Below are 55,686 nucleotides of genomic sequence, written 5' to 3'. Positions count from 1 at the left end.
CGAGCTCGCCGCGGCCGACCCCGACCACCTCGCCGTGGCCCTGTGCACCCCCGACGGCACCCTCTACAGCGCGGGGGACGCCGAGCGCCGCTTCACCATCCAGTCGATCTCCAAGCCCTTCGCCTACGCGCTCGCGCTGCGCGACCACGGCATCGACGCGGTGCTCGAGAAGGTCGGGGTCGAGCTGTCGGGCGACGCCTTCAACGAGATCAGCCTCGAGGAGCGGACCGGGCGCCCCGAGAACCCGATGATCAACATCGGCGCCATCACCACCCACACCCTCGTCGGCCCCGCGGACCTCGACGAGGACGCCCGCACCTCCCGCGTCATCGAGGGCCTGGGCGCCTTCGCAGGGCGTGAGCTCACGGTCGACGAGGACGTCTTCGCCTCCGAGATGTCCGAGGTCTGGCGGAACCTGGCGCTCGCCTCCCTGGTGCGCGCCAACGGCATCATCTCCGGCTCCCCCGAGGAGGCCGTGCGCGGGTACACGCGCCAGTGCGCTGCGCTCGTGGACGTGCGCGACCTCGCCGTGATGGGCATGACCCTCGCCCGCGGCGGCACGAATCCGCTGACCGGCGAGCAGGTCGTCCCCGAGGAGGTCGCCCGCCAGGTGCTCTCGGTGATGACGAGCTGCGGCATGTACGACGCGGCGGGGGACTGGCTCTCCGCCGTCGGCATCCCCGCGAAGTCGGGCGTCGCCGGGGGCATCCTCGGCGCGCTGCCCGGGCAGGTGGGCGCGGGCACCTTCTCCCCGCGCCTGGACCGCTTCGGCAACTCTGTACGCGGGGTGCGGGTCTTCGAGCGCCTGAGCCGAGACATGAACCTGCACCTGATGCGGATCCCCGAGCCGTCCCTCGAGGTCATCGGCCGCCGCGAGAGGACCCTGCGCGGCCGGCGCCTGGTCGTGCTGCAGGGCGCGATGGACTTCGCCTCGGCGGAGATGGCCCTGCGGCACTTCGAGCGCATCGACCCGAGCGAGGGCGACGTCGTGGTGGACATCGGCATGGTCTCCTCCCTCAACGACGTGGGACGGCGCATGCTGCACGAGGGCCTCGCGCGCCTCGCGGCCGACGGGCACCGCGTGGTCGTCGTCGACCCCCACGGCCGCCTCGGGGACCTCGGCCGCGGGCGCGTCCCCTACATCGCCCGCGTGGTCTCGGACCGTCGGGACGAGTAGGGCCGTCGCGACCGGCTCCTGTGCCACGATGAGCCCATGCCCGCTTTCGACTGGCCGCACGACGCGGCGCCCCTGCCCATCGAGCCCCTGCGCGGGCCGATCGACCGCCTGACCGCGCTCGCCGCCCGCCACGAGGACGTGCTCGAGCTGATCGCACCGCTCGAGGCCGAGGACGAGCAGAGCGACGGCGCCCCGGGCACCGCGGGGCTCGCGGGCGGCGTCGCCGGCGACCCCCGCGCCTACCTGCCGCCCGCTCTCGCGAGGATCGCCGACGAGTTCGGCGGTATCCGGGTGGTCGGCGGCGACGCGGCGCTCACGATCGTCGTCGACGAGCGCAGCGACCTGGGCCCCTTCACGATCCTCACCGACCCGGTCTCCTTCACACCGCTGTACGAGGGCGATGACGTCGCGGTCGTCCTCGCGATCGACGCGCAGGGCGCGCCCGGTCCGGTCTTCGCGATCGGTGAGGACCTCGCCCTGACCCTCGTCGCCCCGGACCTCGTCGACTACGTGCAGCGGTTCACGGAGGCGCTGGATCTCGCGGTGACCACGACGGCCGACGAGACGGTGGACGCCGAGCTGGTCGCCGACCGTATGGAGGAGTCCTTCTTCGCGCCCCTGTTCGCCGAGGACCCCGAGCGCGCCGTCGCCCTGGCCGCCGAGGCACCCTCGGGCGTCGACGCGCCCGCGGACGCCCTCGCCGTCGCCGACCTGCGCGGCGCCGTCCCCGGTGCGCGCGTCGAGGTCATGGATGCCGACCTGCCGGGCGACCCGCTCGAGATCGGCATCGCCTGGCGCGCCGACGGCCTCGTGGTGGTGCTGACGGGCGAGTGAACCGGCGCGCGGCCGTGTGCGCCGCGCGCGCGTAGGATCGGGGGTTCCCCGCCCGATCCAAGGAGCCGTCGTGTCCTCTCGTCCTGCCGTCCTGGTGATGATCCCCGGAGTCGCCGCCGATCCCGCGCTCAAGGCCCGTCCGGCCTTCCGCCTGGTCGACGAGGGCGCGCCGCAGCTGCGCGTCACCGATCTCGCCGCCACCCGGGGCGATGGCGTGTTCGAGACCGTGGGCGTGTTCGACTCCCGCCCGGCGAACCTCACTCCGCACCTCGAGCGCCTGCAGCGCAGCGCCCGCATGCTCGACCTGCCCGCGCTCGATCTGGACGTGCTCGCCCAGGCGGTCGACGCCGCGGTCACCGCGCACCTGCCGGTCCCCGAGCTGCTCGTGAAGATCGTCGTCTCCCGCGGCGTCGAGGGGCAGGCGCGGCCCAGCGCCTGGGTCTTCGCCGACGCCGCCCCGAGCTACGCCGCAGCTCGCGCGGGCCTGCGCGTCGCGGCCCTGGACCGCGGCATCCCCACCACCGCGCCGCAGACCAGCCCCTGGCTGCTCGCGGGCGCCAAGAGCCTCTCCTACGCGATCAACATGGCCGGCCTGCGCGAGGCCTCGCGGCGCGGGGCCGACGAGGTCCTGTTCATCTCCTCCGACGGGTACGCGCTCGAGGGCCCGACGTCGACCCTGCTGGTCAAGCGCGGGAACCGCTTCCTCACCACGCCGGTGGACGCGGGCGTGCTGCCCGGCACGAGCCTGGGCTCGGTGTTCGAGCTCGTGCGCGGCGAGGGCGCCGAGGCGGCGGAGGAGCTGATGACGCTCGCGCAGGTGGCGGAGTCCGACGGCGCCTGGCTGCTGTCCTCGGTGCGTCTGGCCTGCCCGATCACGCATCTCGATGACGTGGAGCTGCCTGTGGACCGGTCGCTCACCGATCGCCTGAGCGCGGCGATCGCAGGGCGGAAGTAGGCGGGTAACAGGGGCTCCGGGGGCTCCGGGCGGGACTTTCAGGCGGCGCGGCGGAGGAGCGCCGGCGGCGCCCACGGCGTCATCCGCTGCGCGCGACGGCGCCAGGTGCCGTGCAGACCCGCACGCGCCGATTCGTCCCGACCCGAGTAGGGAAGGTCGATCCATGCGTGCGCCGCGGCGACGGCCGGGCGCACGTGCTCGCGCAGGAGCGCGGCGACGCCGCCGACGTGCTCGGTCGGCACGACGAGCACATCGACCATCGGCCGGGTCCAGTGGGTGTCCGCTCCGTGGTCGTCGAAGACCATGACGGTCTGCTCGTCGCTCGAGCAGACGCGCGCGAGGGTGCGCACGAAGTCGCGGTCGCGCACGTCGGACCAGATGTGCGGGCGGCCGTCGAGGCGGACGGTCGCGGTGGTGAGCAGCTGCGAGCGCACGCGCAGGTCGGTCACCTCGATCTCGGGCAGAGGGGCCCCGGTGTCCGAGCACAGGCGCTGGGCGACCTTGTGGATGCTGCGCTCGAGCTGCTCGGCGCTCGGCGTGGACTCCCCGAAGAGGTCCGCGCGGGGCGGCAGCACGCGGTGACGCCCGCCGATCGCGTAGCGCCCGTCGATCCGCTCGTGCAGCAGCCACCAGAAGGCGCAGCGCTGCAGGCCGGGGACCGGGGGAGTGGTCTCGGGCTGCTCATCCGCATCGGGCACGAGCTCGAGGTCGCGGCGCGAGGCGGCCTGCACGGCGCGGGCGACGGCGGCGGGCGTGACGTGCTCGCGCAGCGAGAGGCCGAGCGCGGCGAGCATGTCGACCTGCTGGTCGATGCTCGGAGCCGACGCCCCGGCGCGCAGGACGTCGTCGACGGGCGCTGCGTGCGCAGCGGGCGTCCCCTCCCCGTGGAGCAGGGTGCGCATCCGATCCGTGATGCTCATGGCGACCTCCTTCTTCTCGTCGAGCTGCGGCTGCAGGACCACCGTATGCAGGGCCCTCCCGTCGGCAGGTGACGAGCAGGCGAACTCTTCGCGTCGAGTGCGCGACGGAGCGCTCAGGGCAGAATCAGGGCATGACCTACGAGATCGAGGACTCCCTGATCGTCCCAGGCGCTCCCGAGGACGTGTACGCCCTGCTCAGCGACGTGACGCGCACCGGTGAATGGAGCCAGCAGTGCTATCGCTGCGCATGGGACGACGAGACCCGCGGCGTCGGCGCGCGCTTCACCGGCTGGAACCGCACGCCCGAGCGCGAGTGGCACACCACGTCCGAGGTCGTCGCCGACGTCCCGGGCGAGCGCTTCGCGTGGTCCGTCGGCCCCGGCCGCGCGGAGTGGGGGTACCGGATGGAGCGCGCGGAGGCGGTCGACGGGGGCGGCGGCGCGGCGAGCGGGCCCCGCACCCTGCTCACCGAGTACACCCGCACCACGCCCCTGTTCGAGACCACCTTCGCCGAGCGCTACGGCGACCGCGCGGAGGAGGAGATGGCGACGCGCCGGAAGGCGGCGGAGTCGGGCATCCCGGCGACGCTCGAGGCGATCCGGAGGGTGCTCGCGGGGGAGTGAGCGGGCGGGGTGATCGCGGCCGCCTCCCTTCGCTTCGTGGTATCCGCCCTGTTCACCCCGCAGGTCCGCCCCGGTTCCCGGTGCGTCCGTTCCTCCCCAGCACGGTCTTTTCCACATCCTCGTCGCCCCTCTTCCGAGTGTCCGATTCGCCCGATACGATGGGCGGAGAATCGAACAAGTGTTCGATTCCTCGACGTGGAGGAGAGGGGACAGGATGACCGCGCTCGACCCGGGCCCGCGCCAGGAGATCCTCGGCGACCACGCCCTGTTCCCCGGCATGGCGCTCCCGCGTGAGAGGGTGGAGCTGCTGCGCGCCCAGCAGGCGGAGCGCGCCGCACAGGACCCCGTCCAGCGCATCCGCCCGCGCTCCCCGCGCCCTCTCACGCGCGAGTCCGTCGCCGCGCGGGTCGACGTCTCACCGACCCTCGAGGTCACCGAGCGCGTCCAGAGCATCTGGGACCAGGGCGTGCGCGAGTCTCGCGAGCTCGCCGCGTCCCTCGCCGCCCTCGCGCCGTCCTGGCGCGGCCGCGATACCGGCGGCTGCACGCCGGAGGATGCCCAGTGCGAGGACCTGCTGGTCGCGGCCGCGCTGCGCTGCTCCGACACCGTCGCCTACCGCCGCATCCGCGACGGTCACCGCGCCGTCGACCTCTGCCCGCGCATCTTCGCCCGCCTGCGGGCCGGGGAGTTCCCCGCCGCGTGGTTCCGCGAGCTGCTGCGCCGCACCCTCGGCCTCACCGACGAGGAGATGGGGCTGGTCGATGCGACCGTGAGCGCCTGGGACCCGGGCATCACCTCCGAGCACTTCAGCCGCTGCCTCGGCACCGTCGTCGCGACGCTCCTCGAGCGCCGCGAGCTGCCGCCCCGTCTCGATGTCGAGGCGCGGCGGCGCGTCGAGTTCGAGCACGGCGGGGACGACGGCACGGCGTGTCTGCGGATCGTCGGCCCCGTCCCCGAGCTGCTGCAGCTCGCCCACCGGCTCGATGATGCCGCGCGGACTCTCCAGGCTGCCCAGCGCCACGCTCTCGAGGCCGGAGTCGAGGTCCCCCTGGACCCGCAGGGTCGCGCGGCCGAACGGGAACGGCCCCTGTCGCTGTCCGAGCTGCGCTACCACCTGCTCACCACGGCAGACCTGGACACCGACGGCGTGGACCTGAGCGCCGCGTCCTTCCGCATGAACGTGACGGTCCCCCTGCTGTCGCTCATGGGCCACAGCGACGCCCCCGGCATGCTGGATGGTCGGATCCCGATCCCGGCCGAGATGGCCCGCGAGCTCGCCGCCGGTGAGGACGCCTGGTACCGGCTGCTCACCGACCCAGTGACCGGGGAGTTCCTGCCCGCGCCCGCCGAGCGCTACGCGGCGCCGCAGGCCATGCGGGAGCATCTGCGCGTGCGGATGACGACCTGCGCCGTGCCCGGCTGCCGGCGCCCCGCGTCCTGCGCGACCGAGGCCGACCACATCGAGGAGTACGACCACGAGGACCCGCTGCGCGGCGGCCGGACCTCCGTGGACAACCTCCACCTGCTGTGCTGGAAGCACCACGCTCTGAAGACCGCCCGCCGCATCGACCCGGTGCGCGTGGATGCCTCCCATTCGCCGACCGGCCGCACCGGAACCCTCTGGAGCGTCGACGAGGAGATGCGGATCTTCCAGGAGGACGACACGGACCTCGCGACCCCCGCGATCGTGAAGGACCTCGAGGACTCCTGGGCGCGGATCCGGGCCCTACGGGACGAGTCCCCGCCCGAGAGGCCACCGCAGAATGCGCCGCCGGGCGCTCCGCCACCGCCGTTCTGACCCCCACGCGGGTCAGCGCGCGGCGCTGCCCTCCGCCTCGCACAGCGCATCGACCGCGCGCACCAGAGCCAGATGGCTGAAGGCCTGCGGGAAGTTGCCGGCCATGCGCTGGTGCGCGTCGTCGTACTCCTCGGAGAACAGCAGCAGATCGTTCCCGCATGCCAGGACTCGATCGAGCATCTGCCGCGCGTCCTCGATGCGCCCTGCCCGCGCGTAGTACTCGGCGAGCCAGAAGCAGCAGGCCAGGAAGGGATTCTCGTTCCCGCTGAGTCCGTCCTGGCCCGTCGTGCGGTACCGCAGCACCAGACCGCCGTCGGTCATCAGCTCGTCCTCGATCCGACGCACCGTGGCGACCATCCGCGGATCCTCCGGATCCACGAAGCCGATCCGGGCGAGCTGCAGCAGCGAGGCATCCACCTCGGTGCTGCCGTAGGTCTGGGTGAACGCACCGTCGGGCCCCACGCCCTCGCGCAGGATCTCGTCCCGCAGGCGGTCGCGTGCCGCCCGCCATCTCCCGAGCTCCCCGTCCTTCGCCCGCAGCCCGAGCTCCTCGACGCCGCGGACGCCCCGGTCGAAGCCGGCCCACATCATCACCCGCGAATGCGTGAAGAACGCGGGCTCCCCGCGCATCTCCCACAGGCCCTGGTCCTGCGTCTCCAGATGCGAGCACGCGAACTCCAGCAGTGAGCGCTGCAGCGACCACGACCACGTGGTCTCCTCGAGCCCCGCCTCGCGCATGGCAGCGAACCCCACCAGCACCTCGCCCACCACGTCGCCCTGGTACTGGACTGCCGCGCCGTTGCCGACCCGCACCGGTCGCGAGTCCGCGAAGCCCGAGAGGTGGCCCAGCTCCCGCTCCGGCAGCGAGCGCTCCCCGGAGATGGAGTACATGATCTGCATGTGCTGGGGGTCCCCGGCGATCGCGCGCAGCAGCCAGTCCCTCCATCCCACGGCCGCCTCCACGTGCCCGTGGCCCAGCAGGGCCTCGAGCGAGAGCGCCGCATCGCGCAGCCAGCAGTAGCGGTAGTCCCAGTTGCGCTCCCCGCCGAAGTCCTCCGGCAGGCTCGCCGTGGGCGCCGCGACGATGCCGCCCGCGATCACGTCGGAGAGGCCGTGCAGCACGAGCAGCGAGCGCGTCACCTCCGGCCGGTAGCGGTCGTCGACCTCGACGCGCCCCAGCCACTCGCGCCACGCCGTCGCCGTGCGCTCGATGGCCCGCTGCGGGTCCACGGCCCGCGGCAGCTCCGTCCACGAGGGATGCCAGGTCATCGTCCACGCCTGCTCCTCGCCGGCGCGCAGCACGTAGCGCCCCGTGTGCACGTGGTCGCTCGCCGTGAGGCCCGGGCCGCGCAGGGCCAGTGCGCTCGCGCCGGCCACCGCGGAGATCACCGAGGCGCCCTCGGCGTCCTCGCGCCGCCGCACCCACGGCACCACATCGCCGTACTCGAAGCGGATCCGCAGCTGCTGCTCGACCTCGACGCTGCCCTCGGTGCAGCGCACGAGGCGCACGAGGTCGGCGCGCTCATCGGCCGACGGGTCCTCGGCTGCGTCCTCGGGCGTGATGTCCGAGGGCATCATGTCGATGACCTGCGCGGTGCCGTCGGGCCCCGTCCACGTGGTCTCGAGGATCATCGTGCCCTCGTGGTAGCGGCGAGAGGTGGCCTCGCCGCCGCGGATGCCCAGCGTCCAGTGCCCGTTGCGGTCATCGCCCAGCAGCGCGCAGAGCGCGGCGGGGGAGTCGAAGCGCGGCATGCACAGCCAGTCGATGCGGCCCTCGCGGGTGACGAGGGCCGATCCCCGTCGGTCGGACAGCAGGGCGTGGTCCTCGATGCGGTGCTCGCGATGCTCCATGCCACCCGATTCTGCACCCGCGGTCGCGGACGGCGGTCAGGAACCGCGTGAGGTCAGGAGCCGCTCCTCCTGCGCGCGGGGCCGATGCCCGCGGTGACCGCGGCGGCGACGAGGGTGAGGGCCGCGCCGACCAGGGTGAGCGGGGTGAGGTGCTCGGTGCCCGTGGGGGCGAGGACGTCCAGCAGCACCGAGCCCACGATCTGCCCGGCGATCGTCGTCATCGCGAGGGTGAGCACTCCCAGCGGACCCGCGAGCTGCGCCGCGATGGCGATGAACACGACGCCGATGGCTCCGCCCAGGTAGAGCAGGGGATTCGCGGGGAGCGGGGCGGGGCCGTGCCCGACGACGAGGGTGTGGACCACCGCGACCAGCACGAGCATCGCGGTGCCCACGACGAAGTTCCCGAGGGTGGCGATCATGAAGTGCCCGGTGTGCTGGGAGACCCGGCCGTTCACCGCCTGCTGCAGCCCCATCGCCGCCCCCGCGACCACGGGCAGCACGAGCAGCGGCCAGGGGACGTCGACGCCCACGCCCGAGGACATCGCGAGCCCCACCGCGAGCACCATCAGTGCGGCCCCGATCAGTCGGGGCGCGGTGAGCGGTCGGACGCCGCCGGGTCCCAGGCCGACGCGGTCGACGACGAGTCCGGTGACCGTCTGGCCGGCGACGACGCAGACGATGAACAGGGCCACCCCGATCAGGGCGACGGTGAAGGTCTGGCCGAGCACGAAGGTCGCCCCGCCGATCCCGCCCAGCGCGAGCGGCCAGGGGAGCGCGCCGATGCGCAGATCGCGCCCGAAGGTCGCGGCGCGCGCCCGCAGGGACCTCCGGGAGAGCACGATGACCAGCACGATCACGAGGCCCGTGCCGAAGGAGATGGCCGAGGCGGTGAAGCCGTCGGCGAGCTCGGTGGACAGGCGCGAGTTGATGCGCGACTGCACGGCGGAGAGCAGTCCGCCCGCCAGCGCGACCGGCAGCGCCCAGCGCGGGGCGCGGCCCAGTGAGAAGGAGAGAGGGGAGGGTGCCACGGGGGTCCACTCTAGGTCCGTAGACTCGGGGAGTTCCCGACACGGAGGAGTCGATCATGACCGAGCAGTACGACGAGGACCTCACGAACCTCAACGACCCGACGCCGTCGGACCTCTCCGAGGAGAGCAGCCTCGAGGCGGCCATCGACGACGAGGACGAGGACGAGGACCCCAGCGTGGAGCCGGGCGCCGAAGGACCCGAGGGCACCGGCGTCGAGGGCGCCGACGACGTCCTCGAGGAGGAGCGCGACCGCGACGCCGAGGACGATTCGTTCTACGACCCTGACTACCCGAGCAGCCTCGGCGAGGACGACTCGGCCGCCGCAGAGCAGGGCAACCGCGACGGCGACGAGATGGTCTCCGAGGGAGATGACGCGGAGGAGGTCTCCGAGCTCGACGGCGACACCGAGGACGTGGACGCCCTGGGCGGCGTCGACGAGGACATCGCGGCCGACGGCGTCGACCTCGACGGCACCGACGGCGGGGAGGACCCGCTCTCGGGCGAGGCCCTCGGGTGAGCCAGGAGGACCGCGTAGAACCCCACCCCGCGCACGCCCTCGGGCCCCGCGTCGGCGTCAAGGCGCTGATCCTGCGCGACGGGGCGATCCTCATGAACCGCTCCGACGTCGACGGGCACGAGGTCTTCGACCTGCCCGGCGGCGGGCAGGAGTACGGCGAGACGCAGGCCGAGGCGCTCGTGCGCGAGTGCGCCGAGGAGATCGGCGCCAGCGTGCGCGTGCACGGCGTGGCGTGCGTGTGGGAGTTCCTCACCGAGATCGGTGGCTTCCGCCGCGAGCAGATCCCGCTGTCCCACCAGCTCAACGTGGGTTTCTGGTGCGGGCTCGAGCCCGGTGAGGAGCCCCGCGCGGAGGCGACCACGGAGATGGACGCCTGGCAGGTCGGCACCTCCTGGTTGCCCGTGGAGCAGCTGGACCGTTTCGACGTGCGTCCGCGGGCGATCGCCGACTGGCTGCAGGCCGATCCGTCGATCCGACCCGTCGGCCTCGGACCCGTCGAGCTCTAGGAAGGAGGCACCATGGATCCCCTGGTGGGACTCGTGCAGCCGACGAGCCTCGTGGAGGCCGAGCTGCTGGTCGCGACGTTCGTGCTGTGCTCGCTGATCGGCCTCGAGCGCCAGATGCGGCAGAAGAGCGCCGGCTACCGCACCCACGTGCTCGTGGGGCTCGGCTCGTGCGCCTTCACGCTGGTCTCGGCCTACGGCTTCGCGGCGGTGCTCGGCGACGAGGTCAACCTCGACCCCTCGCGCATCGCCGCCCAGATCGTGTCCGGCATCGGCTTCCTGGGCGCGGGCGTCATCTTCAAGGGCCGCTCCATGGTGCGCGGGCTGACCACGGCCGCGACGGTCTGGGTCTCGGCCGCCGTAGGCATGGCGTGCGGCAGCGGCATGCTCTCGCTCGGCATCATGCTCACCGCGCTGCACCTGATCACGCTGTTCGTGGTCGCCCCGCTCGTGCGCCGCGTCCCCGGTCCCGATCGCCACCGTCTGCTGCGCGTCACCTACGCCGACGGCCGGGGCGCGCTGCGCGACATCCTCGCGACCGCGACCGGTGCCGGCTTCACGAACTCGATCGAGAACTCGCGCAAGATCACCGGCAATGACGGCGAGCCGAAGATCGTCATGGACATCCGCTTCCTGGGCCGCCCGCCCGTGCGCGATCTGATCCCGCCGCTGCTCGAGGTCGCCGGGGTCGAGCGGGTCTCGCTCGCCAAGAACCAGGGCAGGTCGGGCAGCGAGGCCGACGACGACTGACGCCCCTGGCTAGGCTGGGGGACGACTGCACAGGCGCGGCCGCCCGTCGCGCACCACGACCCGAGGAGCACCATGAACAGCGCACCTTCCATCCGCTTCCGCGACGGTCGATCGATCCCGCAGCTCGGCTACGGGGTCTGGCAGGTCGAGCCCGACGTCGCGGCCGACGTGGTCGTGCAGGCCTTCGAGGCCGGCTACCGGCACGTCGACACCGCCCGCGGCTACAACAACGAGGACGGCGTGGGCCGGGCGCTCGCCGCCTCGGGCCTCGCGCGCGACGACTACTTCGTGACCTCGAAGGTCCCCAACCAGGACCAGGGGCGCGAGGCGACGCTGCGCTCGTTCGACGCCACCATGACCGATCTGGGCCTGGACGAGCTCGACCTCTACCTCATCCACTGGCCCGCGCCGGAGAACGGGCTCGCCCTGGAGACCTGGCGCACCCTCATCGAGCTGCAGGAGCAGGGGCGGATCCGCTCGATCGGGGTCTCGAACTTCCGCGCCGAGGACCTCGAGATGCTCGAGGCGGAGACCGGCGTGCTGCCCGTGCTCAACCAGATCGAGCTGCATCCCTTTTTCAACCAGCCCGAGCTGCGCGCGCTGCACGCCGAGAAGGGCATCGTCACCGAGGCCTGGTCCCCGCTGGGCCAGGGCGGCGGGGAGCTCGAGGACCCGGTGGTGCTCGAGATCGCCCGCGCGCACGACGCCGATCCCGCCCAGGTGCTCATCGCCTGGAACCTCGCCCTGGGCGACGTGGTGATCCCGAAGTCCGTCACCCCCGCGCGGATCGTCTCGAACCTCGAGTCCCTCGACCTCTCCCTGACCGGCGACGAGATCGCGCGGATCACCGCGCTCCACAAGGGCGAGAGCGGACGGCAGGGCAAGCACCCCGGGGAGTTCACGGGTCACCAGGGCGCCTGATGCCCTGAGCAGTCGGCCGCCCGCGGGCCGCGGAAGGTCTACGTGGGCCGCCTGCGCTCCTCGAGCACCGCGAGCGCGTCGAGGATCGTGGCGCGGCTGCGCTCGAGCTCCTCGCGTCGGCGCTCGATGACGTCGAGCTGCTCGGTGAGCAGGTCGCGGCGCTCCGTGTCGTCCATCTCCACCCAGTGCGCCATGCGCGTGCGCATGTCCTGCAGGGAGAAGCCCGCGTCGCGCCCCGCGAGGACCAGCCGCACGCGCTGCACGGCGTCCTCCCCGAAGTCGCGATAGCCGTTGGGGCCGCGGGTGATCTGACCGGGGTTGAACATGTCCCGCTCCTCGTAGAAGCGGACCGTCGAGGGCGTGAGCCCGGTCCTGCGGGCGAACTCGCCGATGCGCATCGGGATCCTCCTCCTTGACCCTCCAGCAACTGGAAGGTCTAGCGTCCCAGACGTCCGCCCCGCTCGTCCGTCCGTCCAGGAGATCCCCGTGGCCCAGGTGCTCGCGCTCGTCGCGTCCGTGCTGTTCATCCTCCGACTGCTCGCGCTGGTCTCCCTGCACGTGCGCCCCGGCGGCATCCACCCCGTGCGGCACGCGGTGAGCGACTATGCCGCGTCCTCCGCGCCCGGGACCCGGCGCCTCGCCGCGGTCGCCTCGTGGCTCGCGGCCCTCGCCTGGGCGGTCCTCGGCATCGTCGTGCTGACGTACCCGTCCGTCTCCGAGCACGCGGGCCTCGGCGTGTGGCTGCTCGTGCTCGCCCTCGTGCTCGCCCTCATGCCCCGCGTGCCCACCGACGCGCCCGGGGAGCCCGTCACCTCCCGCGGCCGGCTGCACCTGGTGCTCGCCGTCGCCTGGTTCGCGATCGCCTATTCGACGATCGGGCCGCTCACGCGGCTGCTTGCCGAGGCCACGGGGGCGCCCGCGCCCGGGATCCTGCCCGTGCTCCACGTGATCGCGGCGATCGCCCTGGTGTGCCTCGTCGTCTCCCTGCTGGTGCCGGCGCTGCGCGAGCGCACCTTCGGCGTCAGCGAGCGCGTGTTCATCCTCGCCGTCACCCTGGCGCCGCTGATCGTGGGCGTGGGCCTGGCCGCCGCGTGACCGCAGCCCCCGTAGGGTCGAGAGCATGACGCTGCCCACCGCTTCCGCCCCCTCCGACACCGCGATCGCCTGGTGCCTCCTGGACGTGCAGGGTCGCGAGCTCTCGAGCAGCGAGGCCGACCGACCCTTCTACGCGGCGAGCACCATCAAGCTGCACGTGCTCCTCGCCGCGCTGCGCGCCGCGGATCGCGGGGAGCTCGATCCGGACGCCGCGGTTCCCGCGACCCGCACCTTCACGGGGGAGGGCGGGACGCCCTTCACCCTGGCGGGGGACCACCTGGATCCGACGCATCCGGACGACGGGCAGCAGATCTCCGTGCGGGATCTGCTGGTGCGCATGATCGACCGCTCGAGCAACGAGGCGACGGACCACGTGCTCTCCCTCGTCGGCCTCGAGGCCGTGGCCTCCGTGATCGCGGACCTGGAGCTGCCCGCGACGCGCGTCGAGCGGATGATCGGCGACGACGCCGCGCTCGCCTCGGGGCGCACGAACGAGACCAGTGCGCGGGACCTCACGCGCACCCTGGACACGATCGTGCGGGGCGGTGGTGCCCTGGAACCAGGCTCTCGGGATCTCGCGCGCGAGGCGCTCGCCGCGCAGCGGATCCGGATCATCGGCCGCGCGGTGCGGCCCGGCGTGCCCGTCCTGTCGAAGTCCGGCTGGGTCGACGGGTTCCGCCACGACGTCGCCGCGGTGGGCGACGGCGGGGCCGACGATGACCGCCCCCTCGTCCTCGCCGTGATGACCTGCGGATGGGACGAGGCGGAGGCCGACGAGCGGATCCTCGCGCTCACCCGGGAGCTGCTGCCCGCGGATCTGCTGCGCTGAGCTCAGCCCTTCGCGAGCTCCACGCGCCGCGCCCCGGCGTACTCGCCGTCGGTGTCGTATTCGGTCAGCGAGACGACCTCGACGCTGCGGGCCGCGTTCGGCGCCTGCATGATCTTGTCGTCGCCCACGTAGAGGGCGACGTGGCGGATCGACTCGGCGCCCGGCTCGGTCGCGAAGAAGACGAGGTCGCCGCGTTGGAGGTCCTCGCGCTCGACGCTCTTCAGGCCCGACTCGTGCATCTGGTCGCCGGCGTCGCGCTCGAGGGTGATGCCGTGGTGGTGGAACAGGGTGTACGTGTACCCGGAGCAGTCGTAGCCGTACGCGCTCACGCCGGCCCAGAGGTAGCGCAGGCCCAGGAAGCGCTCGCCGGTCGCGATGATGTCCTCGACCGTCGGACGCGGCGGCTTCTCGCCGTGCGCGCGGACCGCGGCGTCCTCGATGCTCAGCTGCATGGTGCCCGCGTCGGGGACGGCGACCTCGATGCTGTCCTCGTTCTGGCCGGTGACCGGGAGGATCGTGTCGAAGGAGACCGGCAGGCGCGCGCCCTCGCCGCGGCTCGGCGAGGTGAGGGTGCTCGTGAGCGCCGTGACGGTCGCGGTCGAGGCGCAGCGCGCCAGGCGCGCGAAGCGCTCGTCGACGGTGAGATGGTCGACCGGGACCCAGCCCGGGTAGCCGCGGTCGTCGCGCGGGGTGCCCTGGGCGGTGACGACGATGTGCGCCCACTCGCCGTCGATCTCGTCGACGATGACCTCGCTGCCCAGCACGGCCTGCGACTCGAGCTTCCCGGTGAGCCACTTGCGGGTCTCCTCGTCGGGCATCTTCGCGTTCCAGGCGTCGAGGTCCACGGGCGTGGAGACGGCGCCGTCGTCGATGCCGTCGCGGTTCGTGCGCGGATCCACCCAGAGCGTGGTCGCGGTGACCTTCACGTGCGCGGTCTCGCCGGCCTTCGGCGCCCTGCCCCCGCTGCCGCTGCCGCTGCTGCCATGGCCGTGCCCGTGGCCGCCGTGGCCGCCGTGCCCGCCTCGATGCGCGGGAGCGGCGGAGGCGGAGGCGGCGCCGGCGAGGCCCGCGAGGCCGGCGGCCCCGGTGGCGGCGAGCCTCAGCCCGGCGCGCCGGGTGACCTGCGGGGACTGCGGTGCGTCCTGACCGTCGACGGGATCATGCGGTGAGGTGCTGCGATGGACGGACATGGTGTCCTCCTTCGAGGGGACGGGATCGGGCATGCCGGGGACCTGCGGGGCGCGCGACGCGGCGTGCGGTCGCTGCGCGGTCGACGTCACCTACCACCTCCTGCGTCATCAGCGTCCTGCATCGGGTCGAGCATCGCAAGGCCGAGCCCGGGTCCGCCGATCAGCTCGAGCTCTGCGCCGCGCTGGCGGTAGCCGCCCGACGGCGCCCCGGAGGTGAACCAGGCCGGAGGATCGAGGTCGATGAGGGCGATCGCCGGATGCGCGAAGGCCAGGTGGGCCGCGGCGGTGATCGAGATCCGCGGCTCCATCATCGAGCCCACCATGCAGGCGATGCCCGCCTCGAGGGCCACGTCGGCCACGGCGAGCGCCTCGCGCAGGCCTCCCGTCTTGGCGAGCTTGATGTTCAGCAGGTCGGCAGCGCCCGCCTCGACGATGCGGCGGGCGTCCTGTGCGTTCCACACGGCCTCGTCGGCCATCACCGGGGTCGCCACCTCGGCGCGCACCCGGGCGAGGCCATCGAGGTCCGCCGCCGGCACGGGCTGCTCGACCAGCTCGATCGGCAGACCGTCCCGCTCGAAGCCGTTGATGATGCTGATGGCCTCGCGGGCCTCCCAGCCCTGGTTCGCGTCCAGGCGCAGGCTCACCCCGGGGGCGGCCTCGAGCACCGCGGCGAGCCGCCGGCGGTCCTCGTCGATGTCCCGTCCCAGCTTGATCTTCAGGATCTGCTCGCCCGCCGCGACCGCCTCGCGCGCATGGCCGGCCATCACCTCGGGGTCCTCGAGGGAGATCGTCATGTCGTTGGTCAGCGTCCCGCAGCGGGTGCCTCCCAGCAGCTCGACCAGCGGCACCCGCGCGGCGCGCGCGGCGGCGTCGTGCAGGGCCACGTCCAGGGCGGCCTTCGCGCTCGTGCTCCCCGGGACCGCCTCGCCGATCCGCCGCCCGAGGTCGCCCAGCGGTCCCCGGGCGCCCTCGAGCGCGCCGCGCAGCGGACCCGCCAGGCAGGCGGCGATCGACTCGGCCGATTCGCCCGTGACGGCGACGGTCTCGGCCGAGGACCCCTGGCCCACGGTGCCGTCGGCCAGCTCGACCTCCGCGACCACGTAGTGCACGGCCTCGGTGCGCCGCGCCGCGGTCACGAAGGGCCGCTTGAGCGGCGCGACGTGGCGGTGGTGGCGCACCGCGACGACGTGCACGTTCGGATCCAGCAGGCTCTGCGAGGTCATCGATCCCCCTCCTCTCGCGGTGACGGTCACAGCGCGTGCATGACCTGGGCGCCGATCAGGCCCACGAACGTGCCCATGAACGAGCCGATCAGGGCGAACAGCACGCCCACGGGGACCAGCTGACGGTTGAAGGCGCTCGCGACCACGGGCGCGGAGGCGATGCCGCCGATGTTCGCGGTCGAGGCGACGGCCAGGGAGAACAGCTCGACCTTCGCGACCTTCGCGTAGAGCACCATGATCGCGGCGTGGATCGCGACCACGAGGATGCCCATCACGATGTAGATCGGCGCCTGCGTGATGGCGGAGAAGTCCGAGCCCGAGGCGATCTGGCCGATCACCACGAACAGCATCAGCGAGGCGACCTCGCTCGCACCGGCCGTCGACCCCAGCGGGGTCAGCGCGACGGCGAGCCCCAGCAGGGACACGATGAGGATCGACCAGGTGGTGCCGTTGACGACCGCGCCCCACTCGGGCAGCAGGCCGCCGATCCAGATCGAGAGGGTCGAGACGAGGATCGAGCCGAACACGACGATCGCGAGCGAGGACACCGTCACCGGCTTCTTCTCCTCCTCCTCCTCCTCCTCCTCGAAGGCGCCCTCATGGGCGTCGAGGTAGGAGGTGTCGGCCTTGGTCCAGCGGTTGAAGCGGGGCGAGACCGCGACCGAGGCGAACATCAGCATCAGCCACAGCGAGTACATGAGCGTGTCGGTGATCAGGGCGTAGCCGAAGATGTTCTCGGGCGCCTTGAGGATGTCCTGGACGGCCACCATGTTCGCGCTGCCGCCGGTCCAGCTTGCCAGGAGCGCGCCGAACACCTTCCACGCCTCGGGGTGCACCGCGGCCTGGAAGACCACGTACACCAGCACCATGCCGAAGCACAGCGAGGCCGAGGCGACGAACATCGTCAGCAGCAGCTTCGGGCCCAGGCGGATGATCTTGCGCAGGTCGCAGCCGAACAGGAACAGGAAGATCATCGCCGGCAGCAGGACGTCCTTGACCTGGGCGATGGTGGCGCGGGTCGCGTCGTCCTGGCCGAAGACGCCGAGCGTGTTCAGCAGCGCGCACAGCAGGTACATCAGCACCATGCCGGGCACGTACTTGAACAGCTTCCAGCCGGTGGTCTTCTCCAGGACGATCAGCACGCACGACAGTCCCAAGAGGACGCCGAGCATCAGCAGGCCGTCGGTGATCATGGGGTGCTCCTCGGGGAAGGTGTGGGGTCGGGAAACAAAAAAGTCGGAAGCACCATCGCGCCGCGCCTGGTGACAGGTGCGAGCGAGGTGCTTCCGACAGGGTCCGGTTCGGTGAGGTCCCGGGCGGACGGAGACGGTATGGAGTTATCCGGCGGTGCCCGCCGCGAGGTCGCGGTACTTCGCTGCGGCGTTGCGCACGGAGGCGGCGATCGCCTTCTGCGAAGACCCGTGGTACCTCTCGGAGATGGACTCCACCAGGGCGTCCTCGTCGAGGATCGAGCGTCCCACCAGCAGTTCTCTCACGAACTCGACCGTGAGGGTGAGGGTGGCGGTGCAGTCCGCCTCTCGGATGACGTGCGTCTCAGTATCGACGACGAGGCCGATGAAGAAAAGTCCCCACTGCGTCGTGATCGGATTGTTGCTCGGCGACTTCGCCTCACCGGTCAGGAAGATCGTCGTCATGGTCAGAGGGTAGCGGGGCCGCCTTCGGGCGAACGCTCAGCGGCGCTCGTCAAGCAGGCTGGCGACGTCCTCGGAGGTCACGCGGCGACCGATCGAGTTCACGGGGAGTCGCGTGCTCAGGGACATGTCGATGCGATCCGAGCGATCTCCAGGTCGAGCGGGGCGACGTCCGCGGGGACGCGGTCCAGGCCGAACCATCCGACATCGGTCAACTCGTCCGACGGACCGACCGTCGGCTTGGCCGGGAGCCTCAGGCTGAACGCGGCCGCGAGCTCGCGGCGAGCGGGGCCCTTGAGCGCGAACTGCGCGAGACCCTCCCACCCGAGGTCGCGCGGATCCGCCATCAGCCCGGTCTCCTCCTCGAGCTCTCGCGCGGCCGCCTCGCGAGGTGTCTCGCCCTCGTTGCAGATCCCGCCGGGCAGCTCCCACGACTTCCGCCACCGGTTCTTTCCGAACAGGACGCGATCACCCGCCCGGACGACGACCAGCGCGAGCGGGCACGCGAGGTCTCCCACGTGGTCGGTGCGAGGCTCGTCGGAATGGGCGAAGGAGAGCAGCCGCTGTCCCTTATCGTCGACGGCGAGCACCGGCGGGGCCGGATCTCCAGGCGCAGGCTTCTCCAGAAGCATCGTCACGAACTCATCGGTCTCCTTCCGGCCCACTGGAGTGAATCCCTTCGGCCGGTAGTAGTCCAGCAGGTGCGGCGCGCAGTCCAGGCGGAGCCATCGGGCTCGCCGACGCCCGGCCTCTGCCCACGCGAGATCGAGCAGCTGAGCGCCGAGCCCCCGACCGCCCGCCGAAGGATCAGTCATGAGTCCGTGCACGTAGAGGGCCGATTCCTCCGCGCGCTCGTGCTGGCTCCAGAAGTAGGGATCATCATCGACGAGCCGTACGGCAGCCTCGAACTCGCCGGGGCGATCAGGGGTTCCATCCGGATCCAGGACGTGCCACTCGCCGCGTGCCACCTCGACCGAGATCTGTGCGGTGTCGAGCGAGCCGATCCTCCACTGCGAGATGCCCTGCTGCTCCATCCAGAGTTCGCGAGCTCGACGCATCCCCGCCAGGCGCGGGACGTCAGACGGGACGCACGGGCGCAGGATGCTCGGTCGGCCCATCGCACCCGCCGAGCTCACAGCGGCAGCCGCACGTACGTGGTCTCGAGGTACTCCGCGATGCCCTCGTGAGAGCCCTCGCGGCCCAGGCCCGACTCCTTGACGCCACCGAAGGGGGCGGCGGCGTCGGAGGCGACGCCCAGGTTCACCGCGACCATACCCGACTCGATGCGGCCCGCGACGTCGGTGACCTCGGCGAGGTCCGCGCCGACGGCGTAGCTCATGAGACCGAACTCCGTGTCGTTCGCGGCGCGCACCATGTCCTCGACGTCGTCCATGACGATCACGGGCGCGACCGGGCCGAAGATCTCCTCACGGTTCACGCGGGCATCGGCCGGGACGTCGCCGAGCACGGTGGGCAGGTAGAAGAAGCCCTCCGCGCAGCCCTCGGGCAGCTCATCGGCGCGCGGCCGACGCCCGCCCGTGAGGACCTTCGCGCCGCGCTCGACGGCATCGGCCACGAGCTCCTCGATCTTGTCCAGGGCCTTGGGCTCGATCATCGGGCCCATCGTGGTGCCCTCGTCGATCCCAGCGCCCACCTGCAGCTCCTCGGTCTTCTCCACGAGGTGCCGCGTGAACTCCTCGGCGACGGACGAGTGCACGTAGAAGCGGTTCGCGGCCGTGCACGCCTCGCCGTTGTTGCGGAACTTCGCGGGCATCGCGGCGTCGATCGCCGTGTCCATATCGGCCGAGGGGAGCACCAGGAACGGGGCATTGCCGCCGAGCTCCATCGAGGTGCGCAGCACGTGCTCGGAGGCCTGCGCGAGCAGGGTGCGGCCCACCGGTGTGGAGCCGGTGAAGGAAACCTTGCGCAGGCGGGCGTCGGCCATGAGGGTGCTCGAGAGGGTCCCCGCATCGGAGGTGACCACGGCGTTCACGACGCCCGCCGGCAGGCCCGCGTCGGCGAGGATCTGGCAGAAGGCCAGCGAGGTGAGCGGGGTGAGCTCGGCGGGCTTGAGCACGACGGTGCAGCCGGCGGCGAGGGCCGGCGCGATCTTGCGGGTGCCCATCGACAGCGGGAAGTTCCACGGGGTGATCGCGAGGACGGGGCCGACGGGCCGCGAGGTGGTGAGGATCGCCTGCTCGGCGGCGGGCGCCTGCCGGAAGCGTCCGGGCAGGCGCACGGCCTCCTCGCTGAACCAGCGCAGGAACTCGGCGCCGTAGGTGACCTCGCCGTACGCCTCGTCCAGGGGCTTGCCCATCTCGAGGGTCATCAGCGCCGCGAGGTCGTCGGCCCGCTCATGGCAGAGCTCGTAGGCGCGGCGCAGGATCTCCGAGCGCTCGCGGGGGAGGGTCGCGGCCCAGTCGGCCTGGGCGGCGACGGCGGCGTCGAGGGCCTTCTCGCCGATGCTCGCGGCGTCGGCGTCGACGACCTGGGTGAGGGTGCCCCCGGTCGCCGGGTCCTGGACGTCGAGATCGGGGGTGCCGCCCAGGAATCGACCGCCGATGAAGGAGCTGCGGGGGGTGCGCTCGAGCAGGTCGGCGACCTGCGCGGGGGAGAGGCGGGGCTTCGTGGTCATGGTGCGCTCCTTCGGGTCGGGGTCTCGGCCGGTCCCTCCATCCTGCGCCTTCCGGGGCGGGACGGGGGAACCGGCCGCGAGGGATCAGTCGAACAGGATGACCTGGCGGACGGCCTCGCCGTCGGCCAGCTGGTCCATGGCCTCGTTGATCCCCTCGAGGGGGATGGTGCGGCTGATCAGCTCCTCGACCGGCAGCTTCCCCTCGAGGTAGAGCCGGGCGTACTCGGGCACGTCGCGCCGGGGCACGGCCGACCCCAGGTAGGAGCCGATGATCGACTGGGCCTGCGCGGTGAGCGGCAGCGGGGCGATCGTGACCTGGGCGGTCGGCGCGGGCAGGCCCACGGTGACCATGGTGCCGCCGAAGCCGATCGCGCCCACCGCGGTCTCGAAGGCCTTCGGATGGCCGGCGGCCTCGACCACGCGGTCGGCGGTGATCTTCTGCTCGGAGACCTCCTGCGGGGTGAACGTGCGGTGGGCGCCGAGCTCCTTCGCCCGCTCGAGCTTCGCGGGCAGGGTGTCCACGGCGATCACCTCCTTCACGTCCTGCGCGAGGGCGGTGATCAGGGCCGCCATGCCCACCCCGCCCAGGCCCACGATCATGATCGAGTCCTCGGGTCCCGGCTGCGCGGCGTTCAGGACGGCCCCGCCGCCCGTGAGCACGGCGCAGCCCAGCACGGCGGCGACCTCAGGCGGGACCTCGTCGGGGACGACGACGGCGCTCGCCTGGTCCACGACGGCGCGGGTCGCGAAGCCGCTCACCCCCAGGTGGTGGTGCACGTGCTCGCCGTCGCGGGTGAGGTGGGTCGAGCCGTGCAGCAGCACGCCGTCGTTGTTGGTCCTGGACCCGACCGAGCAGGGGAGGCGGCCGTCCGTGCGGCATTCGCGGCACTCCCCGCAGCGGGGGAGGAAGCTCATCACCACGCGGTCGCCCACGCGGATGTCCTCCACCTCGGCGCCCACGGCCTCGACGCGGCCGGCGGCCTCGTGCCCCAGCAGCATGGGGACCGGTCGCGGCCGGTTGCCGTCGACCACGGAGAGGTCGCTGTGGCACACGCCCGCGGCCTCCATGCGCACGAGGATCTCGGTCGAGCCGGGCTCGGTGAGCTCGAGCTCGCTGATGGTGATCGGCCGCGAGTCGGCGTAAGGGCGCTCGCGCCCCATCTCCTCGAGGACCGCGCCGCGGATCTTCATGCGGTCGCCTCCTTCGTCGTCCCGAACGTCGCCTGCGCGACCTTCGTGGCGAGCGGGTCGCCGGCCCGGAGCGGTCGGCCCTCGAAGGCGCCCTCGTGGGCGAGGATCGGCCGACGGTCGCCGGCGAGCTCGGGGTGCTTCTCCTCGAGCTTCTCGCGGCGGCTCATCTCCCTGTGCCAGCCGCGCACCACGTCGGGGTGGCTCTGCTGGATGCCGCGCCAGGTGGTCGGCATCTCCTCGCGCGAGCGGCCCGTGTCGGCCGTGCCGAGCTGGCGCACGGAGGCCGGGACGCGGGAGGTCTCAGCCCCGCACCGGCATCGCGGGTTGTCGTCGAACATCGAGGCCAGGCCCGCTTCGAAGCGGTGGCCCTCGGAGCACTTGAGGTCGTAGAGGATCATCGTCGGCCCCCTCAGCTGTAGAAGCCGTCGGGCGCGAGGGTGAGGCCCTTGCGCTGCTCGGCGTCGTGCCCGAAGATCATCTCCGCGCCGGTCTGCTCCTGGATCCTCCGCAGTTTCTCGACGGACTCGAGCCAGCCCACGCTGTCCCAGACGATGCCGGCGCCGATCGCGGGCGGGCCCCAGCTCGCGCCGAGGTAGACGGCGTCGGAGGTGAAGATCTTCGTGCCGTCCTCCGGCAGGTCCACGCGCAGGCTCATGGTGCCCCAGGTGTGCCCCGGGGTGGAGATGACGCTGACGCCCGGCACGATCTCGGCGTCGCCGTGGACGGGCTCCAGCGGCAGGCCGGAGAAGTCGGAGACCAGATGGGCGCCGGCGAACTCGCCCTCGATGCCCTTCACACCCTCGATCTCGTCGGCCTGGGCGAGGATGCGGGTCTTCCCGTTCTCGAACATCTTCGCGTTCGCCGCGTGGTCGAAGTGCAGGTGGGAGAGGACCAGGATGTCGATGTCCTCGGGGGTGAGCTCGAGGTCCGCGAGCGCGGTGTCGAGGTAGCCGGGGCCCGCGGGGTCCTCCTGGACGGGGAAGAAGTTCTGGAACCCGGTGGGCTCCCAGCGCTTCTCCCAGTCGCGCGGCACTCCCGTGTCCCACAGGATCCGTCCCTCGGGCGTCTCGATGAGGACGGCGTGCGTGGGGGCCTCGCCCCAGGCGGCGGGCTTGTCCTTGTGCTGACGGTCGGTGATCGTGTTCCCCGCCTGCAGCAGCAGCCAGGTGTGGTCGCACTCCATGACCCCTGTGGACAGGACGTGCAGCTTCATGGGCGAATCGGTCGCAGTCATCGATGACTCCTCACGGTCGGTGCCTCGCCGGGCGACGGTGCCGGGCATAGGCGCGTTCGTGCACCACGCTATGGCGCGGGACACACCACGCCTATGGTGTGCGGTGACAGGGATCGGGCCGATCGATGGAGGATGGTCCATGGGGGCGATGGAGTCTCTGCTGCGCGCGGTGATGGCCGAGGAGGACCCGGCGCGGCTCGAGGGGGCGATCGCCGCGGCGCGCGAGGGGACCGGGGCCGACGGGTCCGCGCTCGACGAGGCCGACGCCCGCACCCTGCGCGCCCTCCAGCAGCGCCTCGCCCAGGGCGCGCGGCGCGAGGAGCTGCTGCGCACGGTCTCCTCGATCGCCGTGGACGTCACCACGCGGCGCGACGTGGTGGGCGTGCTCCACGAGATCGTGCGCCGCACCCGGCTGCTCACCGGCGCCGACATGGCCTACATCGCCCTGAACACGGCGGACACCACCTTCATCCGCGAGTCCGACGGGGTGCGCACCGAGGAGTACCGCACCCTGCGCATGCCCATCGGCTACGGGGTGCTGGGGCGGGCCGCGACGGGCCGGGCGATCGTCACCACCGCCGACTACCTCGAGGATGCGGCGCTGTCCCACATCGGGGAGATCGACGACATCGTGCGCGGCGAGGGCGTGCGCTCGATCCTCGCCGTGCCCATGACCCTGCGCGAGCAGGTGCACGGCGCTCTGCTGATCGCCGACCGCACGAGCCGCGAGTACCCGCCCGAGACCGTCGACATCGTGGACACGCTGTCCCGCCATGCGAGCGTCGCGCTCGACAACGCGCGCCGCTTCGAGGAGGTCACCGGGGCGCTCGCGAGCCTCAGCGCCCAGCAGGACGAGGACGAGGAGCGCATGGTCGAGCTCCACGAGATCCTCGATCTCGACGCGGGCCTGCTCGAGGCGCTCCTGGACGGCGGCGATCTCGAGGTGCTCGCCCGCCGCGTGCACGAGCTCCTGGGGGCCGACCTCGCGCTCCTCGACGCGGGCGGGGTGCCGATGGTCGAGACGGATCCGGGCGCGCGCCTCGCCGTCGGCCTCGACGGGGAGGCGCTGCGGGCGGCCCGCGGCACGGGCAAGCCCGCCGTCTCCGGCGGGACCACGCTGGCCTGCGCGAGCAGTGGCCGGGAGCACCTGGGCACGCTCGTCGTCGGCCGGGCCCTCGCCCCGCGCCTTCTGCCGCGCGTGCAGAGGGTCGCCGTGTTCTTCGGGATCCTGCTCCTGCTGGGCAGGGCGCAGCAGGACGACAGGCGCCGCCGGGACCGGGCCGTGATCGACGCCCTGGTGCGCGGCGGGCGCGAGGTCGACACGGTGCGCGGGGACGCCCGGGTGCGTGCGGTGAGGCCCGGTTCGGGCGTGCGGATGGTCGCGATCGACGTCTTCGACGTCGACGTCGGCCCCCTCGCCGACCGCCTGCGCGCGGGCACGGCGCACGACGGCGCGGTGGTCGCGCTGCACGGCGACCACCTGTGCGTGCTCGTGCCCGATGCCGCGGCCGACGCGCTCTCCGCGCTGCTCGACGTCGCCGGCAGCGGCGTCAACGCGGGATGGTCGAGCCCCGTCGAGGACCTGGCGCGGATCCCTGCGGCGCACCGCTCCGCGGAGCTCGCCCTGCGCTCCCTCGCCGTGCTCGGGGTGCGTGGCAGATCGGCCGACGGCGAGAGGATCGGGATGGTCGGGCTGATGGCCGAGGCGATCCACCGCGACCCCACGCTGCCCTCGCCGCTCCTGGTGATCCGCCCGCTCGAGGACTACGACCGCGAGCACGGCACCGAGCTCACGCGCAGCGCCTGGGCCTTCGCCGAGTCCGGTCGGCACGTGCCGCGCACCGCGCAGATGCTGCACGTGCACCCCAACACCGTGCGCCAGCGCCTCGAGCGGATCGCGGGGCTGCTGGGGGAGGACTGGCGGGCGCCCGCGAGGTTCCTCGACCTCCACTTCGCCCTGCGCATGTGGTCGCTCGGGCGCGAGGAGGCCGGTGGCTAGACCCCGACCCGCTCCAGGTCCGCGCCGCGCGCGGCGAAGTAGGCGTCTGCCCGCTCGCGGTCCCAGCCGTGGGATTGGCGCAGGCCCTCGGCGAGCATGTCGAGATAGGCGGGGACGGGCTGGGTGGCCGGCACGTCGCCGATCGCCTCCGGTGCGGTGAAGGTGAGCATCGGGATGCCATCGCGCTCGCCGAGCACCACCAGGGTCTCGTAGCGACCGGGGCCGACGGCCACGCGCGTGCCGGCAGGGGCCGCGGTGGCGTCCGACCCTCCGCCGATGCCCAGGTCCTCGCGCACGAGGCGCTCGACGGGGTCGTCCTCCTGGACAGGGCGGTGCATCTCCTGGGCGGCGACGTCCGCGAACTGCGGGATCGTCAGCAGGAAGGCACGGGCGGGCGTCGGCCCCTCGGCGTCGTGGTCGTAGAAGCCCATGCCGCCGCTCCACACGCGTGACTCGCCCGCGAAGTGCAGGCGGCCCGGGAGCATGACGCCCGCTGCCTCGCGCGGGGGAGTGCGCTCGCGGGCCCCGGCGTAGCCGATCAGCGCGCCCGGCGGCCTGCCGCCCTGGATGTAGCAGGCGAGGCGCTCGGCGTTCATGTTCGAGCCGTAGCTGACGTACCAGACGAGATCGCGATCCATGGTGCGTCCATCCTGCGCACGCACCGACGGCCGATGCCAGAGCGGCGCGCCGGTTCCGAGACGGCCCTCACGCCCCGCGCCCCGCGCTCGCCGCTCCCGCTCAGCTGCTGCGGCGCAGGGCCCGGTTCCCCGTCGAGGGCGCGAGGAAGATCGCGACCGCGACCACCGCGGCGGGCAGCAGCAGCGCCCCGCGCAGTCCCACGTGATCGCCCACGAAGCCCAGCACGGGCGGACCGACGAGGAAGGCCATGTAGCCGACGATCGAGGCCAGGACGACGCGCTGAGCGGGCTGCGGCCCTGAGTCCCCGGCGGCCGAGAGCGCGACGGGGAAGCCGAGCGAGGCGCCGAGGCCCCAGAGGATCACGGCCGCGCCGGCCACGATCTGGTTGTCCACCAGGGAGACCAGGACCAGTCCGGCGGTCGCGCAGGCGGCGCTCGCGGCGAGCACGGGTGCGCGGCCCAGGCGGTCGATGATCGGGCCTCCTGCAAAGCGTCCCGCCGTCATCGACGCCGCGAAGACCGCGTAGACCGCGCTGCCGAGCGCCGCGTCGAAGCCGTGGCCGTCGACCATGACGAGCGGCAGCCAGTCGTTCGCGGTGCCCTCGGCCAGCGCCATCGCCAGCACGATCGCGCCGATCAGCAGCAGGCGGCCGTCCTTCCAGACCGGAGGGCCGGTGCGGTGCCCGCGGGTGGCGCGCTCCTCGGCGGTGACCTGTCCCGTGGCCGCGGGCAGCAGGCGGATCGACCAGGCCAGCAGCGCCACGCCGATCACGCCGATCACGAGCAGATGGGGGACCACGGGGAGGTGCACGGCGTTCGCGAGGATCCCGGCGCGCGCCCCCACCACCGTGCCCAGGCTGAAGCAGCCGTGCAGGGTGGGCAGGAAGGTGCGGCCGGACTCCCGCTCGACCGCGGCGCCCTCGATGTTCATGGCGACCTCGCCGCCGCCGGTGCCGGCGCCGAACAGGGCGAGTCCCAGGGTGACCACGAGCGCCTGCTGGGTGGCCGCGCCGAGGGCGACCGTCGGCATCGCGAGCACCAGCAGCGCGGAGGCCACGAGCACGACCCATCGGGCGCCGAGGCGCATCACCGCCGGCCCCGAGGTGAGGATCCCGAGCATCGACCCCACGGACAGCCCGAACAGGACGAGGCCCATCTGCGCCGTGGAGGCGCCGAGCAGGTCGCGGATCGCGGGGGTGCGCGTCACCCAGGAGGAGATGCTGATCCCGGGCAGGAAGAACAGGGCGCAGAGCGCGAGGCGGCGCAGGGCGAGGGAAGCGGGGGCGCCGGGCACGGGCGTCTCCAGATCACGTAGGCGTACGGTCGTACACAAGTGTAGGGGCGGCGCGGGCGCGGGCGCGGGTGCACGCGTGCTCCGCGCAGCGGAACGCCCCCGCAGCCGGCGCAGCGCTGAGCGGTGCGCGGGCGGCGGGGGCGTTCCCGTCGGCCGACGGATCGGCGGCGGGCCGAGAGGTCAGTCGAGGCCCGCGATGTCGCGCGGCTCCTCGGCCCCCTCCTCGTTCTCGCTGACGATCATGCGGATCGGCTCCACCTTCGCCCAGACGGCGAAGAGGAGGCCGACGACGACCATGACGATGCCGGCCCACAGGTTGGCGTTGACACCGCCGGTCTTGGCGGCCTCGACGTCGGTGTAGTCGAACAGTCCGACCAGCACCAGGATGACGCCGAACAGTGCGACGAGCAGACCGATGAAGTTGCGGATGTCGAAGGCGCCGGCGGTCTCGACCTTGGCGCCCGTGGAATCGGGGACTGCGACGGGGCCGCCCTCGAGGTTCTCGTTGTCGTTCATGACTTCTCTCCTCCGTCCCGGCTCACGCGAAGACGATGTTCAGGATGATGACCAGCGCCAGGCCGATCCCGGCCATCGGGACCGGACGACGGAAGAAGGGCAGGCCCTCCTCGTCGGGGTCCACGAGATCGGTCTTGGGGGTCTCGGAGTAGACGAGGCCCTTGAGCTCGTGCACGGGCTTGGGGCGCGTGAACTGGGTGACGACGACCGAGACGATGATGTCCACGACGAACGCGGTGGCCGCGCTCAGGAACGCGAGGCCCTGGCCCGGCAGGACGAACACCTCGCCGAAGGTCGACAGGCTCCACAGGATGACGGCGGCGACCGTGCCCGAGGCGAGGCCCGACCAGCCGGCGGCCGGCGTCATCCGCTTCCAGAACATGCCCAGGATGAACGTCGCGAACAGCGGCGCGTTGAAGAACCCGAACAGGGTCTGCAGGTAGTCCATGAGGTTCGAGAACTGCCCGGCGATGAGCGCCGTGAAGATCGCGATCACGCAGGCCGCGGCCGTGGCGATGCGGCCCACGAAGATGTAGTGCTTGTCCGGGGCGTCCTTCTTGACGTACTGCTGGTAGAGGTCGTAGCTGACCACCGTGTTGAAGGCCGAGATGTTCGCGGCCATGCCGGCCATGAACGCCGCGAGCAGGCCCGCGATCGCCACGCCCAGCAGGCCGTTGGGCATCACGTCGCGCATCAGCAGCAGCAGGGCGTCGTTGTAGGAGACGCCCGTGGCGGCCGCCCCTGCGGCATCGCCCCCGAAGTCCATCTTCTTGAACTCGGTCATGTCCGAGACCAGCACACCGGCGATCATGCCGGGAATGATCACGATGAAGGGGATGAACATCTTGGGGAAGGCGCCGATGATCGGCGTCATCCGAGCGGCGGTGATGGACTTGCTGGCCATCGCGCGCTGGACCTCGACGAAGTTCGTCGTCCAGTAGCCGAAGGAGAGCACGAAGCCCAGGCCGAACACGATGCCGACCACCGAGAGGATCGGGCTGTCGAAGCCCGAGAGCTGCTCACCCGGCCAGGAGTGGAGCTGCTCGGCGCCGAGCATGCCGTCGCCGGCGACCTTCTCCTTCAGGCCGCTCCAGCCGCCCACGCGGTGCAGGCCGATCAACGTCAGCGGCAGCAGGGCCGCGACGATCACGAAGAACTGCAGCACCTCGTTGTAGATGGCCGCGGAGAGCCCGCCCACCGAGATGTAGAAGAGCACGAAGGCGGCGGCGACGATGAGCCCCACCCACTGGGGCCAGCCCAGCAGGCGGTTCACGATCGTGGCCAGCAGGTACAGGTTCACGCCCGCGATCAGCAGCTGCGCGGCGGCGAAGCTGATGGAGTTCACCAGGTGCGCGGCGGTGCCGAAGCGCATGCGCATGAACTCGGGGACGCTGCGCACCTTCGAGCCGTAGTAGAAGGGCATCATCACGACGCCCAGGAACAGCATCGCGGGGATCGCGCCCACCCAGAAGTAGTGCATCGTGGGCATGCCGTACTGGGCGCCCGTGGCGGACATGCCCATGATCTCGACGGCGCCGAGGTTCGCCGAGATGAACGCGAGGCCGGTCACCCAGGCGGGCAGGGAGCGGCCGGACAGGAAGAATTCGATGGAGTTGGAGACGCCGCGTTTGGCGAACCAGCCCACACCGAGCACGAAGACGAAGTAGAGCGCGATGATCGCGTAATCGATCCACTGCGCATCCAACCGGATGTCGACCATGACAGGGCCTCGGAGTCCAGGGGGAAGGGGCGCCGTCGCGAGCGCGCTCGTGGCGCTCGGAGGAGCAGCGGGGGATTGGCCGCCGGGCGGTCACGCTACCACCGTGGGAGGAGCCTCCGGCGGCGACATCCTGCAATCGGCAAACGACCAGCGGGTCCGCGTGGTATGTGAGTCGCGCGCCACATCGCCCGTCGCATCTCCCGCCCCGCCGTCGGCACGCGCGACTGGGCGCGGTGGGGGCGTGGTGGGGGCGCGGCGACGGTGCGGCGGGGCCGACGGCGGTAGCCTGTCGTCGGCCGTTCTCCCCGGCGGCCGGTCGACGACGACCCAGGAGGTCTTCCCCATGTCCCCCTCGTCCCCTGAACCCTCCTCGGGCGCGGCCGCTGCGACGGCCGACGCCCCGCCCGCAGCCCTTCCCGAGCAGACCGTGCGCGCCGAGCAGCGCTGGACCCCCGCGAAGATCGTGCTGTGGGTCGCCATCTCGCTCGTGGGCGCGCTCGGCTGGGTGATGCTCGCGCTCGCGCGCGGCGAGACCATCAACGCGATCTGGTTCGTGTTCGCCGCCGTCGCGACCTACCTCGTCGCCTACCGCTTCTACGCGAAGTTCATCCAGAACCGCCTGGTGAAGCCCGACGACACCCGCGCCACCCCGGCGGAGGCCGAGTACGACGGCAAGGACTACGTCCCCACCGACCGGCGCATCCTCTTCGGCCACCACTTCGCCGCGATCGCCGGCGCCGGCCCGCTCGTCGGCCCCGTCCTCGCCGCGCAGATGGGCTACCTGCCCGGCACCATCTGGATCATCGTGGGCGTGGTGCTAGCGGGCGCCGTCCAGGACTTCCTGGTGCTCGTGATCTCGACCCGCCGCCACGGCCGCTCCCTCGGGCAGATGGCCCGCGACGAGCTCGGCGTCGTGGGCGGCGTGGCCGCGTTCATCGCGACCCTGACCATCATGCTGATCATCGTCGCGATCCTCGCGATGGTCGTCGTGAACTCCCTCGGGGAGAGCGCCTGGGGCGTCTACAGCGTGGGCCTGACCATCCCGATCGCGATCTTCATGGGCCTCTACCTGCGCTTCCTGCGCCCCGGCAAGGTCTTCGAGGTCTCCGTGATCGGTGTGGCGCTGCTGCTGTTCGCGATCATCTCCGGGCGCTGGGTCGCCGAGACCGGCTGGGGCGACGCCCTCTTCCACCTGGACCGCCCCGTGCTCGCGGGGCTGATCATCGCCTACGGCTTCATCGCCGCCGTGCTGCCCGTGTGGGTGCTGCTCGCCCCGCGCGACTACCTCTCGACGTTCATGAAGATCGGCACGATCGTCATGCTCGCCGTCGCGATCATCGTGGTGCGCCCCAGCATCTCGACCCCCGCGGTCTCCGAGTTCGCCTCCCGCACCGACGGGCCCGTGTTCACCGGCGGCCTGTTCCCGTTCCTCTTCGTCACCATCGCCTGCGGCGCGCTCTCCGGGTTCCACGCGATGATCTCCTCGGGCACCACTCCGAAGCTCGTGGAGAAGGAGCGCCAGATGCGCATGATCGGCTACGGCGGCATGCTCATGGAGTCCTTCGTGGCGATCATGGCGCTGGTCGCGGCCGTCTCCATCGACCGCGGCATCTACTTCGCGATGAACTCCTCCGCCGCCGCGACCGGGGGCACGATCGAGGGCGCCGCGCAGTTCGTGAACTCGCTCGGGCTCACGGGCGTGAACCTCGATCCGGCGACGCTCGCGCAGACCGCGAAGGACGTGGGCGAGGAGTCGATCGTCTCGCGCACCGGCGGCGCGCCCACGCTCGCCGTGGGCCTCGCGGGCATCATGCACAAGCTCGTGGGCGGCCCCGCGATGATGGCGTTCTGGTACCACTTCGCCATCATGTTCGAGGCGCTGTTCATCCTCACCAGCGTCGACGCCGGCACCCGCGTGGCCCGCTTCATGCTGGCCGACGCCCTGGGCGGCTGGAAGCCCCGCTTCCGCGACCACTCGTGGCGCGTGGGCGCCTGGATCACCACCGCGGTGATGGTCGCCGGCTGGGGGTCGATCCTCATGATGGGCGTGCTCGACCCCCTGGGCGGCATCAACACCCTGTTCCCGCTCTTCGGCATCGCGAACCAGCTGCTGGCCGCGGTCGCCCTCGCGATCTGTCTGGTGGTGTTCGCCCGCAAGGGCCGCACCTGGTCGCTGCTGATCATCTTCGTGCCGCTCGCCTTCACCGCGGTCGTCACCATCACCGGCTCGTTCCAGAAGATCTTCTCCTCCGACCCCGGGGTGGGGTACTGGGCGAATCACATCGCCTACCGCGACGCGCTCGCCGCGGGCAAGACCGAGCTGGGCCTTGCGAAGACCCCCGAGGACATGCACGCGGTCGTCTTCAACACCGCCGTGCAGGGATCCCTCTCGATCCTCTTCGTGGTCTGCACGATCATCGTCATCGTGGTCTCGCTCTGGCGCACCTGGCAGGCGCTGAACGGGAGGAACCTCCTGGACACCGAGGCGCCGCGCGTGGAGTCCGCGTACTTCGCGCCCGCGGGCATGGTGCCGACGCCCGCCGAGAAGGAGCTCGAGGGCCGCTGGCGGGACCACCTGCGCGAGCACCCCGAGAAGGACCTCGCCGGGACGGTCGGGCACTGATGAGCACGCCAGTGGCTCCGGCGGGGCGGCAGGCGGGCGGGACCGGGCCGGTGCCCGGCCGTCTCGTCGGCGCCCTGCGCGGGGTGCGGCGCTTCGCGCGCGGTGTGCTGGGATCCGACGCCTACGACCGCTACCTGCACCACCACCGGATCACCGGCTGCGCGCACGCGCCGCTGAGCGAGAAGGAGTTCTGGCGGCTGAAATACGCCGAGCAGGGCGAGAACCCCTCCGCCGGCTGCTGCTGAGCGGAGCGGCGGACCGGTCCGGCAGCGCGGGTCCTCTCTTTACGGCGCCTTCCCGCGGTGCCATGCTCGTCGTACTCCCCGCGCGGCGCTGCGCGGACCCGTCGACGGGAGGTCGTCATGACCCCGAACCAGGACACCCCGCCCACCATGGCCGCCGTGCGGCTGATGGGGCACGGAGGGCTCGACCAGCTGGAGTTCTCCCATGATGTCCCCACCCCGAGCCCGTCGGCCGGGGAGGTGCTGATCGACGTCCACGCCTGCGGGATGAACAACACCGACGTGTGGGTGCGCGAGGGCGCCTACGGCAGCGACACCGACCCCAGCGAGGTCTCGACCTGGCGGCGCGGGCGCTCCACCCTCGAGTTCCCGCGGATCCAGGGCGCGGACATCGTGGGCCGCATCGTCGCCGTCGGCCCCGGGGTCGACGCCTCGCGGATCGGCGAGCGGGTGATGGTCGACTTCAGCATCTACCACCGCCCCGAGGGCGACGACTCCCTCGCCGACATCGACTACATCGGCCACGGCCGCGACGGCGGGTACGCCGAGTACGTCGCCGTGCCCGCCGAGAACGCCTACGAGATCACCGCCGACATCCCCGACGCGGGCCTGGCGACCTTCTGCTGCGCCTACCTCACCGCCGAGCAGATGCTCGTGCGCGCCCGCCTCGCCGAGGGGGAGAGGGTGCTGGTCACGGGTGCATCCGGCGGGGTGGGCTCGGCGATCCTGCAGCTCGCGCGGGTGCGCGGGGCGATCCCCTACGCGGTCTCCAGCCCCGGCAAGGAGGACGCGCTGCGCGCGATCGGCGCCGAGGACGTGATCCTGCGCGGCTCCGGCGATCTCGTGGGCGAGGTCGAACGGGTGGCCGACGGGCCGATCGACGTGGTCGCCGACCTCGTCGCGGGGCCCCTGTTCAACGACCTGCTGCGGATCCTGCGACCCGAGGGCCGGTACACGACGGCCGGCGCGATCGGCGGGCCCGTCGTCGACCTCGACCTGCGCACGATGTACCTCAAGCAGCTCGAGCTGCACGGCTCCTCGCAGGGGACGCGCACCGCGTTCCGACGGCTCGTGCAGTACATCCAGGAGGGCAGGATCCGGCCGCTGCTGGACCGCACCTTCCGCCTCTCGGACTTCCACGAGGCCCAGCGCACCTTCATGGGCAAGACGTACATCGGCAAGCTCGTGGTCGTGCCCGACCGGCACTGGGACGAGGTCGGGGCGCCGTTCGCCCACGACCGGGCGGCGGGCGATCCCGATGCGCCGTGAACGCACGATCGAGCTGATCGACACGCAGTCCGGCGGGGACGTCAGCCGCATCGTGATCGCCGGCATCGAGCCGATCCCGGGTGCGACGGCGCTCGAGAAGGCCCGCTTCCTGCAGCGCGAGGGCGACGGCCTGCGGCGCCTGCTGCTCTCCGAGCCCTACGGCGACCCCGCGATGTCCGTCGATCTGATCGTCGAGCCCGGGCATCCCCAGGCCCAGGCCGGCTACATCATCATGGAGGCCATGGGGTACCCGATGTACTCGGGCTCCAACACGATCTGCACCGCGACCGCCCTGCTGGAGAGCGGGACGATCGCGATGGCAGGCGGCGAGCAGTCCGTCGTCCTGGAGTCGCCCGCCGGCCTCGCCCGCGTCACCGCCGACTGCGCCGACGGCCGCGTCGAGTCGGTGACCACGCGCGGGGAGCCCGCCTTCGTCGCGGATCGCGACCTCGTCGTCGACGTGCCCGGGATCGGTCCCGTCCACTTCGACCTGGTGTGGAGCGGCGCCTTCTACGCGATGGTCCGCGCTGAGGATCACGGCTTCGCGGTCACGGCCGACGAGCAGATCGCCCTCGCCGCCTTCGGCGACGCCTTCGCACGCGCCGCCCGGCCGTGCCTGCGTCACGAGCACCCCTCCCTCGGGGACGTCGGCCCGCTGCCGTTCGTGCACTTCATGGGCGAGATCCACGTGACGGCGAGTGGAGGGCTCGAATCGCCGTCGGCCACCTACGTGCATCCCGGCGTCATCTGCCGCAGCCCCACAGGGACCGGCACCTCCGCCCGGCTCGCGCTGATGGCCGCGGACGGCGACCTCGCCCCCGGCGGCACCCTGGAGACGATCTCCCCGCGCGGGTCCCGGTTCCTCGGCACCCTCACCGGGCCCGCGGAGGTGGGCGGACTGCCCGCATGGGACTCGACGACCACCGGCTCGGCCCGGCTGCTCGCGCGCTCGCACGTCACCGTCGACCTCGACGACCCGCTCGTGGACGCCTCGGACCTGGAGGCGCTGCTGACGGAGTGACCCCAGCGGGACGCATCCCGCCCCGCTGGGGTCGCTCCCGGCTCACTCCCCGCGCACGAACTCCCCGAGGTGCTCGCCGAGGGCCACGCGGCTGGGCTCGTGGACGTACATCATGTGGCCCGCCTCGTAGTACTCGATGCGGATCCGCTCCCGGTAGTCGTCGGTGGGGATCTGCAGGTGGGCGAGCACGTGCTCGCTCGCGTGGAACGGGGTCGCCGCGTCGTGATAGCCGTGGGCGACGAACACCCTGGTGGACGGCACCTTCCGCAGGACCCGGGCGAGGTCGGAGGCGACCTCCACGCTGCGGTTCTCGAACTCCTTAAAGCTCCAGGGGTGGACCTTGGGGGAGAAGATCTCGTAGACCACGTCGGAGGTGAAGCCGAGCTCGGCGGTCAGGTACTGGTTGATGGCGGCGGTGTACGAGGGGCCCAGCTGGTCGGTCGACGGGTCGGTCTCCATGGTCGCGGCGTTGAGGTTCCCGGCGGGCGCGCTGAAGCGGCCGTCGATGCGGCCGACGATCCGGCCCTCCTCCCGCAGCACCTCCGCGAGATACGCCATGTGCTCCACGCGCAGGTCGGCTCGCTCCACCCAGTCGGGGCCGACGCCGATGAGCGCCGCGATCTGCTCGGCGGCCTCGCGCTTCTCCTCGGGGTCCAGACGGTGGCCCTGGGCGAGGAGCTGCGGGTACTCGGTCTCGGCGAAGGCCTCCGCCTCGTCGACGACCTCGAGCAGCGAACGGCCCGGGTGCTTGCCGTGCGCGTGCGCGATCGCCGCATAGGTGGGGAGATAGTGCAGGTACGGGGCGTCGTTGCCGGCAGGGAAGTCCTCGGCGAACACGATCGTGGAGAAGTCCAGGACCGGGGAGAGCAGCGCGATGCCCGCGGGGGCGACGTTGAAGCGGTCCACGAGGCGGCCCGCGACGGCGCTCGCCCGGGTGGTGCCGTAGGACTCGCCGACGAGGTGCACCGGGGAGAGCCAGCGCTCGTTGCGGGTCAGCCAGTCCATGATGAAGTCCGCCACGAGGTCGCGGTCGGCCGTGATCCCGTGGTGGCGGTCGGGCTTCGCGCCGGGCGCGGGCCGCGAATAGCCGGTCGACATCGCATCGACGACCACCAGGTCCGCGTCCTTCAGGATCGTCTCGTGGTTGTCGAGCAGGCCGAACGGGGGAGGGGTGAGGGCGCCGGCGTCACCGGAGTCGACCCGCCGCGGGCCCAGCAGACCCAGGTGCAGCCACACGGTCGAGGAGCCGGGGCCGCCGTTGAAGGCGAACACCACGGGGCGCTGGGAGCCGCGGTCGGTCGCGACGTAGCTGACGGCGAACAGCTCCGCGTAGGCGGCGCCGCGCGCATAGGCCTCGCCCTCGGGCTCCTCGGTGAGCACGTGGGTGCCGGCGGTCGCCGTATAGGTGAGGGAGGAGCCGTCGGGCAGCTCGAGCAGGTGAGCCGTGGTCTCGAGGTGGTCCTCGGGCTTCGGGCGCGTCTCCCCGCCCTGGCCGAGCGCGCCGGCCGCGGCCCCCGCGGCAGCGGCCTCGGTCGCGGTGGTGTTCGAGGGGCTGTGGGACTCGGTCATGGAGATCCTCCGCTGCGTCGTGGGTGGCCTCCGTCGATCGTACGGAGGTCAGCGGCTCCTGTGCACGGCCGGTCCCCGCTCTGAGTCGACCCGAGGCGGGCGGAGGGTTGCGGTGATCACCGGAGGCCGGGACGCCGCCCGGACTCGTCGTTCCGCGCGCTCAGCGTCCGTAGCGTCCGGCGAAGCGCTCGATCGCCTCTGTGGTGACGGGGCTGAACACGCCCACGAGGTTCTGGTCGGGGTCACGGAGGAAGAACACCCTGTTGCCCCATGGCATCAGTGCCGGCGCGGCGACGAACTCCATGCCCAGTGCGGCCAGACGGGCGTACTCGGCGTCGACGTCGTCGACGAGGAACTCGAGGATCGTCGACCTGTTGGCGCCGGCCTCGGCAGATCCCGGTGCGAAGAGCGGCACCGTGGCGGTGCTGCCGAGCGCGAGGGTGGCGATCGGGGTGAGGATCTCCGCGAAGACCGGCGCGGGGCGCACGGCAGTCGTGCCGGTGAGCTGCTCGTAGAAGTCGACCATCGCGTCGAGGTCGTCGGTGATGATGCGGATCGATACCAAGGAGGTGGCGTCGGAAGTCGTCATGGAAGCGACCGTAGAACCGATGCAGGTCAGAACCTGTCCGGTGATCGGGCGTTCGTGCGCGTGTCCGGCTCGACTGCTCGGCGTCGGAGGGGTGGGGGCCCGAGCGTGTCGCAGAAGCGGTGCGCTCGCGGACCTGTCGCTCGACTCTCCGCTCAGAGCACGCCAAGCGCGCGGGCCACGGGCACGGCGCTCGCCGCGGCCCACGCCTGCGGACGGCACGAAGCCGGATAGGGGAGGGGCGCGGAGACCTCGTCGGCGCTCTGCCCGCCGAAGAGTTCGGGGAGACGCTGGTCGAAGGAGCCCGCGGCCCGCAGCAGGCCTCGCGCCAGGACGCGCGCCTCGTCCTCGAAGCCGGCGCGGAGCATGCCGCGCAGGACGTATCCGGTGTCGTGCGTCCACACGCTGCCGCCGTGGTACCGCAGCGGTCCGTAGCCGTCGTTGTCGGTGGAGAGAGTGCGGATGCCGAAGCCCGAGAACAGGGTGGGGTCCATGAGGCGGTCCGCGACCAGGCGCTCCTGGTGCGCGTCCAGCAGGCCGGTCCCCAGCAGGTGCCCCATGTTCGAGGCCACGCCGTCGACCGGGCGCTCGGCGCCGTCCAGGGCGAGCGCGGGGAACGGCCCGCGGGCGTCCTCGCACCAGAAGCGCGCGTGGAACGCCTCGTGCAGGCGGGTCGCGAAGGCGCGCAGGCGGGCGGGGAGATCCGCGGACGACGGGCCCGCCGGGCCGCCGCGCTCGAGCAGGTCGGCGGCGTGCAGGGCCGCGGCATAGGCGTATCCCTGGACCTCGGCGAGGGCGATCGCGCCGCTCGCGAGGGAGCCGTCCGCGCGGCGGATCGAGTCGTCGGAGTCCTTCCAGCCCTGGTTGACCAGGCCGTGCCCGCTCTCGTCGATGTACTCGAGCAGACCATCGCTGTCGGCGTCGGCGTGCTCGAGGAGCCAGCGGGCGGCGGCCTCGAGGTGCGGGCGGAGCTCGGCGAGCGCACCGGGGTCGAGGCCCGCGTCGAGCGCGTCGTGCAGGAGCTCGATCCACAGCGGCGTCGCGTCGATCGTGCCGAAGTAGACCGGCGGCAGATGGCTCGCGGCCATCTCCATGCCCTGCGCGCGGACCTCGTGGAGGATCTTGCCGGGCTGCTCGGCCGTGGCGGTGACGATGTGGGTGCCCTGCATGCTCGCGAGCGTGCGCAGGGTGCCCTCGGCGAGCGTGGTGTCGACGGGCAGGGCGAGCGAGGCGGCGATCAGCGAGTCGCGGCCGAAGAGCGTGAAGAACCACGGGGCGCCGGCGGCGGCGAAGCTGCGCGCCGGATCTCCCGGCACCTGCAGGCGCAGCGCGTCGAGGTCCGCGAGGGAGCGGGCCAGGAGGTCGCGGGCGGCGCGGCGCTCGGGGTCCGCGCCCTGCTCGACCGCGGGAAGGGGGAGCCGGCGCTCGGCGACCTCGAAGGGGACGTCCGGATCGGCGAGCTCGAGATCCCAGCTCGCCTCGGCCGTGCCGCGCGCCGGTGCCGCGAGGACGCAGCGCCAGGTGACGACGGGCCCATCGGCCTCCGGGACGATCGGGCTGGTGCCGGTGCTCGCGCGGAGCACCGCCTCGCCCCGTTCACCGATCGACCACCGCGCCGCGCTGTCCGTGACGCGAACTCCTGGCCGCTCGGGCTCTTGCGCGAGCATCAGGCGCGGGTCCTTGACCTGCGACATCGTCGCGCCGTCGGTGACGAGCCCGAGACGCAGGGGCAAGGTGCGCGGACGATCGTCGTCGTTGCGCAGGCGCAGCGTCTCGCGGATGCCGCGGCCGGATGCGGTGCGCGTGCGCTCGAGGATGACGAGCGGGTCGCCGGGCAGTTCGGGTGCGGTGACGAGCCAGCGGAACACGACCTCCTGCGCGCCGCGCACCTCGGTGGACAGGGGCGAGAGGGCGGGAAGCTCGTCGTCCTCGTTCTCGGGCCGTTCCTCGACCTCGCAGGTCAGGTCGGAGACGACGCGGGTGTCGCCGAGATAGACGCCCTGGGCGCCGATGCCCGTGATCGTGCCGTCGGGCGCCGACCACGCTTGCAGCGGGGCGCGCAGCACCACGGCGAGATCGTGGAGGAAGGGCTGGTGGTTCTCGACGCGCCGCGCTGCGGACAGCGGGCGCGCCGCGGACGGGCTGGGGGAGGACGGAGGCGTGCTCACCGCTTCATGCTTGCACGTGCGGTCCCCGTGCGCTCGGGGAATGCACGCCCGCGATCAGTCCAGCGCCTGCTGCCAGAACGCGGCCTCCATGCGGGTGGCCGTGCGGAAGATCCGTTCGAGCCGTGCCCACCGGCGGGCGGGCAGATGGTCGCCCGCGAGCTCGTCGAGCCGCGCACCGGCCTCGGCGGCGCTCGCCTGGAACTCCTGGCCCGCGTACTCGGCGATCCACTCGCCGTAGGGGTGATCGTCGCGTTCGGCGAGGCGCGGCGCGAGGGCGGTCCCGATCTCCGCGTAGCCGATCGCGCAGGGCGCGAGGGCGACCTGCAGGTCCAGGGCGTCCCCGGCCATGCCGGCGTCCAGGACGAAGCGCGTGTAGGCGACGGTGCCGGTCTTCTCGTCGGCCGACTCGAGGCACTCGCGGTCGATGCCCCAGGAGGCCGTGAGCCGCACGTGCAGAGCGGTCTCGGTGAGGATCGCGGTCAGCGAGTCCGCGGCGGAGCGGATGCCCTCGAGGCCGTCGGCCTTGTACGCGGCCAGGGCGCCCGCCCGCGCGAACTGGAGGAGGAAGAGGTAGTCCTGGACCAGGTAGTCCTGGAAGGCGGCCAAGGGGAGCGTGCCCTCGCCCAGCCGCGTGACGAAGGGGTGGTGGACGTAGGCGTCCCAGTCCTCGGCGGCGGAGGCCTTGAGCTGGTCGAACAGGACGGAGGCGCTCATGCCGTCGCCTCCTCGCCGTCGGCCTCGTAGGCCGAGTCGAAGAACTCGTTCTCGAGCTGGACGGTGCGCGCGAAGAAGGCGCGCACGCGCTCGGGGTCCTCCACATCGGCGGCGTCGAGCTCGGCGCGCAGGAAGTCCACGAGATCGCGGAAGCCGGGGCCGTCGTGCAGAGAGATCCACTCGGCGTGGACGAAGCTCTCGGGCCGGGGAGAGGGCGCCCGGCTCGCCCAGTCCAGGTAGAGCCATTCGGTGACCAGCAGGACCGCGAGGATCGCGGCGTGGTCGCGGGTCTCCGCCGCCTCCCGGAACACGTCGAGGAAGCCGTCGGTGGCCGCGGTGTTCGGGATCCGCGCGCGCTCCTCCTCGCTCACCCCGAGCGCGTCGAGGGCGCGCAGGAAGTACGTGTTCTCGTCGCCGGCGACCTCCCCGGCGAAGCGCGCGAATCGCAGCCGGGCGGCGGGGGTGCGGGCGGTGGCCAGCGCGGCGCCGATCAGCTGCAGGAAGGCGTCGAGGAAGCGATGGTCCTGCACCAGGTAGCGCGCCATCACCTCGTCCGGGACGGTTCCCGCGTGCAGCTCGCGCACGAAGCGGTGGCCGACGGCGCGCTCCCACGCCTGGACGTGCTGGCCGCGCAGGGACGCCGTGAGGGCGGCGTCCTCGGTGGACGGACGTGGGGCAGGTGTCATGGTGGCGATCCCTCCGCGAGTACGAGCTCGATCAGGTTCAGCGGGTGTGTTCTCAGCCCTGGTCAGGGCACCCCGTGCACGTGCGAGGGTAGCGCCGCCGCGCGCATCGGACGAGGCCGTCCCGCGCCCTGGGAGCGGCGGGCCCCGTGGGCAGGCCCCGCGGTCTACGCTTCGCAGCATGCTCGGACTCCTGCGCAGGCGCTCCGGCGCGCTCGCGATCGGGGCGCTGGTCCTGGCCGCCGTGCTGTGCGTCCTCGGCGGCGGGCTGCCCCCGCAGGATCTCGCGGCGCTGCTGGAGCGGGTCGCACCGGTGCTGGGATTCGTCGTCGCGATCGCGGTGCTCGCCGAGCTCGCGCGCGAGGCAGGACTCCTGGACGTGATCGCCCACGGCCTCACCGTCCTCGCGCGCGGGCGCACCGCCGTGCTGTGGTGCGCCGTGTGCGCTCTCGCCGTCGTGTGCACGGCCTTCTTCTCCCTGGACACGACGGCGCTGATCATGACCCCGGTGGTCGTGCTCACGGCCCGGCGCGTCGACGTGCCCGCGGTGCCCTTCGCCCTGGCCACCGTGTGGCTCGCGAACACGGCGTCACTGCTGCTGCCGGTCTCGAACCTCACGAATCTGCTGGCCAGGGATGCCCTGGGCGGAGGCACGGCGTCGTTCCTCGCCCGCAGCGCCGTGCCCACCCTGATCGCGATCGTCGTCCCGGTGGCACTCCTGGCGATCGTCCATCGCCGGGACCTGCAGGGTCGCTTCCGGGCGTCGCCCGCCCCGCAGATCCATGACCGCGTCCTGCTGCGGATCAGCGGATGCGTGGTCGTCGTGCTGCTGCCCCTGCTCGTGGTGGTGCCCGCGGTGTGGATCCCGGCGGGCGCCGCCGCGCTCGTGCTGCTGCTCGCCTTCGCGCTGCGGCGCCGCGAGGCGATCGGAGTGCACCTGGTGCCCTGGCATCCGCTCGCGATCGCCCTCGCCCTCTTCGTGCTGGTCGAGACCGCGCACGTGCAGGGCGCGACGTCGTTCGTGCTCCGTGCGGCCGACGGCGGCGCGGGGCCGACGGGCCTGCTGCGCACCGCCGGGACCTCGGCGCTCGCGGCGAACGTGCTCGACAACCTCCCCGCGTTCCTCCTCCTCGAGCGCGCCTCGGCGGACGACCCCGCGTCGACCATGGCCCTGCTGATCGGCGTGGACGTGGGGCCCCTGATCACCCCGTGGGCATCATTGGCCACCCTCCTGTGGCATCAGCGGATGCAGGCGATGGGCGTGAGGATCCCCTGGGTGCGCTTCATGGCGCTGGGCGCGGTCGCAGTGGTGATCACGGTGCCCCTGGCGACGCTCGCGCTGGCCGTCCTGGAGTGAGCGGGCCGGACCTCATGCGCTCTCGGGGTCCGACAGCAGGCGCTCGGGGATCCGGTCACGACCGACGACCTGGGACACGAGATCGCGGTCGATCCGGCTGCCGCGCCGGACGATCGTGAGCGTGCCGCGGACCTCGAGGATCACCAGCTCCACCTGGTCGAGGTCGAGCACCCCGCTCACGCGCAGGCGATCCAGCAGCATGGCACGGGTCAGCCTGCTGCGCTGCAGGCCGGCCGCGACCGGCTCCCCGCCGAGCATGACCACGATCGGGCGCGTGCGCCGCAGCAGCAGAGGGACCCGGCGGAACCTGCCCGTCACGTACTCGAGGACCACCAGGGTGCTCAGGACGACCACCGCGCCGAGCATGGTCGGCGATTCGCCGAGGGTCGCGCGGGCGGTGATGCCGCCGACGACGGCCAGGACCACGAAGCTGCCGGCGCTGGGGCGGGCCATCAGGCGCGGACCGATCGCCTGCATGAGCAGGGAGAAGAAGCCGTACAGCACGATGGTCGAGGCGACGACGCCGAGGACCGCGCTGCCGCTGATCCCGACGTAGTCGCGCCAGATGAGGTCCCAGTCGATCATGGGGCCATTGTCGTCCCTCGGGACCCGCGCCTCACGATGCGCGACTCACGCCTCGCGCGCGGCGAGCGGGATCCGTCCGCCCGCGAGCACCATCTCCACCTGGCGCGGCGAGAGCCGGTGATGCACGGGGACCTCCCGGTCCCCGATCCGTGCGGTGAGGTCCGTGCCGGCCTCGAGCGCCGCGTGGATGCCGTCGATCTCGACGAGATCGCCCGTGGAGATCCTGTCGTGGTCCTCCGGGTCGTCGAACTCGAGGGCGAGGATCCCGAAGTTCGCGAGGTTCTGCCAGTGGATGCGGGCGAAGGACACCGCGATGACCGCCTTCAGCCCCAGGTAGCGGGGAGCGATCACGGCGTGCTCGCGCGAGGAGCCCTGCCCGTAGTTCTTCCCGGCGACCACCACGTGGCCTCCCGCGTCCTTCGCCTCCGCCGCGTGCGCGGGGTAGTTCGGGTCGATGCGGGTGAAGGTGAACTCGGAGATCTTCGGGATGTTCGAGCGGAAGGGGAGCACGCGCGAGCCGGCGGGCATGATCTCGTCGGTCGAGACGTCGTCGCCCATCACCAGGATCACGGGGGACCGCAGATCGTCGTCGATCGGCGCGAACTCGGGCAGCGAGGAGATGTTCGGGCCCTTCACGAGCTCGACCTCACGGGCCTCCTCGAGCGGAAGCGGCGGCTGCAGCATGTCCTCGATGCGTGCGAACTCCGTGGGGAGCTGCGGGCGCGGGGCCGGGATCCCGAGCGAGTCCGTGAGCGTGCGCGGATCGGTGATCCGCCCGGTCAGCGCCGCCGCGGCCGCGGTCTCCGGCGAGCACAGCCACACCGAGTCCTCCTCGGTGCCCGAGCGGCCCGGGAAGTTGCGGGGCATGGTCCGCAGCGAGTTGCGGCCGCTCGCGGGGGCCTGTCCCATCCCGATGCAGCCGAGGCATCCGGACTGGTGGATGCGCGCCCCGGAGGCCACCAGATCGGTGAGCCAGCCGCCGCTGATCAGGTCGGCGAGGACCTCGCGGGAGGTCGGGTTCACGTCCACGGAGACGGCCTCGTGCGCCTGGCGGCCGCGCAGGGTCTCGGCGAACGCGGCGAAGTCCCGCAGTCCAGGGTTCGCCGAGGAGCCGACGACCACCTGGAACACGTCCTCGTCCTCGACCTCGGCGACGGGGCGCACGTTGCCGGGGGAGGACGGAGCGGCGATCAGGGGCTCGAGGGCGCCCAGGTCGATGTGCTCGGTGACGTCGTACTGCGCGCCCTCGTCGGCCTCGAGACGGGTGAACTCGTCACTGCGGCCGACGGCCCGCAGGTAGTCGCGGACCGCGTCGTCGGCGGGGAAGACTGTCGCGGTCGCGCCGAGCTCGGCGCCCATGTTCGCGATCACGTGCCGGTCCATCGCGGTCAGCTGGGCGAGGCCCTCGCCGTGGTACTCGATGATGCGGCCGACGCCGCCGCTGACGCCGTGGCGGCGCAGCATCTCCAGCACCACGTCCTTCGCGCTCACCCAGTCCGGCAGCCCGCCGGTGAGCTCGACGCCCCAGACCTCGGGCATGGCGACGTAGAGCGGCTGGCCGGCCATCGCCATCGCGATCTCCAGGCCGCCCACGCCGATCGCGAGCATGCCGAGCGCGCCCGCGGCGCAGGTGTGGGAGTCCGAGCCGATCAGCGTCGCCCCCGGGCGGCCGAAGTGGGCCTGGTGCACCGGATGGGAGACGCCGTTGCCCGCCTTGGAGAACCAGAGGCCGAAGCGCCGCGCGGCCGAGAGCAGGAACAGGTGGTCGTCGGGGTTCTTCTCGTCCGTCTGCAGCAGGTTGTGGTCCACGTACTGCACGGAGAGCTCGGTGCGGATCCGGTCAAGACCCATGGCCTCGAGCTCGAGCATGACCATGGTTCCGGTCGCGTCCTGGGTGAGCGTCTGGTCGACCCTCAGGCCGATCTCGCTGCCGGGGACCATGTCGCCCTCGACGAGATGGGACGCGATGAGCTGGTGCGCGACGGTGCGTGCTGGCGAGGCTGCCACGATGCTGCCCTCCTGGGACCCCCGCCGCCGGGTCCGGCGGCGGACCTCCTTCGAGGGTAGGCCAGTTCGCGCGGGAGCGGGTCGCTGACGGCGAGGGAACAGTCCGATGAACCCGCCGCGCCCCCATGGACGCGGCACGTCCGGGGGCGATCGACGTTGCTACGGTGACGGCGGTCGCGGACGACCAGCGGGTCACCGCCCGTGATCCCGCGCTCGACAGGGCTCGGGAGACCTTCGCACGGAGAGCAGGAACGGATCCATGACCGGCATGCTGATCGTGGGACATCGCGGCGCGATGGCCCACGCCCCCGAGAACAGCCTGGAGTCCTACGCGCTCGCGGAGGAGGCGGGTGTCGACGAGATCGAGCTCGACGTCCGCCTGAGCGCGGACGAGCAGCTGTTCCTGCTGCACGACGCGACGCTCGACCGCACGGCGGGCGCGGACTCCGCCCGGGGCCTGGGGCCCGCCGGCGAGCTCACCATGGCGCGGCTGCAGGCGGCGGTGCTCGATTCGGGACGCGGGGTGGTCTCCCTCCCGGAGATGTACGACGCCACGAGCACCGGCATCCAGCTGGAGATCAAGGCGCCGGAGACCGTGCCCCACCTCGCCCGGTTCTTCGCCGAGCATCGGGCCGACGCCGAGCGGACCGTGCTCATGAGCTTCCAGGAGGATGCGCTGCGCGAGGCGGCGCGGCTGATGCCGCAGGTGCGCCGCGGAGTGATCCGCAAGGATCTCGCGACGGCCGACGCCTTCCCCGGAGGCTGGCAGGGCCTGGTCGAGCACACCCGTGCGCAGCGGATCGGCATCGGCCTCGAGGGGCTCACGGAGGAGACCGCACAGCAGATCCGCGACCACGGTCTGGAGCTGCACGTGTGGCCGATGCGAACCCTCGAGAACATGCGGGACGCCGTGCGTCTGCAGGCCGACGGCACCACTGCGGACGATCCGGCGCTGGCGATGCGATGGCTGCGCGAGGTGCTCGAGGAATCGGACCCGTCGCGCCGCGTCCCGAGCGTCTGAGCAGCGCCCTCGAGATCTCCACCCTGTTCTCCACCCGCGGGCGGTTCGCCCGGGAGAGCCTGTGCCGAAGGATCGAGTCATCGGCCCGCGGAGGCCGGCCACCCGATCCTCGGAGGAGATCATGAACGCCTCGTCCATCCCCTGGAACGCCCTGCTCGAGGGCCTCATCGTGCTCGCCATGCTGGCCCTCATCCTGCGTCAGCAGCTGCGATGGCGAACGGTCGCCAGGATGCAGCGCATCGGCACGGTCCTCAGCGTGATCGGCCTGGTGCTGGTGCTCCAGCAGATCGCGCAGTCGCGGCTCGACGCGGTCTCGCTCGGATACCTCGTCCTCACCGTCGCTTTCGCCATCGCCGCCGGACTCGTGATGGGCCTGGTCAGCACGGTCCGCCCCGGCGCAGACGGCTCGCTCGAGATGCGCGGCGGCTGGTGGGGCCTCGCCCTGTGGGTCGTGTACATCGCGGTGCGCGTGGGCATGTCCATCGCCGTCGTCGTGCTCACGGGCTCGCAGAGCTCCCGCACCACCGGCCTGATCCTGGTGTCGGTCGGCCTCGCCCGACTGGTCAGCGCGGCCGTGGCGACCCGTCGCCCCCGCAGCGCCCAGGACCTGCCCGTCGTGCCGGCGGCGACCAGGTCATAGGATCGCGCGGGTGATCTCGACACCGCATGGATCCCGGCCGACGGGCGCGGCTGCGCCGTCGGCCGGTCCTGTGCGGTCGGTCGACCCCGCGACACCGGGCCGCGAGCGCCGCATCGATGGGCTGACGATGGTGCTCGCCCTCGCGCTCGCGGTCTTCTTCATGCTGACCGCGTGGCAGGTCGAGACTCCCGTGCTGCGCGCGGCGGCCTTCGGCGTGGTCGTGCTGTGGTCGGCGGAGATGGTGATGGGCGCTCTCACCGACCAGTACCGACAGGCGGGGCCGCGCACGATCCGTGCCGCGACGGTCGTCGTCTCCGTCTCGCAGATCGCGGCGTGCGCCCTCACCTTCACGACCGGCAGCGCGCTGCTGCCCGTCGCGATCGCGGGCATCGTGCGCCTGGTGCGCAGGCCCGAGCGGCGCACGGACGTGATGGCCGTCGTCCTCGCAGCCGATGCGCTCGCCCTCGTCGGCTCGGCGCTCGCCACCGGGGCCAAGGTCGAGCTGCTGATCATCTTCCTGCTGGTATGCGCGGGAGCGGCGCTGATCGGCCGCTTCCGCGCCCAGCGCGTCCGCTCGGCGGACAGGGAGCGCGTGCTGCTGCAGGAGCAGATCGCCGCCCAGCGCGAACGCGCGGAGAACGCGGCTCTCGTGGAGCGGGCGCGCATCGCCCGCGACCTGCACGACGTCCTCGCGCACTCCCTCGGCGCCCTCACCCTCCAGCTCGACGCCGCCGTGGCGCTCGCCGAGGCCGGACGCTTCGACGAGCTCGAGGCCCGTCTGCGCAGGGCGCGGGGGCTGGCCGCCGACGGTCTCGCCGAGTCCCGCGACGCCGTCTCCGCGCTCCGCGAGACCCCGCGCGAGGTGATCGCCGGGATCGAGGACGCCGCGGCCGCGCACCGCGACAGCGGCGGCGAGGTGCGCCTGGACGGACTGCTCGCCCCTGCGTCGGCCGCCTCTGGGCAGCTCGCTCAGGGGACCACGACGTCCTCGGACCGCGGAGCGGGCGCCGATGCGCTGCGCTCCCTGGAGCCCGCACGCGAGGATGCGCTCCTGCGCGCGGCGCAGGAGATGCTCACGAACGCGCGGCGCCATGCACCCGCACGGGCGACCGTCCTCGATCTCGAGGCTCGCGACGGGCGAGCGGTGCTGCGCTGCAGGGTGAGGACCACCGACACGCATGGCGGCGGCGAGGCTGCGGGAGCCGCGGATCTCATCGGACAGGCGCCACGGGCCGGCAGCCCCGGCGGCGGCTTCGGTCTGCTGGGCATGCGCGAGCGCTGTGAGGCCGTGGGCGGCGGCGCGAGCGCCCGTCTGCTGAGCGGCGGCATCTTCGAGACGACCGCGAGCGTCCCGCTCTCCGCGGCCGGGTCGACGGCGCATCCGTCGGCCGATCCCGGACCGGAACCCGAGGAGACGAGACCATGAGCATCCGCATCCTGGTGGCCGACGACCAGGCCCTCGTGCGCGACGGCATCGTCACCGTGCTCTCGCTCGCGGACGGCATCGACGTGCTCGGCGAGGCGGAGGACGGCGCCCGCGCGGTCGCGCTCGCCGAGGAGCTCGCGCCCGACGTCGTCCTCATGGACCTGCGCATGCCCGGGATGGGCGGCGCCGAGGCGACCGCAGCGCTCGCCCGCAGTGCGCCGGAGGTTCGCGTCCTGGTCCTCACCACCTTCGCGGACGACGCGAGCATCGACGCGGCGCTGCGGGCTGGCGCCGCCGGCTATCTCACCAAGGACGCGGGCCGCGAGGAGATGGTCGCGGCGATCCGTGCCGCTGCCGAAGGAGGCACCCCGCTGGACTCCCGGATCGCCGGACGCGTGGTCGCCGGACTCCCCGAGGCGCGCCCGACGAGCGTGCGAGAGCGCTTCCCAGGACTCACCGCCCGTGAGGCGGAGGTGCTCGAGCTGATGGCCGACGGAGCCACGAACCCCGAGATCGCCCAACGCCTGTTCCTCGGTGTCTCCACCGTGAAGTCCCACGTCAACGCAATCTTCGCGAAGCTCGGGGTCACGGAGCGGCGGGAGGCCGTGGCGGTGGCGAAGGGGAGTGGCTGAGGCCCTCACATCGTCCGCCGCGCCCCATGGCCCGTCCCAGCAGATCCCCGGAGACGTCGAACAGTCCCACGTGCGTGCGGGGATCGTCCTTCACGGGGCGACCAGAAAAGGGGCGTCCGGATCGTCACCGTGCACTCACCGTGCACTCACCGTGCGGGCAGGTGTGCACGGGGGTCCTGGCGGACCTCGGGCACGGGGACCCCCGTCTCCTGCGAGAGCGCTCGCAGGAGATCCTCTCGTCCGCCGAATCCCGCAGATCGGGCAGCCGATGCGAGGGAGGAGTCGCCTCGCAGTGAGCGGGCGGCTTCGCTGAGCAGGCGGCGCCTGCGCCACCGGGTGAACGTCATGCCCGTCTGCTCACGGAACAGCCGCTGCGCTTGGCGTGGGCTGATCCGGTGACGTGAGCACAGGCCTCCGAGCGTCGCCTCCGGCAGCGCGCACGCCTCGAAGGCGATGCGTCGGACCGTCGTGTGGGTGGGCAGCGGGGTGGGGAACGCGTCCTGCTGGAGCGAGACGAGGATCCGTTCGAGCGCGTCGGTGAACAGATCGCACTGCGACGGCGAGGTCGGGCCGGCCGCCATGCGCGCGATCATCAGCTCGGCGATCGACGGAACGACGCCGAGCGCTGCGACCGGTCGGTCGGGACTGATCTCCTCTCGCAGCACGGGGCCGAGGGCGATCGAGTGATCCGAGAGGTCGAGCGCGTGCGGGACGCGCGCTGCCAGCCACACCGAGCTGCGCGGCTCCAGGACCAGCCGATGTCCGGGAGCCGTGAGCACACCGTGGCCCATCACCATGTGCACCAGATGCGGCACCTCATGCGTGTGCTCCGCATGACCCAGGAACCGCACCGCGTTCTCCGGGACTGCTCTCGCCAGCGCTGGATCGAACCCCATCGCCCCACCTCGTCGACTTGAGAGCGAGAGCGCGCCGACTGCCCGCGGCGCGATGTCGCATCCTGACCCCGGCAATGTCGCATACGTGCGCCGAGGTCGGGAAGGGGACCATAACTTAGGTCATGCTGACTTCTTCATATGAGGGCACTCAGCGGGAGGCGGGGAGGCGGTGATCATGCCGGTGCGCCTGGCCGCTCATCTGCCCGAGAACCACAATCCCGGAGTTGATCGATGCGTATGATCCGCCGCTCGTTCGTGAGCGCTCTCGCCGCCGCACCCCTGCTGGGGCTCGCGGCCTGTTCGACCGGGTCGTCGGGTTCGGACGCGTCGGACGGCGGTGGATCCGCCGGCACGCGCACCGTCACCACACCCAAGGGCGACGTGGAGGTCCCCACGGATCCGCAGCGTATCGTCGTGCTGAACTACGCTCTCGCGGGCTACCTCTACGATCTCGGCATCAAGGTCTCCGCGACCACGACCGAGGCCTCTGACAGCCAGGGCAGCTTCTCCGAGATGTGGGGTGACGCGCCGAAGTCCGACGGCACGCAGATGCTCTCCTGGACTGCGGACGGCTTTGACCTCGAGGCGGTCCTGAAGCAGGATCCCGACCTCATCATCGCCGGTGGCTGGGGCTTCCCGTACTTCCAGGCGGACAAGGCCTATGACGATCTCACGGGCATCGCCCCGACGGTGCTGGTCGACAAGGCATTCACGAATTGGGAGCAGCAGTTCTCCTTCCTGGCGGAGAAGGTCTTCGACAAGTCCCCGGAGTACGAGAAGCTCGTCGCCGCCTACAAGGACCGCGTGGCAGAGGTGCGCGACGCCATCACCGTGCCTCCTCAGCCCATCTCGCTGATCTATGTGACGCCGGAGGGCACCCCGTACCTGACGCTCGACGACTATGCTCCCGAGGAGTTCGCGGCCGTCGGTTTCGAGATCGATCCGATCGCTTCGAAGAACTCCCTCAAGCCCTACACGCAGGGCGGGGATTCCGCCGAGCTGTCGACGGAGAAGCTCGGCGAGCTGGTCACCTCTCCGACGGTGTTCATCAGCGGCTTCAACCAGGACACGTTCAGCGTGGAGGACCTGGAGAAGCGAGCCGTGTGGAAGGACCTTCCGGCCTTCGCCGAGGGGCACGCCTACGATCTCCCGTACTGGATCAGCCGTCACGACTATGACGAGGCGCTCGCACTGCTCGACCTGCTGGAGGAGAAGTTCACGAAGTGAGCATCCATCAGCTGATCGTCCATCCGCTGGTCGTCCGGAAGCTCGAGGTGCTCTCGGTGAAGCACGTGACCCCGAGGATGCGCCGCGTGCGCGTGGGCGGTGAGCAGCTCCGCACCTTCCATCGGGACGATGTGGACGGCGCGCCCAACGGTGCCGTGATGGCAGCCTTCGATTCCCCGGGGTTCGACGACCACGTCAAGCTCATCCTCGCCCCGGGCGGTGACCTCGAGTCCTCCCTCCCACGGCAGCTCGCCGACGGGATCGAGTGGACGGACGCACCCCACCGGGAGAGTCGTGACTACACGCCGCGTGCGGTGGATCTCGAGGAGGGGTGGATGGATCTGGACTTCGTGCTGCACGGCGATGGTCCGGCAGCCGCTTGGGCGATCGCGGCCCGCCCCGGTGACACCCTGGCGATGGTGGGCCCGAAGTCCAGCCTCGTGCTGCCCGCGGAGAGCACAGGGATCCTCCTGGTGGGTGACGAGACCGCTCTGCCGGCGATCGGGCGGTTCTTCGACGATCGTCCGTTGGATGTGCCGGCTCATGCCCTGATCGCTCTGGGCGACGCCTCCGGGCGTCAGGAGCTCGCGCTGCGGCCGGGCGACTCCGCGTCCTTCGTCGAGATCGACCCGACCGACGGCGATGCCCTGCTCGCAGCTGTGCACGCACGGCTGGAGGAGATCGGCGGGCTCGACGCCGCGCTGGGGCAGGACCCGTTCGTGTGGGCGGCGGGGGAGTCGCGAGCGCTGCTGCCCCTGCGACGCTGGGCGGGTCGTGAACGAGGCCTCGAGCGCTCGCGCCTGGGGATCAGCGGGTACTGGCACGTGGGTGCGGACGATACGCCGCCGGGGAGTGAGGGGGGTCGGCAGTCGACGCCGGACTCTCCGGCGGCGTGGTTCGCGATCTCCTCGGCTCTCGAGATCGGGCTCCTCGATCTGCTGCGTGAAGGCAGTCGCACGGTGACCGGATGTGCGAGCGCGCTGGGCGCGAACGCATCGGGTCTGGACGTGCTCGGCAACGTGCTCGAAGCCCACGGCATTCTCGAACGCTCCCACCCCTCCGGTGACCGAGGCGGCAGCGCGCTCTCCCTCACGCGCGCAGGACGAGAGGTCGTGGACGACGAGCACGTGCGAGAGCACTACGAGGGTCTCGAGGCGGCACGGCTCCGTGCTCTCGTCGAGCTTCCCGGTGCGCTGCGCTCGGGCCGGGCGCCGTGGCGCCGCCACTACGGCAGCTCCCTCGCCCAGGACCTGCAGGAGCGACCCGCCTGGGCCGGTGAGGCGGCCGAGCATGCCGAGTCGCTGCGATTCCTCCAGCACGGACTGCTGCGGGTCCTCGAGTCGCTCGACGCCGTGGTCGCAGGGGGCGAGGTGCTGCTGAGCGGCCCAGGGGCGGCAGTCATCGACGACATCCTCGGCCAGCGCACGCTGATGCCGGATGCTCCGTCCGCCCGCGTGGTGCGGAGCGACAGGGACTGTGGGCTCCTGCCCGGCGTCACGGCCGCGACGGAGGTCTCGACTGCCGCGCGGCCCGGTGCCCTGCCGTCTGCCTCCGTCTCCGTCATGACTCTGCAGCTCCTCGAGGACGACGACGCCATCAGGCATCTCAGGGCGCTGGCACGCGAAGGCTCCCAGGCACTGGTCATCGCGCCGGCTCGTCCGGACGAGCTCGCCGGGCACTCCGCCGAGCGCATGCTGCTGGCGTTCGTCGACACCGGCTGCGGACCTCGCGACGCGCAGAGGGTCGAGGAGCTCGCCCGCATCGCCGGATGGGGCACGTGCACCGAGCACGACCTCGGCTGGGGAGTGTGCGCGTACCTTCTCTCCGCACCGCATGCGGATGGCGTGCGCGAGGTCGCGGCGTCGGCCGACCACGCGCGATGAGCCCGGTTCATCTCACCCGGCCCGTCGCGCCGCCGGTCGACCTCGGCCCCGGCGCGCCGCGACGTCGGCGGATCCTGCTCACCGCGGCGCTCTGCGCGAGCCTGGTGCTGCTGTGCGCGGTGGGACTGCTGAGCCTGGTCGTCGGCTCCGGGGACATCTCGCCGAGCACCGTGTGGAGTGCGCTGGTCTCGCCCCGCGGAGGCATCGCCGAGTCGACGGTGCGTGACGTGCGGGTGCCGCGCACGCTGATCGGCGTCCTGGTCGGCGCGGCACTCAGTGCCGCGGGAGCTCTCGCCCAGGCGGTGACCCGCAACCCGCTCGCCGATCCGGGGATCCTCGGGGTCAATGCGGGCGCCGGGCTCGCGATCGCACTCGCCGTCGCCTTCCTGCACCTCACCACGATCGACGGATTCATCTGGTGCGGGTTCATCGGGGCCTTCGCCGCGGCCGTGCTCGTCCACGCGATCGCCGCGCGTGCGCCCTCCGGGCCGACTCCGCTGCGGCTGACGATGGTGGGCGTGGCGCTCGGCGCGGTGTTCATGGGGATGAGCCGATCCCTGACGCTGCTCTCTCCGCGCACCTTCGATCAGATGCGCTACTGGGGCGCCGGGTCGATCGCTGACAGACCGCCGGGCACTCTGCGCGTGGTCCTCCCCTTCATCGCGGTCGGGCTCGTGGTCGCACTGGCCTGCGGACGATCCATGAACGCGATGGCGATGGGCGAGGACGTCGCCGTCTCGCTCGGGGTGCCGATCCGAACAGTGCGCGTGGTCTCGGTCGCGTCGATCACCCTGCTGTGCGGGGCGGCGACCGCCGCCGCTGGACCGATCTCGTTCGTCGGTCTCATGGTTCCCCACGCCGTCCGGTTCCTCACCGGGCCCGACCAGCGCTGGGTGATCGGATTCTCGCTCGTCCTCGCGCCGGTCCTGCTGCTGGCTGCCGACGTGCTGGGCCGGATCGTCGTCATGCCCGCCGAGCTCCAGGCGGGCGTGATGACCGCCTTCCTGGGGGCACCGGTGCTCGTGGCGCTCGTGCGCCGTGCGTCTCGGAGGTCCCTGTGACGGCCGTCCCGGCGGGCGCCATGCCCGTGCGCATAGGGCCATGGAGCCTGCTGCTGAGGCCGCGGCTCATCGTCACGTCCGCCGGCCTGCTCGGACTGGCTGCGGGGATCCTGCTGCTCTCGCTCTGCCTCGGCGACACCACCATCCCTCCGGAGCACGTGGTCCGGGCGTTCACCCCCGATGCTCCGCGCCTGGATCGCATGGTCGTGGTGGAGTGGCGTGCGCCGCGAGCCGTGGCGGCGCTGGTCTTCGGTGCCTGCCTGGGGGTGAGCGGGGCGATCTTCCAGTCCCTCACGGACAATCCGCTGGGGAGCCCGGACGTGATCGGGCTGAACACCGGCGCCTTCTCCGGGGTGTTGGTGGTGATGCTGCTGGGCGGCGCCGGAGCAGGAGCGATCGCGGGTGGTGCGGTGCTGGGCGGACTGCTGACGGCGGGCCTCGTCTACGCTCTCGCCTACCGCGGCGGCCTCCAGGGCTTCCGCCTGATCATCGTCGGCATCGCGGTCAGCGCCATGCTCGCGTCGGCGAACACCTGGTTCTCGGTCAAGGCGGCCCTGGATGTCTCGATGCAGGCGGCGGTCTGGGGGGCGGGGACGCTCACCGGGCTGCGCTGGGGAGGGCTGGCGGCCGTCGGCATGGGCGGCGCCCTTCTGCTCCTGACGCTGCCGTGGCTCTCCCGCTGGATGCGTGCACTGGAGCTCGGGGACGACACCGCCGCCGTGCTCGGGGTGCGCACCGAGGTCGCGAAGGCGGTCCTCGTCGTCGTGGGCGTGGTGCTGACGTCCATGGTCACCGCGGTGGCCGGACCGATCGCGTTCATCGCGCTCGCCGCACCGCAGATCGCCCGTCGCCTGCGCCGCAGCGGTTCCTTCGATCCGATCGGCTCGGGGCTCGTCGGGATGCTGCTGCTGGGCGGCGCCGATCTGATCGCGCAGCATGCGGTCCCCGGTGGCCGCCTTCCGGTGGGCGCGGTGACGGTGTGCATCGGAGGGGGATACCTGGTGTGGCTGCTGCTCAGAGAGGGGAGAAGGGCATGAGGACGCCTGCGTCCACGGTCGGGGGAGCCGCCGCGGGAGGTCCTTCGGACCGCCTCACCGGCATGCACCTGCGCGGATCGGCACTGACTGTCGCCTACGGCCCGCAGCCCGCGGTCCTCCACGAGGTCTCGGTCGACATCCGGCCCGGATCCTTCACCGCGATCATCGGACCGAACGCCTGCGGGAAGTCGACACTGCTGCGCAGCCTCGCCCGTGTGCTCTCACCCTCGGGCGGGCACGTGCTGCTGGACGGCACCGACATCGCTCGCATGCGCTCTCGCGAACTCGCCACGGCGATGGGGCTTCTGCCGCAGCAGCCAGGCGTGCCCGAGGGCATCGTCGTCGCGGATCTCGTGGCGCGGGGCCGTCATCCGCACCAGTCGGTCTTCTCCCGCTGGAGCAGGGAGGACGAGCGCGCGATCGCTGTGTCCATGGAGCGCACGGGCATCCTCGACATCGCCCATCGCAGTGTGGACACGCTCTCCGGGGGCCAGCGCCAGCGCGTGTGGATCGCGATGGCGCTCGCCCAGGACACCGAGCTGCTGCTGCTCGACGAGCCCACCACGTTCCTGGACATCACGCATCAGATCGAGGTCCTGCGTCTGCTGCGGGAACTTCAGGAGGCAGGTCGCACGATCGTGGCCGTTCTGCACGAGCTCAACCAGGCGGCTCGCTTCGCGACCGACGTGATCGCGATGCGCGACGGGCGGATCATCGCCGACGGCGCCCCTGCGGAGCTGTTCACCCCCGAGAAGATGCGGGCGGTCTACGACCTGGACTGCCGGGTGATCAGTGATCCGGGAACCGGGAGCCCTGTGGTGCTGCCACGCTGATCCACCGGGTATCCACCCGCATCTGCACCCGCGGACGGTTCGCCTGCAGCGCGCGAGCGATCCGGAGATCGCCGACCGCCTGTTCCTGCACGTCTCGACGGTGAAGTCGCACGTCAACGCTATCTTCGCGATGCTCGGCGTGCGCGAGCGGCGCGGGGCGGTGGCGTTGGTGCAGGAGAGCGGCTGAGCTTCTCAGATCGTCGATTCGAGGAGGCCGAGCACCTTCTCGTTGACCGGCGCCCCGGCGCTCTCGAGGGCGAGTATCGCGGAACCGCGCACCGGATCCAGGCGTGCGGAGACGAGGGTGGGCTGCTGAGGGCCGGGCAAGCGGTCTAGCGATCGCTGCAGCAGCCCGCGGAAGGCGGGGTCGTTGGCCAACGACCCCGCACAGGCGACGGGGATCGACGCGCCGTGGATGCTCGGCATCAGCAGGCCGACGCCCAGTGCCGTGCGTTCGCACAGCCGGATCGCGGCGCTCTGCGCGAGGGCCGAGGAGTCGATCATCTCGGTGACCGCGGGGGCGAGGGCCCCGAACCGTCTCTTCGACTCGTTGGGGGCGTTGGAGTTGAGTCCGAGGACGACCTCCCTCAGCTCGGAGCGACCGGAGGCGCCGAAATGCCCGTACACGCGATCGAGGACCGGGTCCCCCTCGTCGACGTCCCCGATGAGGATTCTCTGCACCACGTCATGGACCAGATGCCGAGCGGCACCCGCATAATGCTGGAACTGTCCGCTCTCCGTCTCCGCGCCGTCATCTGCGACGGCGAGGATCATCGATCCCGTCCCCGCGACCACGATGATGCCGGGCCCGCCGGCCAGCGCTCCGCGATGAGCGGAGATCGCGTCGTTCACCACGCGGATCGATCCCGAGATGCCCCCGATGTCGACGAGGGACTCGACGACGTCACCATGATCCTGGCCCTGGTTCGACGACTCCCTGTTGATCCCCGCGATACCGGCGACGAGCGCACGGGCCTGCCGAGGATCCCTGCGCGCGTCGGCTCCGGCGGCGAGGATCGTGTCGTGGATGTTCTGCCGGGCGTCGTCGTTGTGGTGCGGTCCTCCGCCAGACCCCGTGGCGAAGCCCAGAAGGCCGCCCGAGAGATCGAACA

General features: G+C 72.1%; 53 protein-coding genes and 1 riboswitch (2 of these 54 only partly in view). Of the genes, 27 read left to right on the top strand and 26 right to left on the bottom strand.

The window, feature by feature from the left end:
- The 3 genes from I8D64_RS09615 to I8D64_RS09605 all read left to right on the top strand — a co-directional run.
- A protein-coding gene (locus tag I8D64_RS09615) for a glutaminase (RefSeq protein WP_200502279.1) crosses the window boundary here: on the top strand, positions 1-1,177 show its 3' portion. 83 nt of this gene lie to the left of the window's left edge; the window shows 1,177 of its 1,260 coding nt (coding positions 84-1,260); its start codon lies off the left edge, out of view; the stop codon is at positions 1,175-1,177.
- Between the two features lie 36 nt (positions 1,178-1,213).
- Positions 1,214-2,011, top strand: a complete 798-nt coding sequence (locus I8D64_RS09610; RefSeq protein ID WP_200502278.1) for a hypothetical protein — start codon at positions 1,214-1,216, stop codon at positions 2,009-2,011.
- A gap of 70 nt (positions 2,012-2,081) precedes the next feature.
- Positions 2,082-2,966, top strand: coding sequence for an aminotransferase class IV (locus I8D64_RS09605; RefSeq protein WP_343068524.1), 885 nt, complete (start codon positions 2,082-2,084; stop codon positions 2,964-2,966).
- 38 nt (positions 2,967-3,004) lie between these two features.
- Here I8D64_RS09605 and I8D64_RS09600 read toward each other — a convergent pair whose 3' ends face one another.
- Entirely contained in the window at positions 3,005-3,886 is an 882-nt protein-coding gene (locus I8D64_RS09600; protein ID WP_200502277.1) for a hypothetical protein, read from the bottom strand.
- A 131-nt stretch (positions 3,887-4,017) separates the two neighbouring features.
- On the opposite strand from I8D64_RS09600, the gene I8D64_RS09595 reads away from it, so the two are divergent.
- Together I8D64_RS09595 and I8D64_RS09590 are read left to right on the top strand one after the other, a co-directional pair.
- A complete protein-coding gene (locus tag I8D64_RS09595) occupies positions 4,018-4,509 on the top strand; it encodes an SRPBCC family protein (protein WP_200502276.1) in 492 nt (163 codons plus the stop codon).
- 214 nt (positions 4,510-4,723) lie between these two features.
- Positions 4,724-6,307, top strand: coding sequence for an HNH endonuclease signature motif containing protein (locus I8D64_RS09590; protein WP_200502275.1), 1,584 nt, complete (start codon positions 4,724-4,726; stop codon positions 6,305-6,307).
- Between the two features lie 12 nt (positions 6,308-6,319).
- Here I8D64_RS09590 and I8D64_RS09585 read toward each other — a convergent pair whose 3' ends face one another.
- Both I8D64_RS09585 and I8D64_RS09580 read right to left on the bottom strand, forming a co-directional pair.
- Positions 6,320-8,158 carry a glycoside hydrolase family 15 protein gene (locus I8D64_RS09585; RefSeq protein ID WP_200502274.1) on the bottom strand — a complete coding sequence of 613 codons (1,839 nt, stop codon included), beginning with the start codon at positions 8,156-8,158 and terminating at the stop codon, positions 6,320-6,322.
- A gap of 53 nt (positions 8,159-8,211) precedes the next feature.
- Positions 8,212-9,186 carry a DMT family transporter gene (locus I8D64_RS09580; RefSeq protein ID WP_343068523.1) on the bottom strand — a complete coding sequence of 325 codons (975 nt, stop codon included), beginning with the start codon at positions 9,184-9,186 and terminating at the stop codon, positions 8,212-8,214.
- A gap of 56 nt (positions 9,187-9,242) precedes the next feature.
- Here I8D64_RS09580 and I8D64_RS09575 point away from each other — a divergent pair, with 56 nt between their 5' ends.
- The 4 genes from I8D64_RS09575 to I8D64_RS09560 all read left to right on the top strand — a co-directional run bounded on the left by I8D64_RS09575 (position 9,243) and on the right by I8D64_RS09560 (position 11,878).
- Complete coding sequence (locus I8D64_RS09575; RefSeq protein ID WP_200502273.1) at positions 9,243-9,704, top strand: hypothetical protein; 462 nt, start codon at positions 9,243-9,245, stop codon at positions 9,702-9,704.
- Positions 9,701-10,210, top strand: a complete 510-nt coding sequence (locus I8D64_RS09570; protein ID WP_200502272.1) for an NUDIX domain-containing protein — start codon at positions 9,701-9,703, stop codon at positions 10,208-10,210. Before I8D64_RS09575 ends, I8D64_RS09570 begins: the two co-directional genes overlap by 4 nt.
- A 12-nt stretch (positions 10,211-10,222) precedes the next feature.
- A complete protein-coding gene (locus I8D64_RS09565; RefSeq protein ID WP_200502271.1) occupies positions 10,223-10,957 on the top strand; it encodes an MgtC/SapB family protein in 735 nt (244 codons plus the stop codon).
- 72 nt (positions 10,958-11,029) lie between these two features.
- Positions 11,030-11,878, top strand: a complete 849-nt coding sequence (locus I8D64_RS09560; RefSeq protein ID WP_200502270.1) for an aldo/keto reductase — start codon at positions 11,030-11,032, stop codon at positions 11,876-11,878.
- Positions 11,879-11,916: 38 nt separating this feature from the next.
- Here the strand turns inward: I8D64_RS09560 and I8D64_RS09555 are convergent, their stop codons facing one another.
- Entirely contained in the window at positions 11,917-12,276 is a 360-nt protein-coding gene (locus I8D64_RS09555; RefSeq protein WP_200502269.1) for a MerR family transcriptional regulator, read from the bottom strand.
- Positions 12,277-12,364: 88 nt separating this feature from the next.
- Here I8D64_RS09555 and I8D64_RS09550 point away from each other — a divergent pair, with 88 nt between their 5' ends.
- Together I8D64_RS09550 and I8D64_RS09545 are read left to right on the top strand one after the other, a co-directional pair.
- The gene (locus tag I8D64_RS09550; RefSeq protein ID WP_200502268.1) at positions 12,365-12,973 is read left to right on the top strand and encodes a DUF998 domain-containing protein; all 609 of its coding nucleotides are present in this window, start codon (positions 12,365-12,367) and stop codon (positions 12,971-12,973) included.
- A gap of 25 nt (positions 12,974-12,998) precedes the next feature.
- Positions 12,999-13,802 (top strand): serine hydrolase, encoded by an 804-nt coding sequence (locus tag I8D64_RS09545; RefSeq protein ID WP_200502267.1) that lies wholly within the window; start codon positions 12,999-13,001, stop codon positions 13,800-13,802.
- Between the two features lie 2 nt (positions 13,803-13,804).
- On the opposite strand, the gene I8D64_RS09540 is transcribed toward I8D64_RS09545, so the two are convergent.
- From I8D64_RS09540 to I8D64_RS09500, 9 genes are all read right to left on the bottom strand, one after another.
- Positions 13,805-15,082: a C40 family peptidase gene (locus tag I8D64_RS09540; RefSeq protein WP_343068522.1), complete on the bottom strand. Its 1,278-nt coding sequence runs from the start codon at positions 15,080-15,082 to the stop codon at positions 13,805-13,807.
- The gene (locus tag I8D64_RS09535) at positions 15,079-16,215 is read right to left on the bottom strand and encodes a dipeptide epimerase (RefSeq protein WP_200502266.1); all 1,137 of its coding nucleotides are present in this window, start codon (positions 16,213-16,215) and stop codon (positions 15,079-15,081) included. Before I8D64_RS09535 ends, I8D64_RS09540 begins: the two co-directional genes overlap by 4 nt.
- A 26-nt stretch (positions 16,216-16,241) precedes the next feature.
- Positions 16,242-17,408, bottom strand: coding sequence for a DUF819 family protein (locus I8D64_RS09530; protein ID WP_200502265.1), 1,167 nt, complete (start codon positions 17,406-17,408; stop codon positions 16,242-16,244).
- A gap of 144 nt (positions 17,409-17,552) precedes the next feature.
- Complete coding sequence (locus I8D64_RS09525; protein ID WP_200502264.1) at positions 17,553-17,870, bottom strand: DUF3870 domain-containing protein; 318 nt, start codon at positions 17,868-17,870, stop codon at positions 17,553-17,555.
- A 116-nt stretch (positions 17,871-17,986) separates the two neighbouring features.
- Positions 17,987-18,901, bottom strand: a complete 915-nt coding sequence (locus I8D64_RS09520; RefSeq protein ID WP_200502263.1) for an NUDIX domain-containing protein — start codon at positions 18,899-18,901, stop codon at positions 17,987-17,989.
- Between the two features lie 98 nt (positions 18,902-18,999).
- On the bottom strand, positions 19,000-20,502 hold the full coding sequence (locus I8D64_RS09515) for an NAD-dependent succinate-semialdehyde dehydrogenase (RefSeq protein WP_200502262.1): 1,503 nt from the start codon (positions 20,500-20,502) through the stop codon (positions 19,000-19,002).
- A gap of 84 nt (positions 20,503-20,586) precedes the next feature.
- The gene (locus I8D64_RS09510; RefSeq protein WP_200502261.1) at positions 20,587-21,693 is read right to left on the bottom strand and encodes an alcohol dehydrogenase catalytic domain-containing protein; all 1,107 of its coding nucleotides are present in this window, start codon (positions 21,691-21,693) and stop codon (positions 20,587-20,589) included.
- The gene (locus tag I8D64_RS09505) at positions 21,690-22,091 is read right to left on the bottom strand and encodes a zinc ribbon domain-containing protein (protein WP_200502260.1); all 402 of its coding nucleotides are present in this window, start codon (positions 22,089-22,091) and stop codon (positions 21,690-21,692) included. Before I8D64_RS09505 ends, I8D64_RS09510 begins: the two co-directional genes overlap by 4 nt.
- 11 nt (positions 22,092-22,102) lie before the next feature.
- On the bottom strand, positions 22,103-22,927 hold the full coding sequence (locus I8D64_RS09500) for an N-acyl homoserine lactonase family protein (protein WP_200502259.1): 825 nt from the start codon (positions 22,925-22,927) through the stop codon (positions 22,103-22,105).
- Between the two features lie 139 nt (positions 22,928-23,066).
- Between I8D64_RS09500 and I8D64_RS09495 the strand changes: the two genes are divergently transcribed.
- Positions 23,067-24,926: a helix-turn-helix domain-containing protein gene (locus I8D64_RS09495; RefSeq protein ID WP_200502258.1), complete on the top strand. Its 1,860-nt coding sequence runs from the start codon at positions 23,067-23,069 to the stop codon at positions 24,924-24,926.
- On the opposite strand, the gene I8D64_RS09490 is transcribed toward I8D64_RS09495, so the two are convergent.
- The 4 genes from I8D64_RS09490 to I8D64_RS09475 all read right to left on the bottom strand — a co-directional run bounded on the left by I8D64_RS09490 (position 24,923) and on the right by I8D64_RS09475 (position 29,094).
- Positions 24,923-25,564, bottom strand: a complete 642-nt coding sequence (locus I8D64_RS09490; RefSeq protein ID WP_200502257.1) for a histone deacetylase — start codon at positions 25,562-25,564, stop codon at positions 24,923-24,925. The genes I8D64_RS09495 and I8D64_RS09490 overlap by 4 nt on opposite strands.
- Positions 25,565-25,664: 100 nt before the next feature.
- Positions 25,665-26,858 (bottom strand): MFS transporter, encoded by a 1,194-nt coding sequence (locus I8D64_RS09485; protein WP_200502256.1) that lies wholly within the window; start codon positions 26,856-26,858, stop codon positions 25,665-25,667.
- A gap of 180 nt (positions 26,859-27,038) precedes the next feature.
- On the bottom strand, positions 27,039-27,374 hold the full coding sequence (locus I8D64_RS09480; RefSeq protein WP_200502255.1) for a hypothetical protein: 336 nt from the start codon (positions 27,372-27,374) through the stop codon (positions 27,039-27,041).
- A 22-nt stretch (positions 27,375-27,396) separates the two neighbouring features.
- Positions 27,397-29,094, bottom strand: a complete 1,698-nt coding sequence (locus tag I8D64_RS09475) for a sodium:solute symporter family protein (protein WP_200502254.1) — start codon at positions 29,092-29,094, stop codon at positions 27,397-27,399.
- A gap of 343 nt (positions 29,095-29,437) precedes the next feature.
- On the opposite strand from I8D64_RS09475, the gene I8D64_RS09470 reads away from it, so the two are divergent.
- The 4 genes from I8D64_RS09470 (at position 29,438) to I8D64_RS09455 (ending at position 34,249) form a co-directional block, all read left to right on the top strand.
- Positions 29,438-31,717: a carbon starvation CstA family protein gene (locus tag I8D64_RS09470; protein ID WP_200502253.1), complete on the top strand. Its 2,280-nt coding sequence runs from the start codon at positions 29,438-29,440 to the stop codon at positions 31,715-31,717.
- A complete protein-coding gene (locus I8D64_RS09465; protein ID WP_200502252.1) occupies positions 31,717-31,962 on the top strand; it encodes a CstA-like transporter-associated (seleno)protein in 246 nt (81 codons plus the stop codon). Before I8D64_RS09470 ends, I8D64_RS09465 begins: the two co-directional genes overlap by 1 nt.
- 117 nt (positions 31,963-32,079) lie before the next feature.
- Positions 32,080-33,228 carry an alcohol dehydrogenase family protein gene (locus tag I8D64_RS09460; protein ID WP_246482911.1) on the top strand — a complete coding sequence of 383 codons (1,149 nt, stop codon included), beginning with the start codon at positions 32,080-32,082 and terminating at the stop codon, positions 33,226-33,228.
- Positions 33,218-34,249 carry a proline racemase family protein gene (locus I8D64_RS09455; RefSeq protein WP_200502251.1) on the top strand — a complete coding sequence of 344 codons (1,032 nt, stop codon included), beginning with the start codon at positions 33,218-33,220 and terminating at the stop codon, positions 34,247-34,249. Before I8D64_RS09460 ends, I8D64_RS09455 begins: the two co-directional genes overlap by 11 nt.
- A gap of 42 nt (positions 34,250-34,291) precedes the next feature.
- Here I8D64_RS09455 and I8D64_RS09450 read toward each other — a convergent pair whose 3' ends face one another.
- From I8D64_RS09450 to I8D64_RS09430, 5 genes are all read right to left on the bottom strand, one after another.
- Entirely contained in the window at positions 34,292-35,818 is a 1,527-nt protein-coding gene (locus I8D64_RS09450) for a S10 family peptidase (protein ID WP_200502250.1), read from the bottom strand.
- A gap of 160 nt (positions 35,819-35,978) precedes the next feature.
- Complete coding sequence (locus I8D64_RS09445; RefSeq protein WP_200502249.1) at positions 35,979-36,407, bottom strand: VOC family protein; 429 nt, start codon at positions 36,405-36,407, stop codon at positions 35,979-35,981.
- A gap of 152 nt (positions 36,408-36,559) precedes the next feature.
- Positions 36,560-38,572 carry a glycogen debranching N-terminal domain-containing protein gene (locus I8D64_RS09440; protein WP_343068521.1) on the bottom strand — a complete coding sequence of 671 codons (2,013 nt, stop codon included), beginning with the start codon at positions 38,570-38,572 and terminating at the stop codon, positions 36,560-36,562.
- A gap of 54 nt (positions 38,573-38,626) precedes the next feature.
- Positions 38,627-39,286, bottom strand: a complete 660-nt coding sequence (locus tag I8D64_RS09435) for a TenA family protein (protein WP_200502248.1) — start codon at positions 39,284-39,286, stop codon at positions 38,627-38,629.
- A complete protein-coding gene (locus tag I8D64_RS09430; protein WP_200502247.1) occupies positions 39,283-39,972 on the bottom strand; it encodes a TenA family protein in 690 nt (229 codons plus the stop codon). Before I8D64_RS09430 ends, I8D64_RS09435 begins: the two co-directional genes overlap by 4 nt.
- A riboswitch (TPP riboswitch) is annotated at positions 39,963-40,057 on the bottom strand. Its footprint overlaps the gene before it by 10 nt.
- 93 nt (positions 40,058-40,150) lie before the next feature.
- Between I8D64_RS09430 and I8D64_RS09425 the strand changes: the two genes are divergently transcribed.
- Positions 40,151-41,326, top strand: coding sequence for an SLC13 family permease (locus I8D64_RS09425; protein ID WP_200502246.1), 1,176 nt, complete (start codon positions 40,151-40,153; stop codon positions 41,324-41,326).
- Positions 41,327-41,338: 12 nt separating this feature from the next.
- On the opposite strand, the gene I8D64_RS09420 is transcribed toward I8D64_RS09425, so the two are convergent.
- Both I8D64_RS09420 and I8D64_RS09415 read right to left on the bottom strand, forming a co-directional pair.
- Positions 41,339-41,911, bottom strand: coding sequence for a YetF domain-containing protein (locus I8D64_RS09420; RefSeq protein ID WP_200502245.1), 573 nt, complete (start codon positions 41,909-41,911; stop codon positions 41,339-41,341).
- Between the two features lie 45 nt (positions 41,912-41,956).
- Positions 41,957-43,918 carry an aconitate hydratase gene (locus I8D64_RS09415; protein ID WP_200502244.1) on the bottom strand — a complete coding sequence of 654 codons (1,962 nt, stop codon included), beginning with the start codon at positions 43,916-43,918 and terminating at the stop codon, positions 41,957-41,959.
- A gap of 259 nt (positions 43,919-44,177) precedes the next feature.
- Between I8D64_RS09415 and I8D64_RS09410 the strand changes: the two genes are divergently transcribed.
- From I8D64_RS09410 to I8D64_RS09395, 4 genes are all read left to right on the top strand, one after another.
- A complete protein-coding gene (locus I8D64_RS09410; protein WP_200502243.1) occupies positions 44,178-44,939 on the top strand; it encodes a glycerophosphodiester phosphodiesterase in 762 nt (253 codons plus the stop codon).
- A 121-nt stretch (positions 44,940-45,060) separates the two neighbouring features.
- On the top strand, positions 45,061-45,579 hold the full coding sequence (locus I8D64_RS09405; RefSeq protein ID WP_200502242.1) for a hypothetical protein: 519 nt from the start codon (positions 45,061-45,063) through the stop codon (positions 45,577-45,579).
- 10 nt (positions 45,580-45,589) lie between these two features.
- A complete protein-coding gene (locus I8D64_RS09400) occupies positions 45,590-47,005 on the top strand; it encodes a histidine kinase (RefSeq protein ID WP_200502241.1) in 1,416 nt (471 codons plus the stop codon).
- A complete protein-coding gene (locus tag I8D64_RS09395) occupies positions 47,002-47,637 on the top strand; it encodes a response regulator (protein WP_200502240.1) in 636 nt (211 codons plus the stop codon). Before I8D64_RS09400 ends, I8D64_RS09395 begins: the two co-directional genes overlap by 4 nt.
- A 146-nt stretch (positions 47,638-47,783) precedes the next feature.
- Here I8D64_RS09395 and I8D64_RS09390 read toward each other — a convergent pair whose 3' ends face one another.
- Positions 47,784-48,533 carry a helix-turn-helix domain-containing protein gene (locus I8D64_RS09390; protein WP_200502239.1) on the bottom strand — a complete coding sequence of 250 codons (750 nt, stop codon included), beginning with the start codon at positions 48,531-48,533 and terminating at the stop codon, positions 47,784-47,786.
- A 255-nt stretch (positions 48,534-48,788) separates the two neighbouring features.
- Between I8D64_RS09390 and I8D64_RS09385 the strand changes: the two genes are divergently transcribed.
- The 6 genes from I8D64_RS09385 to I8D64_RS17805 are packed head-to-tail and all read left to right on the top strand — an operon-like array spanning position 48,789 to position 54,761.
- Complete coding sequence (locus I8D64_RS09385; protein WP_200502238.1) at positions 48,789-49,760, top strand: ABC transporter substrate-binding protein; 972 nt, start codon at positions 48,789-48,791, stop codon at positions 49,758-49,760.
- Entirely contained in the window at positions 49,757-51,643 is a 1,887-nt protein-coding gene (locus I8D64_RS09380; RefSeq protein ID WP_200502237.1) for a siderophore-interacting protein, read from the top strand. The genes I8D64_RS09385 and I8D64_RS09380 overlap by 4 nt, the downstream gene beginning before the upstream one ends.
- Complete coding sequence (locus tag I8D64_RS09375) at positions 51,640-52,704, top strand: FecCD family ABC transporter permease (protein WP_200502236.1); 1,065 nt, start codon at positions 51,640-51,642, stop codon at positions 52,702-52,704. The genes I8D64_RS09380 and I8D64_RS09375 overlap by 4 nt, the downstream gene beginning before the upstream one ends.
- Positions 52,705-52,724: 20 nt before the next feature.
- The gene (locus I8D64_RS09370; RefSeq protein WP_200502235.1) at positions 52,725-53,741 is read left to right on the top strand and encodes a FecCD family ABC transporter permease; all 1,017 of its coding nucleotides are present in this window, start codon (positions 52,725-52,727) and stop codon (positions 53,739-53,741) included.
- Positions 53,738-54,574: an ABC transporter ATP-binding protein gene (locus I8D64_RS09365; protein WP_343068520.1), complete on the top strand. Its 837-nt coding sequence runs from the start codon at positions 53,738-53,740 to the stop codon at positions 54,572-54,574. Before I8D64_RS09370 ends, I8D64_RS09365 begins: the two co-directional genes overlap by 4 nt.
- A complete protein-coding gene (locus I8D64_RS17805) occupies positions 54,534-54,761 on the top strand; it encodes a LuxR C-terminal-related transcriptional regulator (RefSeq protein WP_200502234.1) in 228 nt (75 codons plus the stop codon). The genes I8D64_RS09365 and I8D64_RS17805 overlap by 41 nt, the downstream gene beginning before the upstream one ends.
- A gap of 5 nt (positions 54,762-54,766) precedes the next feature.
- On the opposite strand, the gene I8D64_RS09355 is transcribed toward I8D64_RS17805, so the two are convergent.
- Positions 54,767-55,686: the 3' portion of an N-acetylglucosamine kinase gene (locus I8D64_RS09355; RefSeq protein ID WP_200502233.1), read on the bottom strand. The gene runs 67 nt beyond the window's last position; 920 of the gene's 987 nt are visible here — the last part of the coding sequence; its start codon lies off the right edge, out of view — the gene reads right to left on this strand; the stop codon is at positions 54,767-54,769.

This window comes from Brachybacterium halotolerans (genome assembly GCF_016623465.1).
GTDB lineage: Bacteria > Actinomycetota > Actinomycetes > Actinomycetales > Dermabacteraceae > Brachybacterium > Brachybacterium halotolerans.
The sequence above is the reverse complement of the archived record's forward strand: the minus strand, read 5'-3'. Positions and strand labels throughout refer to the sequence as shown.

Bases quoted from the DNA above. Each gene is read 5' to 3' on its own strand.
- I8D64_RS09560 (WP_200502270.1), top strand. From the start codon at position 11,030: ATGAACAGCGCACCTTCCATCCGCTTCCGCGACGGTCGATCGATCCCG.
- I8D64_RS09420 (WP_200502245.1), bottom strand. From the start codon at position 41,911: ATGATCGACTGGGACCTCATCTGGCGCGACTACGTCGGGATCAGCGGC.
- I8D64_RS09565 (WP_200502271.1), top strand. From the start codon at position 10,223: ATGGATCCCCTGGTGGGACTCGTGCAGCCGACGAGCCTCGTGGAGGCC.
- I8D64_RS09425 (WP_200502246.1), top strand. From the start codon at position 40,151: ATGCTCGGACTCCTGCGCAGGCGCTCCGGCGCGCTCGCGATCGGGGCG.
- I8D64_RS09585 (WP_200502274.1), bottom strand. From the start codon at position 8,158: ATGGAGCATCGCGAGCACCGCATCGAGGACCACGCCCTGCTGTCCGAC.
- I8D64_RS09525 (WP_200502264.1), bottom strand. From the start codon at position 17,870: ATGACGACGATCTTCCTGACCGGTGAGGCGAAGTCGCCGAGCAACAAT.
- I8D64_RS09470 (WP_200502253.1), top strand. From the start codon at position 29,438: ATGTCCCCCTCGTCCCCTGAACCCTCCTCGGGCGCGGCCGCTGCGACG.
- I8D64_RS09475 (WP_200502254.1), bottom strand. From the start codon at position 29,094: ATGGTCGACATCCGGTTGGATGCGCAGTGGATCGATTACGCGATCATC.
- I8D64_RS09390 (WP_200502239.1), bottom strand. From the start codon at position 48,533: ATGGGGTTCGATCCAGCGCTGGCGAGAGCAGTCCCGGAGAACGCGGTG.
- I8D64_RS09575 (WP_200502273.1), top strand. From the start codon at position 9,243: ATGACCGAGCAGTACGACGAGGACCTCACGAACCTCAACGACCCGACG.
- I8D64_RS09600 (WP_200502277.1), bottom strand. From the start codon at position 3,886: ATGAGCATCACGGATCGGATGCGCACCCTGCTCCACGGGGAGGGGACG.
- I8D64_RS09370 (WP_200502235.1), top strand. From the start codon at position 52,725: ATGCCCGTGCGCATAGGGCCATGGAGCCTGCTGCTGAGGCCGCGGCTC.
- I8D64_RS09465 (WP_200502252.1), top strand. From the start codon at position 31,717: ATGAGCACGCCAGTGGCTCCGGCGGGGCGGCAGGCGGGCGGGACCGGG.
- I8D64_RS09450 (WP_200502250.1), bottom strand. From the start codon at position 35,818: ATGACCGAGTCCCACAGCCCCTCGAACACCACCGCGACCGAGGCCGCT.
- I8D64_RS09480 (WP_200502255.1), bottom strand. From the start codon at position 27,374: ATGAACGACAACGAGAACCTCGAGGGCGGCCCCGTCGCAGTCCCCGAT.
- I8D64_RS09535 (WP_200502266.1), bottom strand. From the start codon at position 16,215: ATGACCTCGCAGAGCCTGCTGGATCCGAACGTGCACGTCGTCGCGGTG.
- I8D64_RS09555 (WP_200502269.1), bottom strand. From the start codon at position 12,276: ATGCGCATCGGCGAGTTCGCCCGCAGGACCGGGCTCACGCCCTCGACG.
- I8D64_RS09510 (WP_200502261.1), bottom strand. From the start codon at position 21,693: ATGAAGATCCGCGGCGCGGTCCTCGAGGAGATGGGGCGCGAGCGCCCT.
- I8D64_RS09460 (WP_246482911.1), top strand. From the start codon at position 32,080: ATGACCCCGAACCAGGACACCCCGCCCACCATGGCCGCCGTGCGGCTG.
- I8D64_RS09520 (WP_200502263.1), bottom strand. From the start codon at position 18,901: ATGGAGCAGCAGGGCATCTCGCAGTGGAGGATCGGCTCGCTCGACACC.
- I8D64_RS09505 (WP_200502260.1), bottom strand. From the start codon at position 22,091: ATGATCCTCTACGACCTCAAGTGCTCCGAGGGCCACCGCTTCGAAGCG.
- I8D64_RS09435 (WP_200502248.1), bottom strand. From the start codon at position 39,286: ATGAGCGCCTCCGTCCTGTTCGACCAGCTCAAGGCCTCCGCCGCCGAG.
- I8D64_RS09410 (WP_200502243.1), top strand. From the start codon at position 44,178: ATGACCGGCATGCTGATCGTGGGACATCGCGGCGCGATGGCCCACGCC.
- I8D64_RS09375 (WP_200502236.1), top strand. From the start codon at position 51,640: ATGAGCCCGGTTCATCTCACCCGGCCCGTCGCGCCGCCGGTCGACCTC.
- I8D64_RS09545 (WP_200502267.1), top strand. From the start codon at position 12,999: ATGACGCTGCCCACCGCTTCCGCCCCCTCCGACACCGCGATCGCCTGG.
- I8D64_RS09365 (WP_343068520.1), top strand. From the start codon at position 53,738: ATGAGGACGCCTGCGTCCACGGTCGGGGGAGCCGCCGCGGGAGGTCCT.
- I8D64_RS09430 (WP_200502247.1), bottom strand. From the start codon at position 39,972: ATGACACCTGCCCCACGTCCGTCCACCGAGGACGCCGCCCTCACGGCG.
- I8D64_RS09590 (WP_200502275.1), top strand. From the start codon at position 4,724: ATGACCGCGCTCGACCCGGGCCCGCGCCAGGAGATCCTCGGCGACCAC.
- I8D64_RS09515 (WP_200502262.1), bottom strand. From the start codon at position 20,502: ATGACCACGAAGCCCCGCCTCTCCCCCGCGCAGGTCGCCGACCTGCTC.
- I8D64_RS09490 (WP_200502257.1), bottom strand. From the start codon at position 25,564: ATGGATCGCGATCTCGTCTGGTACGTCAGCTACGGCTCGAACATGAAC.
- I8D64_RS09455 (WP_200502251.1), top strand. From the start codon at position 33,218: ATGCGCCGTGAACGCACGATCGAGCTGATCGACACGCAGTCCGGCGGG.
- I8D64_RS09500 (WP_200502259.1), bottom strand. From the start codon at position 22,927: ATGACTGCGACCGATTCGCCCATGAAGCTGCACGTCCTGTCCACAGGG.
- I8D64_RS09495 (WP_200502258.1), top strand. From the start codon at position 23,067: ATGGGGGCGATGGAGTCTCTGCTGCGCGCGGTGATGGCCGAGGAGGAC.
- I8D64_RS09595 (WP_200502276.1), top strand. From the start codon at position 4,018: ATGACCTACGAGATCGAGGACTCCCTGATCGTCCCAGGCGCTCCCGAG.
- I8D64_RS09445 (WP_200502249.1), bottom strand. From the start codon at position 36,407: ATGACGACTTCCGACGCCACCTCCTTGGTATCGATCCGCATCATCACC.
- I8D64_RS09405 (WP_200502242.1), top strand. From the start codon at position 45,061: ATGAACGCCTCGTCCATCCCCTGGAACGCCCTGCTCGAGGGCCTCATC.
- I8D64_RS09530 (WP_200502265.1), bottom strand. From the start codon at position 17,408: ATGATCACCGACGGCCTGCTGATGCTCGGCGTCCTCTTGGGACTGTCG.
- I8D64_RS09395 (WP_200502240.1), top strand. From the start codon at position 47,002: ATGAGCATCCGCATCCTGGTGGCCGACGACCAGGCCCTCGTGCGCGAC.
- I8D64_RS09610 (WP_200502278.1), top strand. From the start codon at position 1,214: ATGCCCGCTTTCGACTGGCCGCACGACGCGGCGCCCCTGCCCATCGAG.